Consider the following 54931-nt stretch of genomic DNA (forward strand, 5'->3'; position numbering starts at 1 on the left):
GGGCGGGAATGGCCGGGCGCTGCTTGCGGATCGCCTGCTTCTCGACGATCCGGCCGTCCGCGATGCGGAACAGGTCCACGCCCTGAACTTCGGTCCGGCTGCCGTCCGGGTTGGTGGCGCGGAAGGTCCATTGGCTGACGCCGCGGGTGCCGTCCTCGGACAGGAAATGCGTGTGGTCGGCCCATTCGACGTCCGGCATCGTGGTCCAGACGGTCTCGAAGGCCCTGGCGATGGCGGCCTTGCCCTCGACCTTGTTGCCGTATTCATGCTCGCCGGCGACGGTGTAGAACACGCAATCCTCGGCGAAATGGGTCATCACGCCGTCGATGTCGTGGCGGTTGAAGGCGTCGAAGGTGGCCTTCAGGTCGCCGGCGGTCAGCTTGCGGGTCATCGGTGGATACTCCTCTCCCGGTCGGCGGCGCGCGGGCGCGCCTCCGGGACGTTTGCGGTGAATGGTTGCGGGTCAGCTCCGGCGGACGGGGGTCAGACCTTGCCCTTCCAGGGGATCAGCGCGCGCTCGATGCGGCGGATCAGCAGGTCGAAGGCAAAGGCCAGGATGCCGATCACGATGATCCCCATGATCACGGCGTCGCTGGCCAGGTATTCGGCCGAGTTCAGCACCATGAAGCCCAAGCCGCGGTGGGCGGCGACCATCTCGGCCGCGACCAGCGTCGTCCAGCCCACGCCGATGCCGATGCGCATGCCGGTGAAGATCTCGGGCAGCGCCGCCTTGAGGATGACGTGGAAGATCACCTGCAGCTTGCTGGCGCCCATGGCGTAGGCGGCATGGATCTGCTCGATCGAGACCGAGCGCACGCCGGCCCGCGCCGCGATGGCCATGGGGGCAAAGATCGCCAGGAAGATCAGGAAGACCTTGGGAAACTCGCCGATGCCCAGCCAGATGATGATCAGCGGCAGATAGGCCAAGGGCGGCAGCGGGCGGTAGAACTCGATGATCGGGTCCAGCAGGCCCCGGACCACCCGGTTCACCCCCATCAGGATGCCGACCGGCACCGCGACGGCCAGCGCCAGGAAGAAGGCGCCCAGCACCCGGCCGAGGCTGGCCAGCGTATGCTGCACCAGGGTCGAGTTCGACACCCCCTCGGTCGCGGCCAGCACGAACTTGCCCCAGACCGCGGCGGGCGAGGGCAGGAACAGCGGCCTGACCCAACCCATGCCGGTGACCAGGAACCACAGCGCGATCAGCGCCAGCGCCGTGGCCAGGCTGATGAGCGCGCTGGAGCCGTCGCCGGGGGCGCCGTAGGATACGCCGGGCCGGGCCGGGCGTGCTTTCATCAGCCGGTCAAGCATGGATCTTTTCCTGCTCGCCGGCGCGTTCGTCGCCATAGATGATGCCAAGGATCTGCTCCCTCATCTCGATGAAATCGGGGCTGGACTTGATGGCGCGGGCATTGCCCTCGGCCAGGAAGCGGCGGTTGAAGTCCAGCTCGTAGGTGTGGGTGATGCGGCCCGGCCGCGGCGACATGACGATCAGCCGCGAGCCGAGGAACAGCGCCTCCTCGACGCTGTGGGTGATGAAGAAATACATCTTGTCGGTCTGCTGCCAGATCTGCAGCAGCAGTTCCTGCACCGTCTCGCGGGTCAGCGCGTCCAGCGCCGCCATCGGCTCGTCCATCAGCAGCATGGCCGGGTCGCAGGTCAGGGCGCGGGCGATGCCGACGCGCTGCTGCATCCCGCCCGACAGGTGATAGATCATGTGCTTGTGGAAGTCCTGCAGGCCGACCAGCGCCAGGTTCTTCACCGCGCGCTCGCGCCTTGTCCTGGCGTCCACGCCCTGCAGTTTCAGGCCGAATTCCACGTTGTCGATGACGTTCAGCCAGGGCAGCAGCGCGTGTTTCTGGAACACCACGCCGCGCTCGGCACCGGGGCCGGCGACCGGCCGGTCGCCCAAGGTGATCTGCCCGGCCGAGGGCGCCATGAACCCGGCCATCAGGTTCAGGAGCGTGGTCTTGCCGCAACCCGAGGCACCCAGCGCCACGACGAAATCGCCGCTCTTGACCTCGAGGTTCACGCCTTTCAGCGCCGTGACGGGGGCGCCCTTGTGATGGCCCGGATAGATCAGGCTGACGTCGGAAACTTTCAGTGTCTGCATATCAGCGGTCTTTCAGAGGAAAGGGTTGAAGCGCGCGGGAAGGCGGCCCCGCAGGGGGCCCGCCGCCTATTGCGCCGCGGCCTGGGCGAAGCTCGGGTTCACGAAGGGGGCGTAATCGTCCAGCGCGCCGTCGATCTGCTTCTGCTCGACCAGGAAGCGGGCGCTTTCGCCCAGCGCGCGCACCGCGCCGCCGGTCAGCCAGGTCTCGGATGCCTGCTCGGCCGCATCCGGGAAGGACAGCATGTTCAGCGCCTCGACCGTGCCGGCGGCATCGCCGCCGATCATCTTGACGATGCCCGCGACCTGCGGGGAATCCTCGGTCCAGGCCGCCTTGTCGGCATTGTAATCGGCATAGGCCCCGGCCAGCGCCTTGGTAAAGGCGGCCATGAAGTCCGGGTTCTCGGCAGCGAATTTCTTGTCCGCCACCAGCCCGTCGAAGGTCGGCACGCTGGCCGCGCCGATCTGTTCGCTGTCGGCGATGACCGTGCCTTCCTTCATCAGCTCGGTCAGCACCGGCGGCCAGACATAGGCCGCGTCGATGTCGCCGCGCTGCCAGGCGGCCAGGATCTGCGGCGGCTTCATGTTCAGGATGTTGACGCCGCGCGGGTCGATCTTCCAGACCTGGTCCATGCCCACGAGCAGGTGGAAATGCGAGGTCGAGACGAAGGGCACGGCGACGTTCTTGCCGGCCAGATCCTCGGGCTTCTCGATGCCCGAGCCGTTGCGGGCGACCAGCGCCTCGGACTTGCCGATATTGTCGAGGATCCAGAACAGCTCGAACTCCACCCCGCGCGTCGCCGCGGCGGCGATCCCGGTCGAGCCGATCACCCCCACCGGCACGTTGCCCGAGGCAAGCGCCGTCGAGATGTCGCCGCCCGAGGAAAACTGCCGCCAGTCGATCTTGTAGCCCGCCTCCTTGGCCGCGGCGTCCAGCCGACCGTCGGCGATGGCGGCGATGAAGGGGCCGACGATCTGCTGGTAGCCGACGACTACGGTGGTCTCGGCATGGGCGGGGGCCAGGCCGAGGCCGACGCCAAGCGTCATCGCGGCCAGGAAGGCTCCGGCCCGGTTCATGTTGGTCATTCTTGTGACTCCCTGTCTTTCGATTGTTGGTCTTGCGACGCGGCCGAGCCTGTCGGCTCAGCCCCGGTGATTGGCATGGGCAACTCTGCACGGTTGCTTCTGCGGCAAAATGTTGCAGGTGACGGGGCGTAACGATATGTCCAGATGAAAGCAAAGATAAGGCCAGATGAGCGACCGGATTCCCGTCGAAATGTTCTTTTCCCGCGACAGCGATGCAGGCACGCTGCAGGCGCGGCTGGCGGCGGCCATCGTGCGGGCGATCCTGGAGACGCGGGCGCGGCCGGGCACGCGGCTGCCCTCGTCGCGGGGGCTGGCCGCTGCGCTGGGGATTTCGCGGATGACCGTGACGCTGGTCTACCAGGAGCTGGTCAGCCAGGGCTATCTGGAGACGCGGGCACGGTCCGGCATCATCGTCGCCGCCACCGTGCCGCACCGCCGGCTGAAGGTGCAGGAGCCCGTGCCGCACGAGACCGCGCTCGACTGGGACAGCTGGCTTGCGGGCCAGCTGCCGCGGCAGCGGGTGATCCGCAAGCCGGCGAACTGGCGCGACTTCCGCTATCCCTTCATCTACGGGCAAAGCGACGCGGCGCTCTTCGACCACAACGCCTGGCGCGACTGCGCCCGCCGGGCCTGGGGAACGCGGGATTTCGGCGAGCTGGCCTCGGATCTCTACGGCGCCGACGACCCGATGCTGATCGACTACATCTGCTCGCATTCCCTGCCCCGCCGCGGCATCCAGGCCGAGCCGGACGAGGTGCTGGTGACGCTGGGGGCGCAGAACGCGCTGTTCATCGCCGTCGAGCTGCTGGCGCGCGGCGACCGGCTGGCCGTGACCGAGGATCCGGGCTATCCCGATTTCGCCGAGACCCTGCGCCGCGCCCACAGCCCGACCACCTTCCTCGACGTGGACGAGGGCGGGCTGAACCCCGAGCTGCTGCCGCAGGGGACGCGGCTGGTGATCGTGACGCCCAGCCACAACATCCCGACCGGCGCGACCATGCCGCTGGCGCGGCGCCGCGACCTGCTGGCCCGCGCCGCCGCGCATGATTTCCTGATCGTCGAGGACGATTACGACTTCGAGATGTCCTATCTGGCCCCGCCGGCGCCGGCGCTGAAATCGCTCGACCGGTCGGGGCGGGTGATCTATGTCGGCAGCTTCTCGAAATCGCTGTTTCCGGGGCTGCGCATCGGCTACATGGTGGCGCCGGCGCCCTTCATCGCGCGGGCCCGCGCGCTGCGCGCCATCATGCTGCGCCACCCGCCGAACCACCTGCAAAGGATCACCGCCTATTTCCTGGCGCTCGGCCATTACGACGCGCATATCGTGCGGCTGCGCGGGGCGCTGAAACGCCGCCGCGCGCTGATGGAGCAGGCGCTGGCGGCCACCGGGCTGCGCATCGCCGGGGCGGCGCGCTCGGGCGGGTCGAGCCTGTGGATCGAAGGACCGGCCGGCATCGACAGCGCCGTCCTGGCGGCAAGGCTGCAAGAGGACAGCGTGCTGATCGAGCCGGGCGAGGTCTTCTTCGAAACCCCGCCGCAGCCCTGCGCCTTCTTCCGGCTGGGCTATTCCTCGATCCGCGAGGGGGACATCGCGCCGGGCATCGCCCTGATCGCCCGCCGCACCCGCGACCTGGCCGCGGAACAGGCCGGCTGACCGCCCGTTCCCCCGTCATGGGGGCTTTGCCCCCGCGCGTTCCGCGCTCCCCCAGGATATTTCGGCACGAAAGAAGCCGCGGCCCGGTATTCTCCTGCCCGGTTCTTTCGTGTTGAAATATCCTGCGGGGGTCTGGGGGCGCAAAGCCCCCGGATGCGGCGCCGGCCATGGTGCGCAAGGCCCGCCCGTCCTGCCGGGCGGGGAAAGCTGCGGCAAATCGTCCGCCGCACCTCCGTCTTTGGCAACCGCCGGCATATCCGACGCAAAAACCCGCAAAACCTGCGCCCTTGCGCCCTGCCGGGACGGAATGATAGACCCGAAAGCAAGTGCGGCGCGGGCCTTGCCCGGCAGCCGCCACAGCAGATAACGCAACGTCGGATCGAGGGGAACACACGCGCATGACGATGACACGGACCAGCTTTGACAAGGAAGATCTGCTGGCCTGCGCCCGTGGCGAGTTGTTCGGCCCCGGAAATGCCCAATTGCCCGAGCCGCCGATGCTGATGATGGACCGCATTACCGAGATTTCCGCCGATGCCGGCCCGCATGGCAAGGGCCATGTCGTCGCCGAATTCGACATCCATCCCGACCTGTGGTTCTTTGCCTGCCATTTTCCCGGCAATCCGATCATGCCGGGCTGCCTGGGCCTTGACGGGCTGTGGCAGCTGACCGGCTTCAACCTGGGCTGGCGCGGCTGGCAGGGGCGCGGCTATGCGCTTGGCGTGGGCGAGGTCAAGCTGACCGGCATGGTCCGCCCCGACCGCAAGCTCTTGCGCTATTTCGTCGATTTCACCAAGGCGGTCCAGACCCGTCGCCTGACCATGGGCGTCGCCGACGGCCGTGTCGAGGCCGACGGCGAAACCATCTATGAGGTCAAGGACATGAAGGTTGCCCTGTCGGCCGCCTGACACATGAACAAGGAGCACGCCATGCGCCGTGTCGTCATCACCGGGCTGGGCATCGTCTCTCCCATCGGCAACAATGCCACCGAGGTCACCGAAAGCCTGCGCGCCGGCCGCTCGGGCATCGTCTTCGCCCCCGAATATGCCGAGCACGGCTTTCGCAGCCAGGTCCACGGCATGCCGCAGATCGCCGTCGAGAACCATATCGACAAGCGCAACCTGCGCTTCATGGGCGCGGGCGCGGCCTATAACTTCATCGCCATGCAGCAGGCGATCGAGGATGCGGGCCTGGCGCCCGAGGATGTCTCGAACGAGCGCTCGGGCCTGGTCATGGGCTCGGGCGGGCCGTCGACCGCCAACCTGTTCGAGGCGCATCGCACCGTGATCGAGAAGGGCGCGCCCAAGCGCATGGGCCCTTTCATGGTCACGCGCTGCATGTCCTCGACCAATTCGGCCTGCCTGGCCACGCCCTTCAGGATCAAGGGCGTGAACTATTCGATCACTTCGGCCTGCTCGACCTCGGCGCATTGCATCGGCAACGGCACCGAGCTGATCCAGATGGGCAAGCAGGACATCGTCTTCGCCGGCGGCGGCGAGGAGCTGGACTGGACGCTGTCGTGCCTGTTCGACGCCATGGGCGCGATGTCGTCGAAATACAACGACACGCCCCAGACCGCCTCGCGCCCCTTCGACGCGACCCGCGACGGCTTCGTCATCGCCGGCGGCGCCGGGGTGGTGGTGCTGGAGGAGCTGGGCCACGCCCTGGCCCGCGGCGCCCGCATCTATGCCGAGGTCACCGGCTATGGCGCGACCAGCGACGGCTATGACATGGTCGCCCCTTCCGGCGAGGGCGGCGAGCGCTCGATGCGGCTGGCGCTGTCCACCCTGCCCGAGGGGCGGCGCGTCAGCTATGTCAATGCGCATGGCACCTCGACCCCGGTGGGCGACGTGGGCGAGATCAAGGCGCTGCGCCGGGTCTTTGGCGAGGGCGCGGTGCCGCCGGTGTCATCGACCAAGTCGCTGACCGGCCATTCGCTGGGCGCGACCGGCGTGCATGAGGCGATCTATTCGCTCTTGATGATGCAGCAGGGCTTCATCGCCGCCTCGGCCAACATCACCGAGCTGGACCCCGAGATCCGGCCCGAGGAGATTGCGCAGACGCGCATGGATGACGTCGATTTCGATAGTGTCCTTTCCAACAGTTTCGGTTTTGGCGGCACCAACGCCACGCTGCTCCTGTCGAAATACCGCGAATAAACCAAGAAAAGGTTAAGCCATGAGCGAATTGATGAAAGGCAAACGCGGCCTTGTGATGGGGGTCGCGAATGACCGCTCGATCGCTTGGGGGATTGCGAAGGCGCTGGCGGATCAGGGCGCGGAACTGGCCTTTTCCTATCAGGGCGAGGCTTTCGGCAAGCGGGTCGAGCCCCTGGCGCAATCGCTGGGCTCGGACTTCCTGATGGATGTCGACGTGCTGGACGACGAATCGCTCGACCGCGCCTTTGCGGCGATCGAATCGCGCTGGGGCGGGCTGGATTTCCTGGTCCATGCCGTCGCCTATTCCGACAAGAACGAGCTGACCGGGCGATTCATCGATACGACCCGCGACAATTTCAAGAATTCCTTGACGATTTCGTGCTATTCGCTGATCGACCTGGCCCGGCGGGCGCAGCCCCTGATGACGAATGGCGGCTCGATCATTACGCTGACCTATGCCGGCTCGAACCGGGTCACGCCGTTCTACAACGTCATGGGGGTGGCAAAGGCCGCATTGGAATCCTCGGTCCGCTACCTGGCCAACGACCTGGGCCCCGAGGGGATTCGCGTCAACGCAATCAGCCCCGGCCCGATGAAGACCCTGGCCGGCGCGGCCATCGGCGGCGCCCGCAAGACCTATCGCCATACCGAGGCCAATGCCCCGCTGCGCGCCAATGCCACGCTGGAGGCGATCGGCGGCACGGCGGTCTGGCTGTGTTCGGACTGGGGCGCCTGCACCACGGGCGAGATCGTGCTGGTCGATGGCGGCTATCACGTGCTGGGCATGCCGCAGTCGGAAAACCTGTGATGCCCGTCCGCTTCTTCCAGGCCGAGGACGGCGCCCGGCTGGCCTATCGCGACGAGGGCGAGGGGCTGGCGGTCCTGGCCCTGCCGGGGCTGACCCGGACGGGGCGGGATTTCGACTATCTGGCGCCGCATCTCGCCGGCGTGCGGCTGATCCGGCCGGATTACCGCGGCCGCGGCGATTCGGACTGGACCGGCGCGGACAGCTATACCGTCCCGCAAGAGGCGCGGGACGCGCTGGCGCTGCTGGATCACCTGGGCATCGCGCAGGCGGCGGTGCTGGGCACCTCGCGCGGGGGGATCATCGGCATGCTGCTGGCCGCGACGGCGCGCGACCGGCTGTTGGGCCTGTGCCTGAACGATGTCGGCCCGGCATTGCAGCGCAGCGGGCTGGAGCGGATCTTCGACTATGTCGGCCGCAACCCGGCCGCGAAAAGCCTGGAGGACATGGCAGAGCGCCTGCCCGCGCTCATGCCCGGCTTTGCCGGCGTGCCGGCAAGCCGATGGCTGGACGAGGCCCGGCGCCATTACGCCGAGACGCCCGCGGGCCTGCGCATCAACTACGACCCCGCCCTGCGCGAGGCGTTCCTGGCCGCCTTCAATGGGCCCGAGGTCGATCTGTGGCCGCTGTTCGACGCCGCGCAGGGGCTGCCCCTGGCGCTGGTGCGCGGGGCAAACTCGGACCTGCTGGCGCATGAGACCGCGACCGAGATGCGCTGCCGGCATCCCCAGATGATCCTGGCCGAGGTGCCCGATCGCGCCCATGTCCCGTTCCTCGACGAGCCCGAATCGCTGGCCGCGATTCAGGACTGGCTTGCCGCCATGCGCTAGGCTGATCCGCCCGCCGCAAGGTCGGGGCATGATCGAACGGCCCGCCCCGGTTCTGGATCGGCACCGCGGCACCTCGCGGGCCTGTCCGCGGGGCCGTGGCAGCGCGGCCCGGCGGCCTGCCAGTCCGGCGGCTGGCGTGGCGAGGATCCGCCGCTCCAGTTCCGCCGATGCCGCGCCCGGTGGCCCGCCCTGAGCCGAGAGCCGACGGCTAGGCTTCTGCACCTGATGCACAGGATCGGAACGGGGGCCTGCCTTGCAAGCCCCGCGCAATGCCGGCGTCGCGCATGATCGGCCCCTGCCCTTGGGCCGGCCGCACCGCCTGGGACGGATGGACGATTCTGCTCAGCCGCTTTCCGGCAGCCAGCGCACGGGACAGGCCGCGATGCATGCCGACCGCCGGTCGTGCAGCCGCTTGGCCCCCGCCGAACCGCGATCAGCCCAGCGCCGCCAGCCCCTCGCGCTGAAAGCGCTCGATCAGCGCCAGTTCTGCGGCGGTCAGCGCGATGCCCTCGGCCTCGGAGCGGGCGCGGGCGGCAAGGCGGCGCTGGCCGGGCAGGCGCGCGCCCTGGCCCAGGATGGCGTCGAACAGCGCCTCGGCCGCAGCCAGCGGATCACCGGGCCGGCCTGCGGCGAAACGCGCCGGCGAAAAGGCCAGGATCAGCTCGCCATGCCTGGGCGCCAGGGCCAGCGTGCCCAGTTCGTCCAGCGCGCCCTGGCTGGTCAGGTCGCCGATCATCACCCCCGCCAGCAGCTCGACCATGGTCGAGATGGCCGAGCCCTTGTGCCCGCCAAAGGGCAGCATGGCCCCGGCCAGCGCCGCCTGGGGATCGGTGGTGGGCTGGCCGGCCGCGTCCAGCGCCCAGCCTTCGGGCAGGGGCTCGCCCGCCCGGGCCAGCAGCTCGATCTCGCCCCGCGCCGCGGCCGAGGTGGCGAAGTCGAAGACGTAGGGGGCGGCCCCCGCACGCGGCCAGGCAAAGGCGATGGGGTTGGTGCCCAGGATCGGCCGGTTGCCGCCCGCCGGGGCGACGGTGGCATAGCTGGGGCACATGGCAAGCCCGGCAAGGCCGCGCGCCGCCAGCGCCTCGACCTCGGGCCACAGCGCCGAGTAATGCACGCAATCGTTGATGACCAGCGCCGCCAGCCCCAGCTTTTCCGCGCGGCCGGCCAGCGCCGGCAGGCCCAGTTCGAAGGCGGCGGGGGAAAAGCCGCCGCCGGCCCCGACCCGGATCACGGCGCTGCCCTCGTCGATCAGCTCCGGCCGCGCATCGGGGGAAACCTTGCCGGCCGCCAGGGTGCGCAGGCAGCCTTCGATGCGATAGATGCCGTGCGATTTCGCGCCGTCGCGCTCGGCGGCGGTGATGATGCGGGCGATGGCATCGGCCTGCTGGGCGTTGAAGCCGGCGCGCATGAAAAGCGACTCGACCATCCGGCCAAGCTCGGCCACCGTCACCATCGTGCTGTCGTCCATGCGCCCTTCCCCGTCTGATGCCCGCCAGAAAACCGGATTTTCCCGCCAGGGGCAAGCATTCAGGCCCGATTGCCGCCCGCAAGGCGGCCAGGCATGGCGCGCCCGCGCCGGCTCGGCTAAAGCGGCAGGAAAGGGGGGCGCATGGATCTGAAATGGCTTGAGGACTTCCTGAGCCTGGCCGAGACGCACAGCTTCTCGCGCTCGGCCGAGCTGCGCGGCGTCACGCAAAGCGCCTTCAGCCGCCGCATCCGCGCGCTGGAGGAATGGCTGGGCACCGACCTGCTGTCGCGCGACAGCTACCCGGTGTCGCTGACGCCCGAGGGCGTGCTGTTCCGCGAGACGGCCGAAGAGGTCGTGCGCATGATCCTCGCCCGCCGCGCCGAGTTCCGCGACCATGCCCGAAGCCGGGGCGGCGAGATTTCCTTCGTGGCGCTGCACAGCCTGACCGTGACCTTCCTGCCGGGCTGGCTGATGCGGCTGAAGGCGGCGGCGGGGCAGATGACCAGCCGCGTCAAGCCCGAGAATTTCGACCGCTGCATCGAGGCCCTGACCGAGGGCGGCTATGACTTCTTCCTGACCTATGCCCATCCGCAGGTGAACATCCCGCTGGACCCCGCGGGCTATCCGCATCTGGTGGTGGGCCAGGACAGCCTGGTCGCCGTCGCCTGCCCCGGCTTTCCGCAGGAATGGCGGACCGAGGGCATGCCGATGCTGAAATATTCCCGCGGCTCGTTCCTGAACGCCATGGCGCGCATCGCACTGGCGCAGCCCGGCGCGCCCAGGGTCTATGTCGCCCATACCGACGAAGCCAGCATGGCCGAGGCGATGAAAAGCATGGCCGTGGCCGGGCATGGCCTGGTCTGGCTGCCCCGCCGGCTGGTCGAGGCCGAGATCGCGACCGGCCGGCTGGAGGTCGTGGCCCCGGAACTGCCGATGGAGATCCGGCTTTACCGCAATGCGGCGCGCGGTCGCGGCATCACCGGGCGGGTCTGGCAGGCCGCGCGCGAGTTGGGCGAAGGTTATGCAGGATCGGAATAACCCAGCGCGACTTCGCATTGGAAAATACGCGCGATCCTGCCTAAATCTTTGACACAGGGGGCGCGCGAACGCCCTGCCTATCGCAACAGATCCGACAGAAATGCGCATCGCGCCCGCACCGCCACCGGCGGGCGGCGCGCCTGCGCCCGAGGTGAACATGACCAAGACCCGCATCGAACACGACCTGCTTGGCGACCGCGAGGTGCCCGCCGACGCCTATTGGGGCGTCCACTCCCTGCGCGCCGTCGAGAATTTCCCGATCTCCGGCAGGCCCATCGGCGAAATTCCCGAGCTGATCCGCGCGCTGGCCGCGATCAAGCAGGCGGCGGCGCTGGCCAATGCCGATCTGGGGCTGCTTTCGGCCGAGCGCCGCGACGCCATCGTCGCCGCCTGCGAGGAAATCCGCGCCGGCCAGCTGCACGACCAGTTCGTCGTGGACCAGATCCAGGGCGGCGCCGGCACCTCGACCAACATGAACGCCAACGAGGTCATCGCCAACCGCGCGCTGGAGATCATGGGCCATGCCAAGGGCGAATACAAATACCTGCATCCCAACGAGCATGTGAACATGAGCCAATCGACCAACGACGTCTATCCGACGGCGTTGCGGCTGGCCTCGTGGCGGGGCTTGCAGAACGTGATCGCGGCGCTGGCCTCGCTGCGCGGCGCCTTTGCCGAGAAGGGCGCGGAATTCGCCGAAATCCTCAAGATGGGCCGCACCCAGCTGCAAGAGGCGGTGCCGATGACCCTGGGCCAGGAGTTCAACGCCTTCGCCATCACCATCGGCGAGGACGAGATGCGCCTGGCCGAGGCCGCCAGCCTGATCTGCGAGATCAACCTGGGCGCCACAGCCATCGGCACCGGCATCACCACCCATCCCGACTATGCCGAGCGGGTGCGGGCGCGGCTGGCCGAAATCACCGTGATCCCGGTCGTCACCGCCCCCGACCTGGTCGAGGCGACGCAGGATTGCGGCGCCTTCGTGCAGGTCTCGGGCGTGCTGAAGCGGGTGGCGGTCAAGCTGTCGAAGATCTGCAACGACCTGCGGCTGCTGTCCTCGGGTCCGCGCGCCGGCTTCAACGAGATCAACCTGCCGGCGAAACAGGCCGGTTCCTCGATCATGCCGGGCAAGGTGAACCCGGTCATCCCCGAGGTGGTCAACCAGGTCGCCTTCGAGGTGATCGGCAACGACATGACCATCACCATGGCCGCCGAGGGCGGGCAGTTGCAGCTGAATGCCTTCGAGCCGGTCATCGCCTACAGCATGTTCCGCTCGGTCAGCCACCTGATCGCGGCCTGCAACACGCTGGAGCACAATTGCGTGCGCGGCATCACCGCCAATCGCGACGTGCTGAAGGAAACCGTGCGCCGCTCGATCGGCATCGTCACGGCGCTGAACCCCTATATCGGCTATGCCGCCGCCACCGAACTCGCGACCGAGGCGCATCTGACCGGCCGCGGCGTCTATGAGCTGGTGCTGGAAAAAGGGCTTTTGCCGAAAGAGCGGCTGGACGCCATCCTGCGCCCGGAAAGCCTGACCAGGCCGCAGCTTTTCGTCAACTAAGGCAGGCGGGGCGGGGTTTCGGCCCCGCCGCTTCGCTTTAGCGCAGCCCCTCGCAGAACCCCTTGATCCGCGCGCAGGCATCCGCCAGCACCGCGTCCGATGTGGCGTAGGAGATGCGGAAATGCGGCGAAAGCCCGAAGGCCGCGCCAAAGACCACCGCGACCCCGGTCTCGTTCAACAGCGCGGTGGCGAATGCCTCGTCATCCGCGATCAACGTGCCGCCGGCCGAGGTCTTGCCGATCAGCGCCGCGATCGAGGGATAGACGTAGAACGCCCCCTGCGGCACCGGGCAGTCGATGCCGGGACAGGCGTTCAGCCCCGCCACCACCAGGTCGCGGCGGCGCTGGAACACGGCGCGGCTTTCGGCGATGTAGTCCTGCGGCCCCTGCAACGCGGCCAGCGCCGCATATTGGCTGATCGAGCAGGGGTTCGAGGTCGATTGCGACTGCAGCTTGGCCATGGCGCGAATCAGTTCCTCGGGGCCCGCGCCATAGCCGATGCGCCAGCCGGTCATGGCATAGGCCTTCGACACGCCGTTCATGGTCAGCGTGCGCGATTTCAGCCCCGGCTCGACCTGCGCCGGGGTGACGAAGCGGAAATCGTCAAAGACCAGATGCTCGTAGATGTCGTCCGCCAGCACCCAGACCTGCGGATGGCGCATCAGCACCTGGGTCAGGGCGCGCATGTGTTCGACGGCATAGCCCGCGCCGGTGGGGTTCGAGGGCGAATTGAGGATCAGCCATTTCGTCCGCGGCGTGATCGCCGCCTCCAGCTGTTCGGGGATGATGCGATAGCCGTTCTGCATCGCGCCCTCGACCACCACGGGCGTGCCGCCGGCCAGCAGCACCATGTCCGGGTAGCTGACCCAATAGGGCGCGGGAATGATGACCTCGTCGCCCGGATTCAGCGTCGCCATCAGTGCGTTGTAGAGGATCTGCTTGCCGCCGGTGCCGACCGTCACCTGCGCGGGCGCATAGTCCAGCCCGTTTTCCCGCGCGAACTTGTCGCAGATGGCGCGTTTCAGTTCCGGGATACCGTCCACCGCGGTATAGCGGGTATGGCCGGCGTCGATGGCGGCCTTGGCCGCCTCGCGGATATGCGCGGGCGTGTCGAAATCGGGCTCGCCGGCGGACAGGCCGATGATGTCCCGCCCCTCGGCCGCAAGCTCGCGGGCGCGGGTGGTGATGGCGATGGTGGGCGAGGGTTTGACGCGGGCGAGCGTCTGCGACAAAAAGCTCATCGAATTCATCCTGCGGCTGGCTGCCCCGTCATAGGGGCGGCGCCGCGGACAGGCAAGCCGGGGGCAAGCGTGGACGAGAACGAAGCAAGGCTGAAGCGGCTGCGGATGCGCAGCTGGCGGCGGGGCACCAAGGAGATGGACCTGATCCTGGGCCCGTTCTCGGACAGCGAGCTTGACGGGCTGAGCCCCGAGGAGCTGGACCTTTACGAGGCGCTGCTGAGCGAAAACGACCAGGATCTGTATCCCTGGATCACCGCCCGGCTGGGCGACGCCCGCCCAGGACCGCAGGCGCTGCTGCCCATCCTGGACCGCGTGGCGGGTTTTGCCCATCAGCGGCTGGCACGGAAATAGGCGCAATTTTAGCAAACTGCGCGGCGATTAACCGAAGATTGGCAAATCTGCGCCATGGTGGCGGAAACGAGGCCAAGAACGGAACCCGCTTATGCAACAGCGCAGCTCTGCCCACACGGTGCCGGCCCTGCGGCCCTTGCCGCCGCGGACCAACCGGGCCGACGCCTATCTGGAAAGCCTGCAAATGCTGGAGCGGCTGCATCGGCTTTTGCTGGACCTGGTCAAGGACGAGTTCGAGCGGCTGGGCCGCTCGGACCTGACGCCGGTGCAGGCGCTGCTGATCTACAATCTCGGCACGTCGGAGGTGACGGCGGGCGAATTGCGCTCGCGCGGGATGTATCAGGGCTCGAACGTCTCCTACAATCTCAAGAAGCTGGTCGAGCTGGGCTATGTCCACCATGAACGCTGCGAGATGGACCGCCGCGCGGTCCGGGTGCGGCTGACCCAGACGGGACAAGAGGTGCGCGATTGCGTGGCGCGGCTGTTTGCCCGCCATGCCGAAGGGCTGGAACTGTCCGGCGTGCTGGACGATCCGCCCATCGAGGCGGTGAACTTGCAATGGCGCCGGGTTGAAAGATTCTGGGCCGAGCAGATCCGCTACATCTATTGAATCGCGCCGCCGCGGCATGGCCCGGCGGCGCCGTCATGCCCGGCCCGTCGCCGGCATCGACCGCGGGGCCCCCTCTTCCCACCGGCTGGTCCCGGCGACGGGTCAGGCATCCAGCGTCTCAATGCGCGCGGTCAGGTCTGCGATAGGCCGACCCGACCCGGCGCGGGCCGGGCATGTTCAGACCCTGCGCCGCCTTTCGCCGCGGCCCCGCCCTCTATCAGTGGCCCGTGTTCTGCATGCTGGCCCAGGGCTCTTGCGGCGGCCCGGCCGGGCAGGTCCAGACCTTGCGCCGCCTTTCGCCGGTGTCCCGCCCCCTACCAGTGGCCGGTGTTCTGCATGCTGGCCCAGGGCTCTTGCGGCGGCAGCGCCTCGCCCTCTTGCAGCAATTCGATCGAGATGTTGTCGGGGCTGCGGACAAAGGCCATATGGCCGTCGCGCGGCGGGCGGTTGATGGTCACGCCCGCATCCATCAGCCTCTGGCACATCTCGTAGATATCTTCGACCCGATAGGCGAGATGGCCGAAATGCCGGCTGTCCGAGGGCAGGCCGTCGTCGCCGTCCCAGTTCCAGGTCAGCTCGACCGGGCATTCCGGCTGGCCGGGCGCGGCCATGAAGACCAAGGTGAAGCGCCCCTTCTCATTGTCGATTCGCCGCGTCTCCTCCAGCCCGAGCAGGTGGAAGAATGCCATCGTCTTTTCCAGATCGAGCACGCGGACCATGGTGTGCAGATAGCGGACCTTCATCTGTCGCTCCTTTCCGTTCGCTGCGGCCAGACTGGCATGGCGGCGGCCGGACCGCAACGTGGGGCGATCGGCTGCACCCGCCGCGTCCATACTGCCGGTTGATTGCATCCCCCGTCGGTGCCACAAGATATGCCCAACAGCACGAAGGATTCCGCCATGCCCCTGACCCCCGAACAACAGGCCGAGATCGACGAGCTGCGCGCCAGTCCGCGCCCCACCCTGCGCGCCGTCTCCGAGGGGATGGAGGGCCATCTCTACCGGGCGCATCCGGTGCTGGATCACGGGCTGGTGCGGGTCATCGACTACATGGGCGACGACGGCGCGATCACCCAGGCCGCGCGGGTCAGCTATGGCCGCGGCACGAAATCGGTCAGCAACGACGAGGGGCTGATCCGCTACCTGATGCGGCACTGGCACTCGACCCCGTTCGAGATGTGCGAGGTCAAGTTCCACGTCAAGCTGCCGGTCTTCGTCGCCCGGCAATGGATCCGCCACCGCACCGCCAACGTGAACGAATATTCGGCGCGCTATTCGATCCTGGACCGCGAATTCTACATCCCCGCCCCCGAACACCTGGCCGCGCAATCGACGGTGAACAACCAGGGCCGCGGCCAGGTGCTGGAGGGGGACGAGGCCGCTCGCGTCCTCGACATCCTGCGCGAGGACGCGATGCGCAGCTATGACCATTACGAGGCGATGCTGAGCCAGGAGGGCCAGCAGGGCCTGGCGCGCGAACTGGCGCGGATGAACCTGCCGGCGAATGTCTATACGCAATGGTACTGGAAGGTCGACCTGCACAACCTGTTCCATTTCCTGCGCCTGCGCGCCGATGCCCATGCGCAATACGAGATCCGCACCTATGCCGAAACCATGTGCGGCATCGTCAAGGACTGGGTGCCCTTCGCCTATGCCGCCTTCGAGGATTACCGGCTGGGCGGCATGCAGCTTTCCGCCAGGGGCGTCGAGGCGCTGAAGCGCCGCCTGGCCGGCGAGACGGTCACGCAGGAAAACAGCGGCATGAGCAAGGGCGAATGGCGCGAGTTCGAGGCGGCCTGGGGCTGACCGCCCGCCCGCGATCCCCTTGGGCAAAGGGGCGGGAAACCCCGTCGGGGCGGCGCCCTAAAGCGCCGTCCACCCCCCATCGACCGAGATCGTCGTGCCGGTGATCTGCTCGGCCGCCGGCGAGCACAGAAAGACCGCCGTGCCGCCCATCTGCTCGACCGTGGCGAACTGCCCCGAGGGCTGGCGGTGCAGCATGACCTTGGCGATCACGTCCTCGCGGCTCAGGTTGTGGGTCTTCATCTGGTCGGGGATCTGCTTTTCCACGATGGGCGTCAGCACATAGCCGGGGCAGATGGCGTTGCAGGTGATCGGCTCCTTCGCCGTCTCCAGCGCCGTCACCTTGGTCAGGCCGACGATGCCGTGCTTGGCGGCGACATAGGCCGACTTGTATTCGCTGGCCGTCAGCCCGTGCGCCGAGGCGATGTTGATCACCCGCCCCCAGCCCGCCTCGCGCATCAGCGGCAGCGCCACCGCCGTGGTGTGAAAGGCGGAGGACAGGTTGATGGCGATGATCGCGTCCCATTTCTCGGCCGGGAAATCCGGGATCGGCGCGACATGCTGGATGCCGGCATTGTTCACCAGGATGTCGCAGGCGCCGGCCTTTTCGATCAGGGCGCGGCACTCGGCGCCCTTCGACATGTCGGCCTGGATGTAGCGGACCTTGACGCCATGCTCGGCGGCCAGGCTTTCGGCCAGGGCGTGATCCTCGGGCGCGTCGGTAAAGCTGTTCAGCACCAGATCCGCCCCGGCCCGCGCCAGCTCATGCGCGATGCCAAGCCCGATCCCCGAGTTCGAACCCGTCACCACCGCCGTCTTGCCGCCAAGGAATTTCTGGAACATCGCTGCCTCCACGCCTGCGTTGCTGTTGCCGCCGCAGCATGGGGAAAAAGCCCGCACCGCACAAGGTCGGACACCGGCGGCGCGGCAAGGCGCGGGAGCCGCCGGCGATGGCAGGGGAAATACCGCTTCGTTCACTTTTTTGCGCGCTCGATTCCCCCGGCGGGCGCGGGCAGGCAAGGCTGCGGCGCAATCGCGAAACCCCCAAGAAAAAAGCGCCCGCACAAGGCGGGCGCAAGTCATGAGGCAGGTTTCATACAGGCAAGAAACCTATCGAGCAGTGCCTTATCTATACGCTTTTCGCCCCATGAGTCCAAGGCGTAAGTTTGCTTCAAGGTGAACGGGCGGTTAATCTGGGCACGGGCAGAACCAACGACCCGGAAAACAGGGCCATCGAGCATGCGATTCTTCAAGTTTGCTAACGAATCCGCGATCTGGCGGCGAATCGCCCTGTGCCTGTGTGTTGCATCCATGCCGCTGGCAAGCCTTGCCGAACCCCGGCATGCCATTGCAATGTATGGAGAACCTGCGCTTCCGGCCGGCTACACCCACCTGCCCTATGCCAATCCCGAGGCGCCCAAGGGCGGCACGATTCGCCTGGCCGAGACCGGCACCTTCGATTCGCTCAACCCCTGGATCCTGATGGGCAACCCGGTCTGGCCGATCTTCACCCAGCCGGGGTTGGTGACCGAGTCGCTGATGATGCGCTCGATCGACGAGCCCTTCACCCTCTACGGCCTCCTGGCCGAAAGCGTCGAGACCGATGCCGACCGGACATGGGTCGAGTTCACCCTGCGCCCCGAGGCGCGCTTTTCCGACGGCACGCCGGTGACGATCGAGGACGTGATGTGGTCCTATGAGGTGCTGGGGACCAAGGGGCATCCGCGCTATACCGCCGTCTGGTCCAAGGTCGAGACGATGGAACAGACCGGGCCGCGCTCGGTCCGGTTCACCTTCAACACCGCCGACCGCGAGCTTTCCATGCTGATGGGCATGCGGCCGATCCTGAAGAAGGCGCAATGGCAGGGGCGCGATTTCGGCCAGTCCAGCCTGATGGTCCCCATCGGATCGGGGCCCTATGTCATCGACAAGGTCGATCCGGGCCGGGCGATCAGCTTTCGCCGCAACCCGGATTACTGGGGCCGCGACCTGGCGGTCAGCCGGGGGCTGCACAATTTCGACGTGATCCGCTATGACTATTTCGGCGATGCCTCGGCCATGTTCGAGGCGTTCAAGGCCGGCGAGATCGACGTCTGGCGCGAACTGGTCGCGGCGCGCTGGGAACGCAATTTCGACTTTCCCGCCATGCGCGACGGCCGGATGGAGAAATCCGAGATCGCGCATGGCCGCCCCTCGGGGATCATGGGGCTGGTGATGAACACCCGCAATCCGCTGTTTGCCGACTGGCGGGTGCGGCAGGCGATGATCGAGACCTTCAACTATCGCTTCATCAACATGACGCTGACCGGCGGCAAGGATCCGCGGATCACCAGCTATTTCGCCAATTCCGATCTGGCGATGCAACGCGGCCCCGCCACCGGGCGCGAGGCCGCGTTGCTGGCGCCCTTCGCCGACCAGCTGCCGCCCGGCACCATCGAAGGCTATGCCCTGCCCGAGGGCGGCGAGCGCGCCATTGACCGCCGGGGCATCCGCGCCGCGCTGGACCTGCTGGGCGAGGCCGGCTGGACCGTGCAGGAGGGCGAGCTGCGCGACGCGAAGGGCCGCCCCTTCGCCTTCGAGATCCTGCTGAACCAGTCGGGCAGCGCCATGCGCACCAGCGCCGAGACCCGGCAGATCATCGACATCTTCGTGCAATCGCTGCGCAACCTGGGCATCCGGCCGACGGTGACGATGCTCGATGCCGCGCAATATGTGGAACGGACGAACAATTACCAGTTCGACATGACCTGGTATGAACGCGGGCTATCGCTGTCGCCGGGCAACGAACAGCGGCTCTATTGGGGCCGCGAGGGCGTGGCCAAGCCGGGCAGCCGCAACTGGATGGGCATGGACAGCCCCGCCGCCGAGGCGATGATCGCCGAGATGGGCCACGCCCGCACGCATGAGGATTTCGTCGCAGCGGTCAGGGCCCTTGACCGAATCTTAACCGCCGGACGCTATGTCATCCCGGTCAGCTATTCACGGATTTCCCGCTTGGCCCATCGTGCCGACCTGGATTATCCTGAAAACACGCCGCTTTACGGTGACTGGCCCGGCTTCATGCCAGAAACCTGGTGGCAGGAGGAAAGAGAATGAAATTCAGTCGGATCGCAGCCATCCTGACCCTTCTTGCGCTTGCCGCGTGCAATACCGTGGCCGGCGTGGGCGAGGACATCACCGGCGCCTCGCGCCTGGTGCAGGGCGGCCTGGGCGGAGGAGGCTACTGATGAAATGGGTTCACGTCCGCGACAACTGGCCCGCCTTCTTCGAGGCCATCGTCGAGAAATGGCCTGCGGCCGATGAAAGCGACCTGGAGGAGATCGACGGCGACCAGCGCGCCTTCATCACCTATATCGCCGAAGTCACCGGGCAGGAGATCGACGAGACCAAGGACGAGATCCGCGAATGGCTGGCGGGCGAAATCCCCTCGGACATCGTCATGGACCCGATCCACGACAATCACTCGATCAACCTGTCGGCGAAATATGTCGGCGAGGGCGAGGACGAATATGACGACGACGCCCGCTTCGGCGATGACGACGAAGTGCCCGACGACGGCGACTGACGCACGCGCCGCGGCCGGCCCCGGCCCATCCCGGCCGGGGGTCGTGCCGGGGCTGCAGGGCTAGACCAGCAGGTCGACCAGTTCGAACCGGGTCACGTCGACGATGCCCAGGTCCGAGATGCGCAGCTCGGGGATCACCACCAGCGCCAGGAGCGAATGCTGCATATAGGCGTTGTTGAGCCGGCAGCCGCAATCCTGCATCGCCTTGACGATCCCCTGCGCCGCCTCGGCCACTTCCTCGGCGGGCAGGTCGGACATCAGCCCGGCGATGGGCAGCGCCACCGTCGCCAGTTCCTCGCCGTCGCGGAACACGGTGACGCCGCCGCCGATCCGGCCCAGGTGGTTGGCCGCCGCCGCCATGCTGTCGCGGCAGGTGCCGACGACGATCATGTGATGGCTGTCATGCGCCACGGTCGAGGCCACCGCCATCCGGCCCCGGTAGCCGAAGCCCGAGACGAAGCCGTTCACCACGCCGCCCGTCGCCCGGTGGCGTTCGACCAGCGCGATATGGCAGGTCTCGCCCTGCGCCTCGATCACGCCGTCGTGGATCGGCAGCTCGGCGGTCAGCGCGCGGGTCGGGGCCTGGTTCTCGACCACGCCGATCACCCGCACCCGCGCGCTGTCGCCCATGGCGCGCACGGCGAAATCCGCGCCGGCAAGGCGGCGCCCCAGATGCACCGAGTTGCGCGCCTCGTCGGGCCAGGCGATGCGCGGGCAATCCACCAGCAGCTTGCCGCCTTCGGCGACCAGACGCCCCTGCGCGATCACCGCCTCGATGGGCAGGCTGCGCAGGTCCGGGGTCAGGATCACGTCCGCCCGCCGGCCCGGCGTGATGCTGCCCAGCTCGCGCTCCAGCCCGAAATGCTGGGCCGCGTTGATCGTCGCCATCTGGATCGCCACCAGGGGATCGCAGCCGCAGTCGATGGCATGGCGCACCACCCGGTTCATGTGTCCATCATGGACCAGCGTGCCGGAATGGCTGTCGTCGGTGCAAAGGATGAAGAAGCGCGGGTCGAGCCCCTTTTCGGTGATCGCGGTGATCTGGCTTTCCACGTCATACCAGGCCGAGCCCAGCCGCATCATGCAGCCCATGCCCTGGCGCACGCGGGCGATGCCCTGCGCCTCGGTCGTGGTCTCGTGGTCGTCCGCGGCGCCGCCGGCGACATAGGCGTGGAAGGGCCGGCCCAGGTCGGGGCTGGCGTAATGGCCGCCCACCGTCTTGCCGGCGGCGCGGGTGGCGGCGATCTCGGCCAGCATCTGCCGGTCGCCCGCGGCGACGCCGGGAAAGTTCATCATCTCGCCCAGGCCGACGATGCCGTCCCAGCCCATGGCCTGCGCCACCTCGCCCTCGGTGATCGGCTGGCCGGTGGTCTCCAGGCCGGGGGCGGATGGCGCGCAGCTGGGCATCTGGGTGAACATGCTGATCGGCTGGAGCAGCGATTCGTCCCGCATCAGCCGCACGCCGTTGAGCCCCAGCACATTGGCGATCTCATGCGGGTCGTGGAAGATCGTCGTCGTGCCATGCGGGATTACGGCGGCGGCAAAGCCGGCGGGCGTCAGCATCCCCGATTCCACATGCATATGCGCGTCGATCAGGCCGGGGACCATGTAGCGGCCCGCCGCCTCGATGACCTGCGTATCGGGGCCGATCGAGGGCCCGGCATCGGCGCCGACATAGGCCACCCGGCCGTCGGCCACGGCGATGTCGATGCCGGGGATCACCTCGCGGGTGTGGACATTGACCCATTGCCCGCCCCGGATCACCAGATCCGCCGGCGCGCGCCCCGCCGCCACTTCGACCAGCCGGGCCTGGGCCTCGATCCACGGTTTCAACATGCCTGCCTCCTTGTCCGTCGCCCCCAGATTGCGGCAGGGTGGCGCGAAAGGAAAGGCGGCGCGATGGAATGGAGCGGCGAGGCCAGCGTGATGGCGCTGCAAAGGCACGGCGAAAGCGCCGTGATCCTGACCGTGCTGACGCGCGAGGCAGGGCTGATCCGCGGCCTGGTGCCCGGCGGCACCAGCGCCAGGCGCGCCGCCATGCTGCAGCCGGGCAACCGGGTCAGCCTGCGCTGGCGGGCGCGGCTTGAGGAACAGCTGGGCACCTTCAGCATCGAGCCAGCGCGGGCGCGGCCGGGGCTGCTGGCCGGTGCCGATGCGCTGGCCGGGGTGAATGCCGTCACCGCGCTGCTGACCTTTGCCCTGCCCGAGCGCGACCCCCATCCCCGCCTTGCCGCCGCGACCGAGGCGCTGCTGGACCTGATGGACGCGGGCGAGGATTGGGCGGAAGCCTATCTGCGCTGGGAAATGCGGCTTCTGGACGAGCTGGGCTTCGGGCTGGACCTGACCAGCTGCGCGGTGACGGGATCGCGCGAGGGGCTGGCCTATGTCAGCCCGCGCTCGGGCCGGGCGGTTTCGGCGCAGGCGGCGGGGGACTGGGCACCGCGGCTCTTGCCCCTGCCCGCCATGCTGGGCGGGCGCGGCAATGGCGGGATCGAGGACGCGCTGGCCCTGACCGGGCATTTCCTGCAATCGCGGCTGGCCGAGAGCCATGCGGGCAAGCCCCTGCCGCCCGCACGCGCCCGACTGGTCGCCCGGCTTACGGCGTCGCGATCCGCCAGCGGATGGTGACATCCGGGCCGGTCATCACCAGCTCCTCGCCCTCGCGCCTGGCCTCGCGCACCGCGCCGAGCGCCTGGAAGAACGCGTGCTCGCCGCCCTCTTGCAGGCAGGCGCGGCGCGTCACCGCCAGCGCGCCCAGGTCCAGCGCCGGCAGCGCGGCGTTGTTGCGGCCGGTGAACAGGTTGCAGGGCCCCTGCCCCGAGACCGCGCCGTCCTCGGCGATGCGCAGGCTCGGCGTGCCCGAAACCGTGACGCCCTCGACCGCGACCAGCGCATAGTCGCCGGGGATCTGCGCCGCGCCGTCCGGTTCGGCCGCGCAGGCGGCCAGGCCCAGGGGCAAGGACAGGGCCAGGATCAGCTTGCGCATGGCGCGCCTCCTTCCGGGCAAGGGGTCATTCCTTGCGATAGCCCGGCTCATAGGTCAGGTAGGTCGGCCCCTTGATGGTCAGCACGCCGCCCTCGAAGGTGATGCCGTCGGCGGCCGACAGCGCTTGGAGATAGCGCGTCTCCAGCCGGCCGGCATTGCCCGAGCAGGCCATCTCGGTCGTGGTCAGCGGGCCCAGCGCAAAGCCCGGCGGCTCGGCGGTCTGGCTGGCCGAATACTGGTTGCAGGGCGCCTTGCCCGAAATCGAGCCGTCCGCCGCGATGGTCATGCCGACATTGCGCTGCGGCACGGTGTCGGAACCGATGCCGACCAGCACATAGGCGCCGGTCGGGATATTGCTGCCCGGAACGTCGGGCGTGGCGGGCTCGCAGGCGGCAAGGCCGAGCGTGGCGGCGAAGGCCACGGAAATCATCGGGATGCGGTTCATGGGCAGCTCCGTTACGTCATGTTGCTGCCATAATGCCCTAACGGCCCCCGCTGTCCAGCAGGGGCCGGAATTTCATCCTAGTCCAGTAGCCTGCGTGCAATAACCTGGGCCTGGATCTCGGCCGCGCCCTCGAAGATGTTCAGGATGCGCGCGTCGCACAGCACGCGGCTGATGGCGTATTCCAGCGCAAAGCCGTTGCCGCCATGGATCTGCAAGGCATTGTCGGCCGCCGCCCAGGCGACGCGCGCGCCCAAGAGCTTGGCCATGCCGGCCTCCAGGTCGCAGCGCCGGCCGTGGTCCTTTTCCCAGGCGCTGAAATAGGTCAGCTGGCGGGCGATCATGATTTCCACCGCCATCATCGCCAGCTTGTCGGCGACGCGCGGGAACTCGATCAGCGGTTTGCCGAACTGCTTGCGGTCGATGGCGTATTGCATGCCGATCTCGGCCGCCGATTGCGCCACGCCCACGGCGCGGGCGGCGGTCTGGATGCGCGCCGATTCGAAGGTCTCCATCAGCTGCTTGAAGCCGCGCCCCGGCTCGCCGCCCAGCAGGTTCTCGCCCTTGACCCGGAAGCCGTCGAAGCCGAGTTCGTATTCCTTCATGCCGCGATAGCCCAGCACCTCGATCTCGCCGCCGGTCATGCCGGGGGTCGGGAAGGGGTCGTCGTCGGTGCCCGGCGTCTTTTCCGCCAGGAACATCGACAATCCGCGCCAATCCGTGGTCTCGGGATCGGTGCGCGCCAGCAGCGTCATGACATGGGTGCGCTGCGCATGGGTGATCCAGGTCTTGTTGCCGGTGACGACCCAATCCTCGCCGTCGCGCACGGCCCGCGTGCGCAGGCTGCCCAGGTCCGAGCCGGTATTCGGCTCGGTAAAGACCGCCGTCGACAGGATCTCGCCCGAGGCCAGCGCCGGCAGCCATTTCGCCTTCTGCGCCTCGGTGCCGCCGCAGAGGATCAGTTCGGCCGCGATCTCGCTGCGGGTGCCCAGCGAGCCCACGCCGATATAGCCGCGCGACAGCTCCTCGGTCACGACCACCATCGAGGCTTTCGAGAGGCCCAGCCCGCCGTATTCCTCGGGAATGGTCAGGCCGAAGACGCCCAGCTCGGCCAGTTCCTCGATGATCTCCATCGGGATCAGCTGGTCCTTCAGGTGCCATTCATGGGCGTTGGGGATCACCCGCTCGTCGGCATAGCGGCGGAACTGGTCGCGGATCATCTCCAGATCCTCGTCCAGCCCGGTGGCGCCAAAGGTGGCGCGGCCATGGTTGTCCTGCATCAGCCGCGCCAGCTCGGCCCGCGCCTGGGCGGTATTGCCGCGCATCAGCGCGGCCGCCGCCTCGCCCGGCTGCCAGTCGAGGCCCAGGTCCGAAAGCCGGGCGAACTCGGTCTGGCTCATCGGGATGCCGCCGGCGATCTGGGTCAGGTATTCGCCCAGGCCGATCTGCAGGATCAGCGCCTCGGTGCGGCCCAGGCTGCCCGCCTCGGCCAGCCGCCCGGCCCAGCCGGCCAGCTGGCGCACCGATTCGACATAGGTCGCCAGCCAGGACAGCGCATGGGCGGCATGCTGGTGTTCCTCCAGAAGCGCCGGCTGCGGCTTGCCCGCGGGGGCGACCAGCGCGCGCAGCGCCTCGGTCGCGCGGGATTGCAGGGATTCGAGTTCCGGCAGGGCCTCGCCTGCAAGCGCAAGCAGGGCGGAAGGCGTATCGGCTGGCATCGCGGGCATGTCCTTCATGGCAGATTCCTTCATGCGGCGTTGCAGCATGACTAGCCGTTTCGCAATTGCAGCGCAACTATCATGCGCGATATAGCCGCATTATGAACTAAAATGTCCCGTCAGTCGCGCCCATTGCCGGGCTGGGTGCCTGCAGAATATCGGCCGGGACGATGGCACAGCGCCAGGCTGCTGCCGTCGAGCAGGACGGTCTGGCAACGGTCGATCCCCCTTTGCGACCGGCCCTAGGACAAGGGGGAACACCGTGTCGAACCCTTCCGCCCGGCCCCGCCCAGCAGCTTGCCTATTGCGTCCGCGCCCCGAGTGACGGCGGGGCCGTGCCTTGGCCCGAAGCGGCTGGCGAGGGCCTTGGCATGGCGGGGCGTGAACCGCTGGACATCCAGCCGGATGCGCAGCGATCCAGGGCCTGCCAGAGGCCAGGCGGACATCGCTGCGCCACATGGCCGGATGGGTCTGGTCCGCCACCGTCACCGGCACGCAATCGGCCGTCGGCGCTGCCGTTCCTCGGCAGCGCGCCCTTGATCCGGGCGCTGCTCAGGCTGGGGGCGAGGGGCGTGCCAGCCGCCCCGTGCTTCCGGCCCAGGCCGAGGCATTGCCGGTGATCCGGTCCCGCGCGCGCGGGGGATGGCGGAACAATATTTCCGGCGGAATCCCAAACCATCATCCGGTCCCGCGCGGGCGGGGGATGCCGGCGAGGCGGCTTTTCGCCCGTTTGCTGCGTCAATCCGGTCCCGCGCTGGGGGATGGGGGCGGCCCATTCGTGCCGGCGCAGCTCGTCATCCTCCGGTCCCGCGCGCGGGGGATGGCAATTTTAGACATGAATGGATTTGGCAAAAAAAACTCCGGTCCCGCGCACGGGGGGGATGGCGCCGCTTTCCGCCTGAGAGCCTGCCTCTTGTGCTTTGCGGAAAGATCCGAGGCGCGCTAAGCACCTTGCCAGAACCCGCAGAGTCTTACATCGCCCAAGGAACATGTTCGGCCTCGATCCCTTCCATTTCTGGATCGCCATCGCGATCACGCTGTTTTCCGGCTTCGTGAAGGGCGCCATCGGCTTTGCCATGCCGATGATCATGCTGGCGGCGCTGGGTTCCTTCCTGCCCGCCCAGCAGGCGGTCGCCGCGGTGATCCTGCCGGTGCTGGTCACGAACATCCGCCAGGCGCTGCGCGGCGGCTGGCGCCCGGCATGGCAGGCGACCTGGGACTGGCGCTGGCATGTCGGCATGGTGGTGCTGTTCATCCCGGTCAGCGCCTTTTTCGCGACCCGCGTGCCGCAAGGGCTGATGTATGCGCTGATCGGCCTGCCGATCATGCTGTTCGCGCTGTGGCAGATCCTGGGGCGCAGCATGGTCCTGCCCGTCCATCACCGCCGCCGCGTGGAGATCGCGACCGGCGTGACCGGCGGGCTGATCGGCGGCATCTCGGGCATCTGGGGGCCGCCGCTGCTGGTGCTGCTGCTGTCGCTGCACGTGCCCAAGGCCGAGCAGATGCGCGTGCAGGGCGTGGTGTTCTTCATCGGCGCGGCGGTGCTGACCGCCTCGCATCTGCAATCGGGGCTGCTGAACGCCCGGACCCTGCCGTTCTCGGCGATCCTGGTCATCCCGGCGCTGGTCGGCATGGGGCTGGGCTATCTGGCGCATGACCGGCTGGACGCGGCGCGGTTCCGGCGCTGGACGCTGCTGCTGCTGGTGCTGACCGGCGCCAACCTGCTGCGCCGCGCGCTGGAGCTTGCGGGCCCGGCGGTGTAACCAGGGGGCCAAAAGCGAAAGGCCGCCCATGACCACGATCCCCGATCCCGCCCAACTGACCACAAGGCTGATCCGCTGCGCCTCGGTCACGCCCGACGAGGGCGGCGCGCTGCTGCTGCTGGCGGATGTGCTGGGCGCGGCGGGCTTCGAATGCCATCGCGTCGACCGCGAGGGGGTGCCGAACCTGTTCGCGCGCTGGGGGGCCAAGGGCGCGCGCAGCTTCGGCTTCAACGGCCATACCGACGTGGTGCCGCCCGGCGATCCGGCCAGCTGGACGCATCCGCCCTTTTCCGGGCACGAGGCCGAGGGCTGGATCTGGGGCCGGGGCGCCACCGACATGAAATCCGGCGTCGCCGCCTTCGTCGCCGCCGCCATCGGCTTCGTGACCGAGACCCCGCCGCCGGACGGCGCGGTGGTCCTGGCCATCACCGGCGACGAGGAAGGGCCGGGCAAGCACGGCACCCGCGCGCTGCTCGACTGGATGGCCGCGCATGGCGAGCGGATGGATGTCTGCATCGTCGGCGAGCCCTCGAACCCCGACCGCATGGGCGAGATGATCAAGATCGGCCGCCGCGGCTCGATGACCCTGCAGGTCGAGGCGCATGGCATCCAGGGCCATGCCGCCTATCCGCATCGCGCCCGCAACCCGATCCACGCGCTGCTGCGGCTGCTGCACGAGTTGACCGAGGCGCCGCTGGACGAGGGGACCGAGCATTTCGACCCCTCGGGCCTGCAGGTGACGACGGTGGATTGCGGCAACCCGGCCTCGAACGTGATCCCGGAACGGGTGCGGGCGACGATCAACATCCGCTTCAACGACGCGCATACGTCGGGCAGCCTCGACCGCATGATCCGGGCGCGGGCGGCGGCGATCTCGGCCGATACCAAGGTGGATTTCGCCATCTCGACCGACGTTTCGGGCGAAAGCTTCCTGACCCGGCCCGGCCCCTTCGTCGACCTGGTCGCCGGCGTGGTGCGCGAGGAGACGGGGCTGGCCCCCGCGCTTTCCACCTCGGGCGGCACCTCGGACGCGCGTTTCGTCAAGGATCACTGCCCGGTGCTTGAATTCGGGCTGGTGGGGCATTTCATGCATCAGGTGGATGAGCGCGTGCCGGCCGAGCAGGTGCGCCAGCTTGCCCGCATCTATCGCCGCATCCTGGAGCGTTACTTCGCATGATCGAAAAGACCACCGACCTTGCGACCTGCCGCGCGATCCGGCGCGAGGTCTTCATCATCGAGCAATCCGTCCCCGAGGCCGAGGAATGGGACGGCCGCGACGGCGAGGCGATCCACCTCTTGGCCCGCGACGCCTCGGGCGCGGCGGTGGGCACTGCCCGCATCCTGGTCCAGGGCGCGACCGGCAAGATCGGCCGCGTCGCCGTGCTGCAATCCGTCCGCGGCACCGGCGCCGGCGCGGCGCTGATCCGCGCGGCGCTGGAGGAATTGCGCGCCATGCCCGGCGTCACCCGCGCCAAGCTGGGCGCCCAGACCCATGCCATCGGCTTTTACGAAAAGCTGGGCTTTGCCGCCTATGGCCCGGAATACGACGATGCCGGCATCCCGCATCGGGACATGGCGCTGGACCTGGGATGATCCGCCCGGAGCTGGCCGAAAAGCTGCGCCCCTGGGCCGAGACCGGCGCCGCGCTGGCCGCGACCGCCTTCGGGCTGTGGGTGTTCTCGCTGGGCGGCTGGATCCTGTGGCCGATCGGCGCGGCGATCGCCGGGGCCTCGGCGCTCTGGGCGCTGGACGCGCGGCGGCGGATGCGGTTCCGCCACGACACGCTGGGCCCCGGCATGGTCGAGCTGGACGAGGGCGCGATCCGCTACCTGTCGCCCAACCGGCTGCTGGGCGGCGAGATCGCGCTGCGCGAGTTGAACGAAATCCGGCTGATGCGGCTGAACGGCCGCCGGCACTGGCGGCTGAAAAGCGCCGACGGGCAGGCGCTGCTGATCCCCGTCGATGCCTCGGGGGCCGAACATCTGGCCGGCGCCTTCGCCACCTTGCCGGGGATCGAGATGGGCCGGGTCGCCGCCGCGCTGGCCGAGGGGGCGCCCACGATCCAAACCCTTTGGACGAGGCCGGTTCGCGCCCGCTTGACTTGAGCCGCCCGCCTTGCCACCTGTGGCGGGCAAAGGCAAACGAAAGGCCACCGATGTCCATTCCCCAACAGGGCGGCGGCCCGATCGAACGTCCCGAACAGCTGACCGAATACCTCGCCTCGGGCGAAAAGCCGCGGGAAAGCTGGCGGATCGGCACGGAACACGAGAAATTCGGCTATCGCCACACCGACCTGATGCCCCTGCCCTATGAGGCCGCGCCCGGCCAGCCCTCGGTCAAGGCCATGCTGGAGGGGTTGCAGGCCCGCTTCGGCTGGACCCCGGTGCTGGAGGCCGGCCATATCATCGGGCTGGAACGCGACGGCGCCAATGTCAGCCTGGAGCCGGGCGGCCAGCTTGAACTCTCGGGCGCGCCGCTGGAGACCATCCACCAGACCTGCGACGAAGTGAACCAGCACCTGGCCGAGGTCAGAAGCGTCGCCGACGAGCTGGGCGCGGGCTTCATCGGCCTGGGCGCGGCGCCGGTCTGGACCCAGGACCAGATGCCGATGATGCCCAAGGGGCGCTACCGGCTGATGACCGACTACATGGGCCGGGTCGGCACGCTGGGCACGCAGATGATGTATCGCACCTGCACGGTGCAGGTGAACCTGGACTTCGCCTCGGAAGCCGACATGGTGCAGAAGCTGCGCGTGGCGCTGGCCCTGCAGCCGGTGGCGAATGCGCTGTTTGCCAATTCGCCCTTCCTCGACGGCAAGCCGAACGGCTGGAAAAGCTGGCGCGCGCATATCTGGCAGAACCTCGACGCCGCGCGCACCGGCATGCTGCCCTTTGCCTTCGAGGACGGATTCGGCTACGAGGCCTGGGTCGATTACGTCCTCGATGTGCCGATGTATTTCGTCTATCGCGACGGCAAGTATATCGACGCGCTGGGGCAGAGCTTCCGCGATTTCCTGAACGGCCGCCTGCCCGCCCTGCCGGGCGAGATCCCGACGCTCTCGGACTGGGCCGACCACCTGACCACCGTTTTCCCCGAGGCGCGGGTCAAGAAATTCATCGAGATGCGCGGCGCCGACGGCGGCCCCTGGCGGCGGCTCTGCGCCCTGCCGGCGCTGTGGGTCGGGCTGCTTTACGACGCCTCGGCGCTGGATGCGGCCTGGGATCTGGTCAAGGGCTGGGACGCCGAGACGCGCGAATCCTGGCGGCAGGGCGCCGGCCTTCTGGCGCTGGATGCCGAGGTGAACGGCACCAGGATGCGCGACCTGGCGCGCGAGGTGCTGGCGATTTCCGAGGCGGGGCTCAAGGCGCGGGCCCGCACCGGCTCGGGCGGGCTGGTCCCGGACGAGACGCATTTCCTGAACACGCTGAAGGAAAGCGTCGAGACCGGCAGGGTGCCGGCCGACGAGCTGCTGGAGAAATACCAGGGCGAATGGGCGGGCGACCTCAGCCGCATCTATGCCGAATATTCCTATTGAAGCAGGGCCGGGTGATCCCCGGCCCTTTTCGCATCACGCCTGCGGCTCGATCCTGGGAGCCGGCGGCTCATCCGGTTCCTTGCGGCTTTGGATGAACTGGTCGAACTCGGCCTTGTCCTTGGCTTCGCGCAGCTTTTGCAGGAAGTCCAGGAACTCGCGATGCTCGTCCTCCAGCCGCTTCAGCGTTTCCTCGCGATAGGCGTCGAAGGCGGTGTTGCCGGTCGGCGCCGCGTATCCGAGGCCATGGCTGCGGCCGTGGCGGTGGTGATGATGGCGGTGGCGGCAGGAAAACATGCGTTTGCTCCAGATCATGTAACCCAGGATGGCAAGGCCCAAGGGCCAGCAGGCGATGAAGGCCAGGATCATGGCGGCGATCCAGGCGCCCTTCCCGCGTTCGTCCAGCCAGTCCCGGATGCCGGCCAGCACGGCGCCGACCCGGTCAAGGACGGAGGGGCGCGGGGCGATGTCAGTGTTCATTGCGGTCCCTTTCCGATGTGAATGTTAATCACATTTACATAGATGGAGCGCAGCCGGCCGGGTTCAAGGGAAACGGCGGAAATTTTCATGGGAAAGTTTCAGTCGGGGATCACGCCCAGCCCGCGCAGATAGATCAGCACCCCGCTTTCCAGCATGTCGCCCGCCGAGATGGGCGAGCGCGAGCCGGGCTTGCCGCGGCCGAACAGCTCGACCACGCCATGGCTCAGCGCCCAGACATGGTCGGCGACCATGCCCGGCGGCGGGCGGCGCCCATTGGGCAATTGGGCGAACAACGTCTCGGCCCCGCGCACCAGGATGCCGCGCGCCCGTTCCGAGGCCTGCGACAGCCCGGCATTGCCGGCGATCGAGATGCCCGATTCGAACATGGCCATGTAGAAGCCGCGCCGCTCGGCGGCAAAGGTCAGGTATTCCTGGCCCATGCGCAGGAATGCGGTCAGCGGCCGCGGCCGGCCCTGGTCGAAGGCGGCCTCGAGCCGGTCGGCGAATTCCTCGAAGCCCTGCCGGGCGACCTCCTCCAGCAGATCCTCGCGCCCGGCGAAATGGCGATAGGGCGCGGCGGCGCTGACCCCGGCCAGGCGGGCGGCCTCGGCCAGGGTAAAGGCCTGCGGGCCCTTTTCCTCGATCAGCTGCACCGTGGCCTCGACAAGGGCCTGGCGCAGGTTGCCATGGTGATAGGAGGTGCGGGCCATGTCCGGCCCTTACATGCCTTCGCCGAAGTAATCCTCGACCAGGGCGGTCAGCGCATCGGCCAGCTCCTGCGCCTCGGCCCCGCGGGTGGTGACGCGAATCGCGGTGCCGCGCGGCGCGGCCAGCATCAGCAGGCCCATGATCGAATCGCCCGAGACGCTGATGCCGTCCTTTTCCACGGTGGCCTGGGCGTCGAAGCGTTCCACCGTCTCGACGAATTTCGCGCTGGCCCGCGCGTGCAGGCCCTTTTCGTTGATGATCGCCAGTTCGCGGGTGACGGCCCCGTTGGTCATGTCATTCATGAAGCGGCACGTTTGGGAATGGGAAGCACATCGGCAGGCAGGACGTCATAGCTGTTGATGTACTTGCGTCCCGCATCCTTGGCCAGCGTCACCGCATCGGCCACCGACAATTTGCGCGATTTCGCCAGTTTCACCAGCATCGGCAGGTTCGCCCCATAGAGAATCGAGCGGTTCCGCGTCGCACAGGCCATCAGCGACAGGTTCGAGGGCGAACCCCCGAACAGATCCGTGACCACCACCACGCCGTCGCCCGCATCCACCGCATCCGCGGCGGCGCAGATTTCGGCCTGCTTCTCGCCCCGGTCATGGTTTTCCTCGATGGCCACGGCCTTGATCCCGGTTTGCGGCCCCACCACATGCTCGACGGCCGAGAGATACTCCCTGGCCAGCCCACCATGCGCCACGATGACAATCCCGATCAATTCGCCCCACCACGCACCAGCCGTTCACCCTTGCGCCAAAGCTGTGCGAGAGGCCCGCATATGGCCATCATCCCCAGGTGCCGGCGCCTTTTCACGGCGTTCAAGTTCCCGATGTCTAATTGACACTTGCCAGCCTGCTTTCGCAAGCGCATCTGCCATTTTTTCCGCCATTGTGACAGAACGGTGTCGCCCCCCGGTGCAGCCGAAGCCGATCGCCAGGTGCGCCTTTCCCTCATCCAGATGGGCAGGCAGGGTGAAAAGCACAAGATCCTGCACCCTGCGGAAGAATTCGTCGAATCGCGAATCGGCCATCACATAATGCTGAACCGGCGAATCGCGGCCATCCAGCGGCCGCAGTTCCGGCTGCCAATGCGGATTGGCCAGGAAGCGGCAGTCGAACATCATGTCCACCCCGCGCGGCACCCCGCGCTTGTAGGAAAAGGACTGGACCGAGACGGTCAGCCGCCGCCCCGGCTCGGTCTCGAACCAGCGGGCCAGTTCGGCCTTCAGGTCATGCGGCGACAGCTCGGACGTATCGACCAGCACGTCGGCGCGGGCGCGGATCGGCGACAGCATGTCGCGCTCGGCGATGATGGCGTCGAGCGGCGAGCCCTCGGCGCGCAGCGGATGGCGGCGCCGGGTTTCGTTGAACCGCCGCAAGAGCTGCTCGGTCGTGCAGTCCAGGAACAGCACCTCGGGCGCATATTCCGGCAGCCGGGTCAGCCGGTCGATCAGCTCGATCAGGTTGGCGACCGAGAAGTCGCGGTTGCGCACGTCCAGCCCCAGGGCCAGCGGCATCGGCCGCGCTGGCCCGTCCAGCAGCCGCGGGATCAGCGACAGGGGCAGGTTGTCGATCGCCTCGTAGCCCAGATCCTCCAGCACGTTGATCGCCGTCGAGCGCCCGGCCCCCGACGGGCCGGTGATCAGCACCAGCCGCTGGGCCTGTTCCTCCTGGCTGTCCATGGCGCTTGCCGCCTCCGGCATGGCTTGACCCTACCTTTCGTGCAAATCCGTATCCGCCCGGCCAGCGACAAGGTATTGCAACAGTATTGACGCAAGATGAACGCGGCCGGCCCCAAGGACAAGGGGCACGGACCTGCCCATTAGGTCAAGCCGCCGGTCGGGCGGCAGCCGGTCGGGCTCGGGGCGCGCCAGATCGACCGCCAGGGCCAGCTCGACCGGGCCATGCGGCGCGGCATGCAGGATGCCCACCCCCCGCGCCTCGATCCTGCCGCGGATCGAATCGGGCGCATCGGCGAGGATCCGACCGCCCTCGCGGCGCAGGACGGTGCGGTCGTCCGCCACCAGCGCCGCGCCAAGCGCCATCATCTGCAGCGCCAGCACGGACTTCCCCGCGCCCGAGGGCCCCAGGATCAGCAGCCCCCGTTCCCGGTGGGCGATGCAGCTTGCATGCAGGATCATGGCTTCCTTCCCCTTGCCTCTTGCCGCGGCGCGAATCGCCCCGGACCCCTACGCCGGACCAAGGGCCTTTGTGACGTTTTCCCGAAGCCAAGACCACGATCCGACAAATGATTGCGCTAACCGTGTCTGATTGCGCTAACCCTGCCCATATGTGCGCTTTCGCCGGGGAAATGCCGTGTTATAGGACGCGCAACGGCCGCTGCCGGCCCGGACTATCAGCAGGAGCAAAGGTGCCATGACCGAACCGCGCGTCAATCCGAATTGCCGTCTCGAAGACCAGGGGATCACGGGGCTCGGCAATGTCCACTACAACCTGCTGGAACCGGCGCTGGTCGAGGCGGCGATCCAGCGCGGCGAAGGCAAGCTGGGCCTGGGCGGCACCTTCCTGGTCTCGACCGGCGCCCATACCGGCCGCTCGCCCAAGGACAAGCATGTGGTGCGCACGGCGTCGGTGGAAGACAGCATCTGGTGGGAAAACAACCGCCCGATGGAGCCCGAGGCCTTCGACCGGCTCCATGCCGACATGCTGGAGCACATGAAGGGCAAGGACTATTTCGTGCAAGACCTCTACGGCGGCGCGGATCCTGCCCTGCGCCTCGACGTCCGGGTCGTGACCGAACTGGCCTGGCACGGGCTTTTCATCCGCCACCTGCTGCGCCGCCCGGAAGCGGCCGAACTGGCCGGCTTCGTGCCCGATTTCACCATCATCAACTGCCCCTCGTTCAAGGCCGACCCGGCGAAACATGGCTGCCGCTCGGAAACGGTGATCGCGCTCAACTTCGAGAAGAAGCTGATCCTGATCGGCAATACCGCCTATGCCGGCGAGAACAAGAAATCGGTCTTCACGCTGCTGAACTACATCCTGCCGGAAAAGGGCGTGATGCCGATGCATTGCTCGGCCAACCACGCCATCGGCAATCCCGACGATTCGGCGATCTTCTTCGGCCTGTCGGGCACCGGCAAGACCACGCTTTCGGCCGATCCCTCGCGCACGCTGATCGGCGATGACGAGCATGGCTGGTCGGACCACGGCATCTTCAACTTCGAGGGCGGCTGCTACGCCAAGACCATCAACCTCTCGGCCGAGGCCGAGCCGGAAATCTACGCCACCTGCTTCAAGTTCGGCACCGTGGTCGAGAACATGGTCTACGACCCCGACACGCTGGAGCTGGACTTCGAGGACAACTCGCTGACCGACAACATGCGCTGCGCCTATCCGCTGGAGCAGATCTCGAACGCGTCGGAAACCTCGCTGGGCGGCCAGCCCAGGAACGTGATCATGCTGACCTGCGACGCCTATGGCGTGCTGCCGCCGATCGCGCGGCTGACCCCGGCGCAGGCGATGTATCACTTCCTGTCGGGCTTCACCTCCAAGACGCCGGGGACCGAGGTCGGCGTGACCGAGCCGACGCCCACCTTCTCGACCTGCTTCGGCGCCCCCTTCATGCCGCGGCGGCCGGAAGTCTATGGCAAGCTCCTGCAGGAAAAGATCGCCAAGACCGGCGCGGCCTGCTGGCTGGTCAACACCGGCTGGACCGGCGGCGCCTTCGGCACCGGCAAGCGCATGCCGATCAAGGCGACCCGCGCCCTGCTGACCGCGGCGCTGGACGGCTCGCTGAACCAGGTCGAGTTCCGCAAGGATCCGAATTTCGGCTTCGAGGTTCCGGTTTCGGTTCCCGGCGTCGAGGACAAGCTGCTCGACCCGCGGCAGACCTGGGCGGACGGCGCCGCCTATGACGCCCAGGCCCGCAAGCTGGTCGGCATGTTCAGCGACAATTTCGCGCAATATGCCGACAAGATCGACGACGACGTCCGCGCCGCCGCCATCGGCTGAGAGCCAGGATCCAGGCGATGCAGGAGAGGCGGTCCAAGGGGCCGCCTTTTCGCTTGCACCGGCGCCGCAAGGGGGCTTTGCGCCCCCGTCGGCCTGCGGCCGACTCCCCCGCAGGATATTTGGACACGAAAGAAGCCGGCGGAGTCGCCACGTCGCTTCTTTCGTGTCCAAATATCCTGGGGGAGCGCGGAACGCGCGGGGGCAAAGCCCCCTTCTTCAGCCCTGCCGCCGAACCCGCCGCCGCTTTTGCGCGCGCTTGATCTCGGCCAGCCGGGCTTGGGTGGCGCGCTTGCGCATCGGTCCCTTGCCGCGCCCGCCGCCCGAGCCTTGCGGCAGCGGCCGGCCCTCGAGTTCCAGCAGTTCCAGCATCAGCCCGCCGGTCAGCGGCACCGCCTCGGTCAGGCGGACGGTCACGCGCTGGCCGATGCCGATCTCGAGCCCGGTCTCGGAGCCCATCAGCACCTGCGCCTCGGGGTCGTAGTGGAAATATTCCCGGCCGATCTCGCGGATCGGCAAGAGCCCGTCCGCCCCGGTCTCGTCCAGCCGCACGAAGGCGCCGAAACGCTGCACGCCGCTGATGCGGCCGGTGAACTCGGCCCCCACCCGGTCGGCCAGATAGGCGGCGAGATAGCGGTCGGTGGTGTCGCGTTCCGCCGCCATCGAGCGCCGCTCGGTTTCCGAGATATGCTGGGCGGTTTCCGAAAGCGTCTCGATGTCCTGCGCCGACAGCCCGTCATCGCCCCATCCATGCCCCATGATCAGCGCACGATGCACGATCAGGTCGGAATAGCGCCGGATCGGCGAGGTGAAATGCGCGTAAGAGCGCAGCGCCAGCCCGAAATGGCCAAAATTCTCGGGGTTGTAATAGGCCTGCTGCATCGAGCGCAGCGCCGTCATGTTGATCAGCTCGTCGAATTCCGAGCCCTCGGCCTGTTCCAGCAGACGGTTCAGGTGCCGGGTCTGCAGCACCTGCCCCTTGGCCAGGGTGAAACCCGAGGCCTCGGCCACTTCGCGCAGCGCGTCCAGCTTTTCGACCGTCGGCTCCTCGTGGACGCGGTAGAGCAGCGGACGGCGCAGGCGTTCCAGTTCCTCGGCCGCAGCGACATTGGCCAGGACCATGAATTCCTCGATCAGCCGGTGCGCGTCGTAGCGTTCGCGGAAGTTCACCGATTTCACCCGCCCATCGGGGGTCAGCTCGATACGGCGCTCGGGCAGGTCCAGTTCCAGCGGCTGGCGGCGCTGCCGCGCGGCCTTGAGCAGCCCGTAGGCGTGCCAGAGCGGGTGGATCACGGCGTCGAGCAGCGGCGCGGTCTGGTCGTCCGGGCTGCCGTCGGCCGCCGCCTGCGCCTGTTCATAGGCCAGGCTCGCGGCCGAGCGGATCATGCCGCGGTGGAAGCTGTGGCCGGTCTTGTTGCCCTGCGCGTCCAGCCGCATCCTGACTGCGATGACCGGCCGGTCCACGCCCTGGTGCAGCGAGCAGAGGTCGCTCGACAGGATGTCGGGCAGCATCGGCACCACCCGGTCGGGAAAATAGGTGGAATTGCCGCGGTTCCTCGCCTCGCGGTCCAGCGCCGAGCCGGGGCGGACGTAATGCGCCACGTCGGCGATGGCGACCCAGACCGTGGCGCCGCCGTCCTCATGCGTCTCGGCCGCCACGGCATCGTCGCGGTCGCGCGCGTCCGAGGGGTCGATGGTGATGAAGGGCAGGGGGCGCAGGTCCTCGCGCCCCTTCATCGTCGCCGGGCGGGCGGCATCGGCCTCGGCGATCGCCTCGTCGGGGAAATCGTCGGGGATGCCGTGCTGGTGGATGGCGATCAGGCTGACCGCCCTGGGCGCCGACGGGTCGCCCAGCCGCTCGACGATCCGCGCCACGGGCAGGCCGATGCGGCCGCGGGGGCCGACCTGCTCGGCCTCGACCAGCTCGCCGCTTTTCGCGCCATGCACGTCGCCGGGGCGGACCTGCCATTCCTTGTCCTGGCCCTTGTCGATGGGCAGGATGCGGCCGCCCGCCTCGGACCCGCCGGCCGCGGCGCGGAAGATGCCGACGATGCGGTGCTGCACCGTGCCGATGCGGCGGATCAGCCGGGCCTGGTAGTCGTGATCCTCGCCCCGCGTCTCGATCAGCCGGGCCAGGATGCGCTCGCCCGGCGCCACCGCCGGGTCGGATTTCAGCGCCGCATAGAGGATGCGCGGCATCGGCCCCTCGCCCTGCCATTCCAGCGGCTTGGCGAAGATGTCGCCGTCGCGGTCGGGCGGCAGCAGCTGCAGCACCGTGACCGGCGGCAGCCGCTCGGCATCGTGGTAATGGCGGCGGCGGCGTTCCAGCAGCCCCTCGGATTCAAGCTCCTTCAGCAGCCGCTTCAGCTCGATACGCTCGGCACCCTTGATGCCGAAGGCTTTCGCGATGTCGCGTTTCGCGGTGGCGTCCGGGTGGGCGGACACCCAGTCGAGAATCTCTTGCCGGGAAGGTAGCTGTGCCATGCCGCCACGCTAGCACGACGCCAGACGGGGTGGCAGGGGCAAAATCAGGCGGCCGGCAGGCGGACGAAGGCGGCCGCCTCGCGCACCACCGGGTCGGCCTCGGCCCCGGCGCGGATCTGGTCCACGAAATCCTGCCGCATCCGCGGCGTCCAGGATTCGTTGATATGCGCGGCCACCGCCTCGGGCGCCGGCCGGTCGGGCTGGGTGCCGAAGAATTGCGCCATCTGGCTGGCCATGCGGATCAGTTTCGAATGGTCGTGGGACATGTCGCCTCAGCTTCCGGCAATGCGCCGGGGATGGGTGTAAAGATCGAAGCTCGCGCCCCTGGCGCGGGCGATCAGGGTGATGCCGGCGCGCTCGGCCCATTCCAGCGCCAGGGCCGTCGGCGCGCTGGCGCCGATCAGGATCGGCGCGCCGATGCGGGCGGCCTTCTGCACCAGGTCGACCGACAGGCGCGAGGACATGACGATGGCGCCCTGCCCGGCCGCCAGTCCGGCAAGCGCCAGCGCGCCCGCCAGCTTGTCCAGCGCATTGTGCCGCCCGACATCCTCGCGCGTCAGCCCGCGGGCGCCGTCCCAGAAGGCGGCGCCGTGGATGGCGGGGGTCCGGTGCCGCAAGACCTGGCCCTGGGTCAGCGCGGCCATGGCGCGGGCCACGTCCGCGGGCGGCATGGACCAGTCCGAGGCGACCGGCACGATCCGGGGCAGCGCCGCCTCGATGCTGTCGACGCCGCACAGCCCGCAGCCCACCGGGCCGATCATGCTGCGCCGCCGCTCGGCCAGCCGGGCGGCCAGGCCGGGGCGCAGCCAGAGCCGCGCCTCGCGCGCGGGAAAGCCGCCGGCGGAAACCTCGGCCTCCTCGAAGCCCTCGACATCCTCTGGCGCGGCGACCAGCCCCTCGGTCAGGGCGAAGCCCAGGGCAAAGTCGCGCAGGTCATGCGGCGTCGCCATCAGCACCGCCTGGCTCATGCCGTCGATGACGATGGCCACCGGGCATTCCTGCGGCGCCGGGGGCGGCTCGATGGGCCGCCAGCCGCCGCCCTGGCCTTCGCCGTCCCAGCGCAGCACGCCGGCCTTCACGTCCCGCATGCCGTCACTCGGCGGCGGTGGGCAGGATGCGGCGGGCGAGGTCGGAATGATGGCGATACTCCTCTTGCCATTCCGAGGGGCCGTTCGAGGGGCTGACCTGCACGGCCGTCACCTTGAACTCGGGGCAGTTGGTGGCCCAGTCGGAATTGTCCGTCGTCACCACATTGGCCTGAGTCGTCGGGTGATGGAAGGTCGTATAGACCACGCCCGGCGCCACCCGCTCGGTGATATGCGCGCGCAGCGTCGTGTCGCCCGAACGCGAGGCCACGCGCACCCAGTCGCCTTCGCGGATGCCGCGGTTTTCGGCGTCCGAGGGATGGATCTCCAGGATGTCCTCGGGGTGCCAGACCACGTTCTCGGTCCGCCGGGTCTGGGCGCCGACGTTGTATTGCGACAGGATCCGCCCGGTGGTCAACAACAGCGGGAAGCGCGCCCCGGTGCGTTCCTCGGTCGCCACATATTCGGTATGGACGAACTTGCCCCGGCCGCGCACGAAGCCGTCGATATGCATGACCGGCGTGCCCAGCGGCGCCTTGTCGTTGCAGGGCCATTGCACCGAGCCCTCGCGCTCCAGGAGGTCGTAGCTGACGCCGGCGAAGCTGGGGGTGGTCAGCGCGATCTCGGCCATGATCTCGCGCGGGTGCGTATAGGACCAGGCGGCGCCCATGCGGTTGGCCAGCATCTGGGTGACTTCCCAGTCCTCGTAGCCGTTCTTGGGCGTCATGGCGCGGCGGACCATGTTGATGCGGCGTTCCGCATTGGTGAAGGTGCCGTTCTTTTCCAGGAAGCTCGAGCCCGGCAGGAAGACATGCGCGTAGTTCGAGGTCTCGTTCAGGAACAGATCCTGCACGACGACGATGTCCATCGCCGCCAGCGCCGCGGTGACGTGCCGGGTGTCGGGGTCGGATTGCACGATGTCCTCGCCCTGGCAGTAGAGCCCGCGGAACCGGCCGGCCAGCGCCTCGTCGAACATGTTGGGGATGCGCAGGCCCGGTTCGGGCGACAGCTCGACGCCCCAGGCGCGTTCATAGATCGCCCGCGTCTCGGGGTCCGAGACATGGCGATAGCCCGGATATTCATGCGGGAAGCTGCCCATGTCGCAGGAACCCTGCACGTTGTTCTGGCCGCGCAGCGGGTTCACGCCGGTGCCGGGCTTGCCGATATTGCCGGTCAGCATCGCCAGGTTGGCGATGGCCATGACGGTGGTCGAGCCTTGCGAATGCTCGGTCACGCCCAGGCCGTAATAGATGCTGGCGCGGGGCGCGGCGGCATAGGCGCGGGCGGCCTTGCGGATCAGCTCGGCCGGGACGCGGGCCAGCGTCTCGACCGCCTCGGGCGCATGGCGCGGATCCAGCAGGAATTCGGCATAGGCCAGGAACTCGTCCCAGTCGCAGCGCTCGCGGATGAAGGCCTCGTCATAAAGCTTTTCGGCCACGATCACATGCGCCATGGCGGTCAGCATGGCGACATTGGTGCCGGGGCGCAGCGGCAGGTGCAGCCCCTCGCCCATATGCGGGGTCTTGAGCAGGTCGATCTGGCGCGGGTCCAGCACGATCAGCCCCGCCCCCTCGCGCAGCCGCTTGCGCAGCCGGCTGGCAAAGACCGGGTGCCCATCGGTCGGGTTGGCGCCGATGACCAGCGCCAGGTCGGTCTCATCGACCGAATCGAAGTCATGCGTGCCGGCCGAGGTGCCGAAGGTGGTCTTCAGCCCGTAGCCAGTGGGCGAATGGCAGACGCGGGCGCAGGTGTCGGTGTTGTTGTTGTGAAACACCGCACGCGCCAGCTTCTGCACCAGATAGGTTTCCTCGTTGGTGCAGCGCGACGAGGTGATGACGCCGATGGAATCGCGCCCGAAATCCGCCTGCGCCTGCCGCAGCCGGGTGGCGGCGAAATCCAGCGCCTCGTCCCAGCTGACCACGCGCCAGGGATCGGTGATCCGTTCGCGCACCATGGGCTGGGTCTGGCGTTCGCGATGCGTGGCATAGCCCCAGGCAAAGCGGCCCTTGACGCAGCTGTGGCCATGGTTGGCCTTGCCGTCCTTGCTGGGCACCATGCGCACCACTTCCTCGCCGCGCATATGCGCGTCAAAGGAACAGCCGACGCCGCAATAGGCGCAGGTCGTCTTGACGATATGCTCGGGGGTGCCGATCTGGATCACACTGTTCTCGATCAGCGTCGCGGTCGGGCAGACCTGCACGCAGGCGCCGCAGCTGACGCAATCCGACGACAGGAAACTGTCCGAGGCCATGCCGGCGGAAACTCGGCTGTCGAAGCCCCGCCCCTCGATGGTCAGCGCGAAGGTGCCCTGCACCTCCTCGCAGGCGCGCACGCAGCGCGAGCAGACGATGCATTTCGCCGGATCGAAGGTGAAATAGGGGTTCGACTGGTCCTTGGGCCGGTATTCCGGGTTCGGCCCCTCGGCGTCGCGGCGGGTAAAATGGTTCTTGCCCGGCTCATAGCGCACCTCGCGCAGGCCGACGGCGCCGGCCATGTCCTGAAGCTCGCAATCGCCATTGGCGGCGCAGGTCAGGCAGTCCAGCGGATGGTCGCTGATGTAAAGCTCCATCACCCCCTTGCGGACCTGGGCGACCTCGTCGGTCTGGGTATGGACCACCATGCCCTCGGCCACCGGAGTCGTGCAGGATGCCGGCAGGCCCCGCATCCCCTCGATCTGCACCACGCAAAGCCGGCAGGAGCCGAAGGCGGCAAGATGGTCGGTGGCGCAAAGCTTGGGCACCGAGATCCCCGCCACGGCGGCCGCGCGCATGACGCTGGTTCCGGCGGGAACGCTGACCGGGATACCATCCACCAGCAGGTTCACGGTAACGTCGGAGTTAACCGCGGGGGTGCCCATGTCGCGGTCGGGAATGATGAAATCCTTCATTCGGCGGCCTCCCGGCTCCTGATTGTGGGGCGGGGCTCGCGGCGCCCGCTGAAATCCTCGGGGAAATGGGTCAGCGCCGACATGACCGGGAAGGGCGCAAAGCCCCCCAGCGCGCAAAGCGAGCCCCATTTCATCGTGTTGCAAAGATCGGTGAGGATCGGGATCCCCGTCTCGTCGCCCTGGGCGATGCGGTCGATGGTCTCGACGCCCCGGATCGAGCCGATGCGGCAGGGCGTGCATTTGCCGCAGCTTTCCACGGCGCAGAACTCCATGGCAAAGCGCGCCAGCTTCAGCATGTCGGCCGTGTCGTCGAAGACGGTGATGCCGGCATGGCCCAGCAGGCCCTCTTTCGTCGCCAGTTCCTCGTAGCCGAAGGGCACGTCGAAATCCCAATGCGGGATATAGGAGCCCAAGGGCCCGCCCACCTGCGCCGCCTTGACCGGCCGGCCCGAGGCGGTGCCGCCGCCGATCTCCTCGATGATCTGGCGCAGGCTCATGCCAAAGGCGGCCTCGAACAGCCCGCCGTATTTCACGTTCCCGGCGATCTGGATCGGGATGGTGCCCTTGGACCGCCCGATGCCCAGCTTCGCGTATTCCGCCCCGCCATGGGTCAGGATCCAGGGCACCGAGGCCAGCGAGATCACGTTGTTGACCACCGTCGGCCGGCCCAGGAAGCCCTCCAGCGCCGGGATCGGCGGCTTGGCCCGCACCACGCCGCGCTTGCCCTCCAGGCTGTTGAGCAGGCTGGTTTCCTCGCCGCAGACATAGGCGCCGGCGCCGACCCGCACCTCCATGTCATAGGCATGGCCCGAGCCCAGCACCGACTGGCCCAGGATGCCGGCCTGCCGCGCCTTGCCGATAGCGGCCTCCATCAGCCGGATCGCGTCGGGATATTCGCTGCGGATATAGACATAGCCCTGCACCGCGCCCACGGCGATGCCGGCGATCGCCATGCCCTCGATCAGGACCAGCGGATCGCCCTCCATCAGCATGCGGTCGGCGAAGCTGCCCGAATCGCCCTCGTCGGCATTGCAGACGATGTATTTCCGCGCCGCCTTGGCGCCGGCCACGGTCTTCCACTTGATCCCGGTCGGGAAACCGGCGCCGCCCCGGCCGCGCAACCCGGATTCGGTGACTTCCGCGACGATCCGCTCCGGCCCGATGCCGATGGCCCGGCGCAGGCCGGCCAAGCCGCCATGCGCCTCGTATTCCTCGACCGACAGCGGGTCGATCACGCCGACGCGGGCAAAGGTCAGCCGGGTCTGCGCCTTCATCCAGGGCAGATCCTCGACCGGGCCCAGCGCCAGCGGATGATCGCCGCCGGTGCGGATTGCCTCGGCGACCGAGGCCGCGTCCTCGGGCCCGACGGGCCCATAGCCATGGCGCACGCCCTCGCGCTCGACCTCGACCAGGGGCTCCAGCCAGATCATCCCGCGCGTGCCGTTGCGGGTGACGGTGAACTCGCGCCCCAGCGCCTCGGCCACCTCGTCGGCGCCCAGCGCCCGCGCGGCGGCATCCAGGGGAACCCAGACCCTCATGCGCCCGCCCCCATGCCCGCTTCAGCCACCAGTTTCCGCACCTTGGCCAGGTTCGCCCGGCCAACCAGCCTGTCGCCCATCTGGGCCGAGGGCGCACAGGCGCAAAGCCCCAGGCAGAACACCGGCTCCAGCGTCAGCCGCCCGTCCGGCGTGGTCTGGTGCCAGTCGATCCCCAGCGCCTGGCGCACCTCATCGGCCAACGCCTCGGCGCCCATCGACTGGCAGGCCTCGGCCCGGCACAGCCGCAACACATGCCGGCCATGCGGATGGTCGCGGAAATCGTGATAGAAGCTGACAACGCCATGAACCTCGGCGCGGGTCATGCCCAGGGCCTCGGCCAGCACCGGCTGCGCCTCCTCGGGAACATGGCCCCATTCGGCCTGGATGTCGTGCAGGATGGGCAAAAGCGGCCCCTCGCGGCCCTTGTGGGCGGCGATGATTTCGTCAAGGCGCAAAAGGAAATCAGCGTCGATCGCTGGTGAAGTCATGGCTGGGTCGGTCCGGGCTCAATTGTTTTACCCAGACTAGAGCCCCACGATAGACAGAACAATCGTGATATATCGTCTATTGATTGAAGGTATCAATCGACGAGACGATGCGGATCAGCGCCTCGACCAGCGGCGGATGCGGCTCGCGCCGGGCGACGACCAGCCCGACCATATGCCCGTTCCCGGTCAGGTCGCGCGCCCGCACCCCCTCGGGCAGCGGCAGCCCGCGCGCCAGGGCCCGCGGCAGGATGGCGGCCCAGTCGCCGGTCGCCACATGCGACAGGATCGCCAACATCGAGGTCGATTCGACCCGCGGCAGCGCATCCGCCCCGGCCTCGACCAGGTGCCGGGTGACGATGCGGCGGTTCTGCATGTCCGGGGTCAGCAGGCATAGCGGCCGGGTGGCGGTCTCGGCCCAGTCCGCCGGCCCCGCCAGCTCGCCGCGGTCGATCAGGCAATAGGTCTCGCGATACAGCGGCAGGCTCTGCACCCGGCCCAGCGGCTCGCTGTCCAGGTAGGTGACGCCGGCATCCAGCTCCAGCGCCTCGATCTGGTCGCGGATCTCGTCCGAGCTGCGCGACAGGATCGAGACCCCGGCATTGGGATGGCGGCGCAGGAAAGGCCCGGTCAGCTCGGCGATTCGCGGCATTGCGGTCGGGATGACGCCGATGCGCAGCCGCCCGGAAACGCCCTTGCGGCTCGCCTGCATCTCGGCCTGCATGGCGCGGGCATCGGCGACGATGCGCCGCGCCCAGCCCAGCACGCGCTCGCCCTCGGGCGTCAGCCCCTGGAAACGCGAACCGCGCCGGACCAGCTGCACGCCCAGCTGCTCTTCCAGCGCCCGGATGGCCGATGACAGGGTGGGCTGGGTGATGCCCAGCGATTCGGCGGCGCGGCCGAAATGCTTCTCGCGCGCCAGGGCCATGAACATGGACAGCTTGTCGATCACGAAGCCGCCCCCCCCCAAGCCCCTTCTTTCGTGTCCAAATATCCCGGGGTCCGGGGCAGAGCCCCGGCCCGAACGGATCAGACGATCTCGACCGCGTATTTCTCGATCACGGTATTGGCCAGCAGGCCCTCGCACATGCGCGCGACCTCGGCCTTCGCCGCCTCGGCATCGGATGCCGCCAGGTCCAGCTCGATCACCTTGCCCTGGCGCACGCCCGAGACGCCGGCAAAGCCCAGACCCCCCAGCGCGTGCCGGATCGCCTCGCCCTGGGGATCCAGAACGCCATCCTTCAGCATGATGGTGACACGGGCTTTCATCGGCAGGGCCTCTCAGTTGATCAGGGTGGGTTTGGTCAGCGAGGTGGTGTTGGCGGGCATCAGGCCCAGCCGGCGCGCCACCTCGGTATAGGCATCGGTCAGGCTGCCCAGGTCGCGGCGGAACACGTCCTTGTCCAGCTTCTGCCCGGTCTTCACGTCCCAGAGCCGGCATGAATCCGGGCTGATCTCGTCGGCGACCACCAGGCGCATGAAATCGCCGTCCCAGATGCGGCCGACCTCGATCTTGAAGTCGATCAGCTTGATGCCGACGCCGAAGAACACGCCCGACAGGAAATCGTTCACCCGCAGCGCCAGGCTCACGATGTCGTCCAGGTCCTGCTGCGAAGCCCAGCCGAAGGCGATGATGTATTCCTCGGACACGAAGGGATCGCCCAGCTCGTCGTTCTTGAAGCTGTATTCGACGATGGGGCGCGGCAGCGGCGTGCCCTCCTCCATGCCCAGGCGCTTCGAGATCGAGCCTGCGGCGAAATTACGCACGATCACTTCCAGCGGGATGATCTCGACCTGGCGCACCAGCTGCTCGCGCATGTTGATGCGGCGGATGAAGTGGTTCGGCACGCCGATATTGGTCAGCCCGGTCATGAAGAACTCGGACAGGCGGTTGTTCAGCACGCCCTTGCCCTCGACCGTGGCCTTCTTCTGGGCGTTGAAGGCGGTGGCGTCATCCTTGAAATACTGGATGAGCGTGCCGGGCTCGGTGCCCTCGTAGAGGATCTTGGCCTTGCCTTCGTAGATTTTCTTGCGCCTTGGTGCCATGCTGCGCGTCTCCCGTCCGCAAGGTGACAATCTTTATGCGGCTATAGGCCAGAAACGGGGTCATGGGCAATACGGGCTTGCGATGGCCCGCCCGCATGGGCATATCCTGCGCAATATCCACGGGATAATCCCAAGCCGGAGGCCGCCATGACCACTTTTGACGACCGCGAGCGCGCGCATGAGGCGAAATTCGCCCATGATGCGGAACTGAACTTCAAGGCCGAGGCGCGGCGCAACCGCCTGCTGGGCGAATGGGCGGCCGGCCTTCTGGGCAAGACGGGCGACGATGCCCGCGCCTATGCGCTGACCGTCGTCACCTCGGATTTCGACGAGCCGGGCGACGAGGACGTGTTCCGCAAGCTGGCGGCCGACCTGGCCGGCCAGGCCGACGAGGACACCATCCGCGCCAAGATGGCCGAGCTGCGCGTCACCGCGCGCGAACAGATCATCAACGAGCTTTGAGCTTTCGCAAGACGCCGACGCCCCGGACATTCCGGGGCGTTCCGCATCTCAGCCCGCCGCCGCCACGACCCTGGGATAAAGCCGCCACATGGTCAGGCCGCGCAGCGCGTTCAGCGCCATCAGCGCCGCCCAAAGCCCGTGGTTGCCCCAGATCGGCGGCAGCACCGCCACCAGCACCGCATAGATCCCGACCGCGACCAGCATGGCGTCGCGCATCTCGCGCGTGCGGGTGGCGCCGATGAAGATGCCGTCCAGCATCCACGAGGCGATGCCGACCAGCGGCGCCGCGACCAGCCAGGGCAGGAACGCACGCGCCTGGGCCCGCACCTCGGGCGCGGTGGTCAGCAGGTCGATGATCGCCGGCCCGCCCAGCAGGAACACCGCCGACAAAAGCCCCGCGCCCAGAACGCCCCAGGCCGAGGTCAGCCGCGCCGCCTGCCGCAGCCGGTCGGGCCGGCGCGCGCCCACCGCCTGCCCGACCAGCGATTCGGCGGCAAAGGCGAAACCGTCCAGCCCATAGGCGACGATGGACAGGAATTGCAGCAGCACCTGGTTGGCGGCCAGCGTCACGTCGCCCTGCCCCGCGGCCAGGAACATGAAGGTGGTGAACGAGCCTTGCAGCAGCACCGACCGGATCAGGATGTCGCCGTTCACCCGCGCCAGTTCCTCGATCCGTTCGCGCGCCAGCAGCCCGGCGCGCCGGATCGCAGCGCGCAGGGCATGGCGCGCAAACCACAGCCCCAGCGCCAGGCCGGACCATTCCGCGATCAGCGTCGCGCCCGCGACGCCGCGCACGCCCCAGCCCAGATCCAGCACGAACCACAGGTCCAGGACGATGTTCAGCCCATTCATCAGCAATTGCAGCGCCAGGATCCGGCGCGTCCGCTCGGTGGCGATCAGCCAGCCGGTGACGGCGTAAAGCGAGATGGTCGCCGGCGCCCCCCAGATGCGCAGCGCCAGGTATTGCCGGGCCAGCGCCTCGACCTCGGCCGAGGCCGGCGCCAGCCGGAAGGCGCCGGCAAACAGCAACCCCTGCGCCAGGATGAAGACCAGCCCCGCCGCCAGCCCGATCCCCAGCGCCCGCAGCAGATGTGCGCCGGATTCGCCATCGTCGCCCGCGCCATGCGCCTGCGCCACCAGCCCCGAGGTGCCCATGCGCAGGAAGCCGAAGATCCAGTAGACCGAGGTCAGGATCACCGCGCCCAGCCCCACCGCACCGATGGGCGCGGCCTCGCCCAGCTGGCCGATGACGCCGGTATCCACCGCGCCCAGGATCGGGATGGTCGCGTTCGACAGCACCACCGGCAGGGCGATGGCCAGCACCCGGCGGTGCGAGAGATCGGCCTCGGCCCCCCGGTTCCCCGACCGGCCGGCCAGCGTCTCAGCCATGCTCCTCAGCCATCCTGCGGCATCAGGAAATGCCCGGTCGCCTGGGCCAGCAGCTTCTGGCGCTGGTCCTGCCAGGCCTCGACATGCACGCTGGCATAGCGCCGCCCGGACCGCACCACCCGCGCCCGCGCATAGGCGTCGCGCGGCAGGCCGGAACGCAGGTAGTCCACGGTGAAGTCGATGGTCTTGGGCAGGCGCGGCAGGCTTTCGGGCACGGCGGCGTCGGGGGCGATGCGGCCCTGCTCCATGTCCTCCCAGATCGCGGTCCAGGTCAGCTCGACGATGGCCGTGACCTCCAGGAAGGCGGCCGTCACCCCGCCATGGATCGCCGGCAGCATCGGGTTGCCGATCAGCTTCTCGTCAAAGGGCAGCACGGCGGTCAGTTCGTCGCCGCGGCGGTCGAAGCCGATGCCCAGCCAGCGGATATAGGGCACGCTGGAAACCAGCGCGTTCAGCGTGTTGTTGCGCCGCGACTTGATGGCGTCGAGGGATTCGTTGCGCGGGGCCATGTCACCTCTCGACGGTAAAGGCGCCGGTGGCCGAGGCCACGGGCCGGGATTCGTCGTCATCCATCGCCCAGGCGCGCACGAAGGCGACCGACCGGGTGATGTGATAGCAGCTTGCCTTGGCGCGGATGGTCTGGCCGGGCGTCGCCGCGCGCATGTAGTCGATGCGCAGGTCGATGGTCGCGGTCGAGCGCGCCCCGGTCGGATGCGCCATCACCGCCGCGCCGCTGCACGTGTCCATCAGGGCCGAGATCACCCCGCCATGGATCACCCCGCTGCGCGGATCGCCGACCAGATCCTCGCGCCAGGGCAACGAGATCTCGGCCCCCTCGGCGGAAAGCTGGTCCAGCCGCATGCCAAGCGCCCGCGCATGGGGGATCACCTCGATGAACTGGCGCGCGATGCGCCGGCGTTGTTCAAGCTCGTCCTCTGGCGACGGTTCGCTCATGCCCCTGGCCTCTTGCTTGGCTTGCAGGCGGCAATGGTAGCAGCCCGCGACCCGCAGGCAAGCCCGCCCGACCAATGGTTGAGTTTGATCCGCCCCCGCGCTAGGCTGCGCCGCAACCGCAGCATAGAGTTCATCCGATGTCCGATAGCGAATACATTGGCTTCAAGGAAATGTGCGCACGGTTCGACGTGACGCCCCGGACGCTGCGCTATTATGAATACATCGAGCTGCTCAGCCCCCGCAAGGAAGGCCGCTCGCGCTTCTACGGCCCGCGCGAGATCGCCCGGATGAAGCTGATCCTGCGCGGCCGCCGCTTCGGCTTCTCGCTCGAGGACATCCGGCAATGGCTGCTGATCTATGGCGAAAAGGGCACGCAGGAGCAGTATCGCGTCTGGATCGAGCTGGCCGACCGCCAGCTCGAGGTGCTGCGCCAGCAGCGCGACGAGCTCGAAGCCTCGATGACCGAATTGCTGGCCCTGCGCAACGACACCGTCGCGATCCTGGACGGCATGGGCCAGGATGGCGCGGGCCAGGACGGGGCGGGCCAGAACGGTGCCGGGACGGCGAAAAGGGGCTGAGCCGGGCGCTGACGCCACGTCCCCCCTTACGCGCACGTCAACTCGACCTATATTCCCCGGCAAGTGAATGTGCCAAGGGGAGAGGATCGGCCATGGGCGACGAGCTGTTGACCATCCGCCAGATGTGCGACGCCTTCGACGTCACGCCGCGCACGCTGCGATTCTACGAATCCCGCGAATTGCTGTTTCCGCAGCGCCGCGGCCAGCATCGGCTTTACGGCCGCTCGGACCGCGCCCGGCTGACCCTGATCCTGCGCGGCAAGCGCTTCGGCTTCTCGCTGGAGCAGATCCGGCAATTGCTGGAGCTTTACGACCCGGCCGAACGCAACATCACCCAGACCGAAGCCACGCTCGCCACCGCCCGCGACCGGCTTGCCGACATGGAGCGGCAGCACCGCGAACTGGGCGAGGCCATCGCCGAGCTGCGCCAGCAGATCGCCGAGGGCGAGGCCGCGCTGCAAAGACTGAAATCCGACGCCTGAGGGCGAACTTTCGGGAGGACCGATGACCACCTATTCCGCGCCCATCCGCGACATGCAATTCGTGCTGCATGACGTGCTGGACATCTCGAACCAGGATCTGCCGGGTTACGGCGATCTTGACCGCGACTTCACCCAGGCCGTGCTGGAGGCGGCCGGCAAGCTCGCCTCCGAGGTGCTGGCGCCGCTGAACGCCGTCGGCGACCGCGAGGGCTGCACGCTGGAAAACGGCGTGGTCCATACCCCCAGGGGCTTCCTGGAAGCCTTCGAACAGATGCGCGAGGGCGGCTGGACCGCGCTCGACTGCGACCCGGAATACGGCGGCCAGGGCATGCCCTATGTGATCGGCCTGGCGGCAGGCGAGATGTTCTCGGCCTCGAACATGGCCTTCACCATGTATCAGGGCCTGACGCATGGCGCCTATTCCGCCATCCACGCCCATGGCACCGAACAGCAGAAGGCCACCTACCTGCCGAAGATGGTCAGCTGCGAATGGACCGGCACCATGAACCTGACCGAGCCCCATGCCGGCACCGACCTGGGCCTGCTGCGCACCAGGGCCGAGCCGCAGCAGGACGGCAGCTACCTGATCACCGGGCAGAAGATCTTCATCTCGGCCGGCGACCACGACATGTCGCAAAACGTGATCCACCTGGTCCTGGCCAAGGCGCCGGGCGGGGGCGAGGGCACCAAGGGCATCTCGCTTTTCATCGTGCCGAAATTCCTGGTCGACGAGGACGGCTCCCTGGGCGACAGGAACGCCGTCTCGGTCGGCAACCTGGAAGAAAAGATGGGCATCCACGGCAATGCCACCTGCGTGATGAACTATGACGGCGCGAAAGGCTGGCTCCTGGGCGAGCTGCACAAGGGCATGCGCGCCATGTTCACCATGATGAACGAGGCCCGGATCGGCGTCGGCCTGCAAGGCTATTCCGTGGCCGAGGCCGCCTATCAGAACGCCGTCGCCTATGCCCGCGACCGGCTGCAGGGCCGCGCGGTGACGGGCGATGCCAACCCTGCGGGTCCGGCCGATCCGCTGATCGTGCATCCCGACATCCGCCGCAACCTGATGGACCAGAAAAGCTTCCTCGAGGGCGCCCGCGCGCTGGCCTTCTGGGGCGCGCATCTGATCGACCGCGCCGTTCTGGCCGAGGACAAGGAGGCCCATGACCTCGTCTCGCTGCTGACGCCGGTGATCAAGGGCTTCCTGACCGACAAGGGCTTCGAGACGGCGGTGCAGGCCCAGCAGGTCTTCGGCGGCCACGGCTATATCGAGGAACAGGGCATGTCGCAATTCGTCCGCGACGCCCGCATCGCCATGATCTACGAGGGCGCGAACGGGGTACAGGCGCTGGACCTCGTCGGCCGCAAGCTCGCGGCCGAGGGCGGCAAGCCGGTCATGGCCTTCTTCGAGCTGGTCAAGGCCGAGATCAAGGCGCATGAGGGCGACGCGGCGCTGAAGGCCGGCTTCTGCGAGCCGCTGAAGGCGGCCTCGAAGGATCTGCAATCGGCGGCGATGTTCTTCATGGAACAGGGCATGAAGAACCCGAACGCGGCGCTGGCGGGCTCCTACGACTTCATGCACCTCTTCGGCCATGTGGCGCTGGGGCTGATGTGGACGCGGATGGCGGCTGCGGCCAAGGCGGCGCTGGATGGCGGCACCGAGGATCCGGCCTTCCACGAGACCAAGCTGGCGACCGGCCGCTATTACATGGCGCGACAGCTGCCGATGACCGCGGCGCATCTGGCCCGCATCCGCTCGGGCGCCGAGCCGGTGATGGCGCTGGATGCAGGGCGGTTCTGAAACGGGCAAGGGGGGCGCCTGGCAGCAAGGTCGCATGGGTATTTGGGCAACGAAGAAATCGGCAGGTTGCGCCCCGGCCACCCCCGCGGTTCAGGCGGGACAGGTTTTGGCCAAATGACCGGGGCGACTTCTCCGTTGGCGGTCATCGGCTCCCCAGCCTGTACCGCACCGCCGAGTTTCGCAGGGAGCGGTTAAGACAAGGTTAAGGCGCGTCTTCTTCGTTGTAAAAATACCCATGCACCGGGAAGCCGGGCGCCAAGTCGAAGGAAAGGAAACAGCATGACCGCCCAGCTTCACTGCTTCGGAGAATCCGGCCATTCCTACAAGGTGGCGCTGATGATGCAGCTGACCGGTCATCCCTGGCAGCCGGTCTTCGTGGATTTCTTCAGCGGCGCCATGCGCGGCGCCGACTATCGCGCCTTGAACGAGATGGGCGAGGCGCCGGTCTACGTCGAGGACGGCCTGACCCTGGCCCAGTCGGGCGTGATCCTGCTGCACCTGGCCGAAAGGACCGGGCGCTTCATGGACGGCGACCGGAGCGAGATCCTGCGCTGGCTGTTCTGGGACAACCACAAGGGCTCGTCGCAATTCGGCACGCTGCGCTTCCTGATGAACTTCCTGCCGCCCGAGAAACGCCCCGCCGAGGTCATCGCCTGGCTGCAGGGGCGCTGCAAGGCGGCGCTGAAGACGCTCGACGGGCATCTGGCCGGGCGCGACTGGCTGGCGGGCGACCGGCCCACCATCGCCGACCTGTCCTGTTGCAGCTATCTCTATTACCCCGAGCCTTTCGGCTTCGACCGCGGCGAATGGCCCCGGATCGACGCCTGGCTGGACCGCATCCAGGCCCTGCCCGGCTGGAAACATCCCTATGACCTGATGCCCGGCAATCCCGCGGACCGGGCCGCGAAGGAGGACGCATGACCGAAGCCTATATCTACGACGCCGCCCGCACCCCGCGCGGCAAGGGCCGCCCGGACGGCAGCCTGCACGAAGTCACCTCGGTCGCGCTTTCCGCCCGGCTGCTGAATGCCGTCAAGGAGCGCAACGGGCTCGAGGGCCATGCCGTCGAGGACGTGATCTGGGGCAATGTCACCCAGGTCAAGGAACAGGGCGGCTGCCTCGCCCGCTCGGCGGTGCTGGAATCCGACCTGGACGAATCGATCCCCGGCCTCGCCATCAACCGCTTCTGCGCCTCGGGCATGGAGGCGGTGAACCTGGCCGCGAACCAGGTCAGGGGCGGCGCAGGCGACGCCTATATCGCCGGCGGCGTCGAGATGATGGGCCGCGTCGCCATGGGCAGCGACGGCGCCGCCATCGCCGTGGACCCCAGCCTGACCTTCAAGACCTATTTCGTCCCGCAGGGCATCAGCGCCGACATCATCGCCACCGAATACGGCTTTACCCGCGAAGAGGCCGATGCCCTTGCCGTCGAGAGCCAGCGCCGCGCCGCCCTGGCCTGGCAAGAGAACCGCTTCGCCAAGTCCATCGTGCCGGTCAGGGACCAGAACGGCCTGAGCATCCTCGACCGCGACGAATACATGCGCCCCGGCACCACGCTGGAGGATCTGGCCAAGCTGAAGGCCAGCTTCAAGGAGATGGGCGAGTCCATGCCCGGCTTCGACAAGGTGGCGATGCTGAAATACCCGCATCTGGACCGCATCGAGCATATCCACCACGCCGGCAACAGCTCGGGCATCGTGGACGGCGCCGCCGCGGTGCTGATCGGCAATGCAGAATTCGGCAAGGCGCATGGGCTCAAACCCCGCGCCCGCATCCGCGCCACCGCCAAGATCGGCACCGACCCGACCATCATGCTGACCGGCCCGGTGCCGGTGACGGAAAAGATCCTGCGCGACGCAGGCATGGCGATCAGCGACATCGACCTCTTTGAGGTGAACGAGGCCTTCGCCTCGGTCGTGCTGCGCTTCATGCAGGCCTTCCAGGTCGATCCCGCCGTGGTCAACGTCAATGGCGGCGCCATCGCCCTGGGCCACCCGCTGGGCGCCACCGGCGCCATCATCATCGGCACGCTGCTCGACGAGCTGGAACGGCAGGACAAGACCGTGGGCCTCGCCACGCTCTGCATCGCGTCCGGCATGGGCGCGGCCACCATCATCGAGCGCGTCTGAGCGGAGGGGAAGATGACCGATTTCACCATGGATAAAGGCGCCGACGACGTCGCCATCATCACCTGGGACGTGCCCGGCAAGTCGATGAACGTGCTGTCGCTGGACGGCGCGGCCGAATTGAACGCGCTGATCGACGAGGCCCTGGCCGACGCGGCCGTGAAGGGCATCGTCATCACCAGCGGCAAGAAGGACTTCGCCGCCGGCATGGACCTGAACGTCATCGCCGGCATGAAGCAGGGCGGCGCGCAGGCGGTCTTCGACGGGGTGATGACGCTGCACCACCTGCTGCGCAAGATCGAGCTGGCCGGCATGGACCCCAAGACGAAAAAGGGCGGCAAGCCCATCGCAGCCGCCCTGCCCGGCACGGCGCTGGGAATCGGGCTGGAGCTGCCGCTGGCCACGCATCGCATCTTTGCCGCCGAGAACCCGAAGGCCAGGATCGGCCTGCCCGAGATCATGGTCGGCATCTTCCCCGGCGCCGGCGGCACCACCCGGCTGGTGCGCAAGCTGGGCGCCATGGGCGCCGCGCCCTTCCTGCTGGAAGGCAAGCTCTCGGACCCCGCCAAGGCGAAATCCGCCGGCCTGATCGACGAGGTCGTTGCCGACCCCCTGCAAGCCGCCCGCGAATGGGTGCTGAAGGCGGGCGATGCCGACCTGGTCAAGCCCTGGGACGCCAAGGGCTACAAGATGCCGGGCGGCGAGCCCTATAGCCCTTCCGGCTTC

General features: G+C 68.1%; 57 protein-coding genes (1 of these 57 cut by a window edge). 27 read left to right on the forward strand and 30 right to left on the reverse strand.

From position 1 onward, the window contains the following. The 4 genes from IT40_RS13730 to tauA form a co-directional block, all read right to left on the reverse strand. On the reverse strand, positions 1-391 hold a 391-nt coding region (locus IT40_RS13730), incomplete at its 3' end, for a nuclear transport factor 2 family protein (protein ID WP_036756125.1). A gap of 92 nt (positions 392-483) precedes the next feature. Continuing rightward, the gene (locus IT40_RS13735) at positions 484-1311 is read right to left on the reverse strand and encodes an ABC transporter permease subunit (RefSeq protein ID WP_036756128.1); all 828 of its coding nucleotides are present in this window, start codon (positions 1309-1311) and stop codon (positions 484-486) included. Continuing rightward, a complete protein-coding gene (locus IT40_RS13740) occupies positions 1304-2113 on the reverse strand; it encodes a taurine ABC transporter ATP-binding protein (protein ID WP_036756131.1) in 810 nt (269 codons plus the stop codon). The genes IT40_RS13735 and IT40_RS13740 overlap by 8 nt, the downstream gene beginning before the upstream one ends. A gap of 66 nt (positions 2114-2179) precedes the next feature. Beyond that, positions 2180-3196 carry a taurine ABC transporter substrate-binding protein gene (gene tauA / locus IT40_RS13745; protein WP_036756134.1) on the reverse strand — a complete coding sequence of 339 codons (1017 nt, stop codon included), beginning with the start codon at positions 3194-3196 and terminating at the stop codon, positions 2180-2182. A 166-nt stretch (positions 3197-3362) separates the two neighbouring features. Between tauA and pdxR the strand changes: the two genes are divergently transcribed. From pdxR to IT40_RS13770, 5 genes are all read left to right on the forward strand, one after another. Beyond that, entirely contained in the window at positions 3363-4850 is a 1488-nt protein-coding gene (gene pdxR / locus IT40_RS13750) for a MocR-like pyridoxine biosynthesis transcription factor PdxR (protein WP_036756136.1), read from the forward strand. A 398-nt stretch (positions 4851-5248) separates the two neighbouring features. Further along, the gene (gene fabA / locus IT40_RS13755; RefSeq protein WP_036756139.1) at positions 5249-5758 is read left to right on the forward strand and encodes a bifunctional 3-hydroxydecanoyl-ACP dehydratase/trans-2-decenoyl-ACP isomerase; all 510 of its coding nucleotides are present in this window, start codon (positions 5249-5251) and stop codon (positions 5756-5758) included. 21 nt (positions 5759-5779) lie between these two features. Continuing rightward, entirely contained in the window at positions 5780-7009 is a 1230-nt protein-coding gene (gene fabB, locus IT40_RS13760) for a beta-ketoacyl-ACP synthase I (RefSeq protein ID WP_036756258.1), read from the forward strand. A gap of 19 nt (positions 7010-7028) precedes the next feature. Continuing rightward, the gene (locus tag IT40_RS13765; protein ID WP_036756142.1) at positions 7029-7817 is read left to right on the forward strand and encodes an enoyl-ACP reductase FabI; all 789 of its coding nucleotides are present in this window, start codon (positions 7029-7031) and stop codon (positions 7815-7817) included. Continuing rightward, complete coding sequence (locus tag IT40_RS13770; protein WP_036756145.1) at positions 7817-8644, forward strand: alpha/beta fold hydrolase; 828 nt, start codon at positions 7817-7819, stop codon at positions 8642-8644. The genes IT40_RS13765 and IT40_RS13770 overlap by 1 nt, the downstream gene beginning before the upstream one ends. Before the next feature lie 433 nt (positions 8645-9077). Here the strand turns inward: IT40_RS13770 and IT40_RS13775 are convergent, their stop codons facing one another. Further along, entirely contained in the window at positions 9078-10112 is a 1035-nt protein-coding gene (locus IT40_RS13775; protein ID WP_036756148.1) for an Ldh family oxidoreductase, read from the reverse strand. A gap of 141 nt (positions 10113-10253) precedes the next feature. Here IT40_RS13775 and IT40_RS13780 point away from each other — a divergent pair, with 141 nt between their 5' ends. Further along, complete coding sequence (locus IT40_RS13780) at positions 10254-11150, forward strand: LysR family transcriptional regulator (protein WP_036756150.1); 897 nt, start codon at positions 10254-10256, stop codon at positions 11148-11150. A 157-nt stretch (positions 11151-11307) separates the two neighbouring features. Continuing rightward, complete coding sequence (gene aspA, locus IT40_RS13785) at positions 11308-12714, forward strand: aspartate ammonia-lyase (RefSeq protein WP_036756260.1); 1407 nt, start codon at positions 11308-11310, stop codon at positions 12712-12714. A gap of 37 nt (positions 12715-12751) precedes the next feature. Here aspA and IT40_RS13790 read toward each other — a convergent pair whose 3' ends face one another. Further along, positions 12752-13954 carry a pyridoxal phosphate-dependent aminotransferase gene (locus IT40_RS13790; RefSeq protein WP_036756264.1) on the reverse strand — a complete coding sequence of 401 codons (1203 nt, stop codon included), beginning with the start codon at positions 13952-13954 and terminating at the stop codon, positions 12752-12754. Positions 13955-14059: 105 nt separating this feature from the next. On the opposite strand from IT40_RS13790, the gene IT40_RS13795 reads away from it, so the two are divergent. After that, positions 14060-14305 (forward strand): FAD assembly factor SdhE, encoded by a 246-nt coding sequence (locus IT40_RS13795; protein WP_051419801.1) that lies wholly within the window; start codon positions 14060-14062, stop codon positions 14303-14305. Positions 14306-14396: 91 nt separating this feature from the next. Next, positions 14397-14915: a MarR family winged helix-turn-helix transcriptional regulator gene (locus IT40_RS13800; protein WP_370362661.1), complete on the forward strand. Its 519-nt coding sequence runs from the start codon at positions 14397-14399 to the stop codon at positions 14913-14915. Between the two features lie 314 nt (positions 14916-15229). Here IT40_RS13800 and IT40_RS13805 read toward each other — a convergent pair whose 3' ends face one another. Continuing rightward, positions 15230-15658 carry a VOC family protein gene (locus IT40_RS13805; RefSeq protein WP_036756152.1) on the reverse strand — a complete coding sequence of 143 codons (429 nt, stop codon included), beginning with the start codon at positions 15656-15658 and terminating at the stop codon, positions 15230-15232. Positions 15659-15814: 156 nt separating this feature from the next. Here IT40_RS13805 and thyX point away from each other — a divergent pair, with 156 nt between their 5' ends. After that, on the forward strand, positions 15815-16720 hold the full coding sequence (gene thyX / locus IT40_RS13810) for an FAD-dependent thymidylate synthase (RefSeq protein WP_036756272.1): 906 nt from the start codon (positions 15815-15817) through the stop codon (positions 16718-16720). 57 nt (positions 16721-16777) lie between these two features. On the opposite strand, the gene IT40_RS13815 is transcribed toward thyX, so the two are convergent. Beyond that, entirely contained in the window at positions 16778-17560 is a 783-nt protein-coding gene (locus tag IT40_RS13815; protein WP_036756275.1) for a 3-hydroxybutyrate dehydrogenase, read from the reverse strand. Positions 17561-17956: 396 nt separating this feature from the next. Between IT40_RS13815 and IT40_RS13820 the strand changes: the two genes are divergently transcribed. From IT40_RS13820 to IT40_RS13825, 3 genes are read left to right on the forward strand one after another with little or no spacing between them, the layout of a single operon-like run. Continuing rightward, the gene (locus IT40_RS13820) at positions 17957-19813 is read left to right on the forward strand and encodes an extracellular solute-binding protein (RefSeq protein WP_036756154.1); all 1857 of its coding nucleotides are present in this window, start codon (positions 17957-17959) and stop codon (positions 19811-19813) included. Further along, entirely contained in the window at positions 19810-19944 is a 135-nt protein-coding gene (locus IT40_RS30490; protein WP_258552065.1) for a hypothetical protein, read from the forward strand. The genes IT40_RS13820 and IT40_RS30490 overlap by 4 nt, the downstream gene beginning before the upstream one ends. Beyond that, positions 19944-20282, forward strand: a complete 339-nt coding sequence (locus tag IT40_RS13825) for a hypothetical protein (protein ID WP_036756157.1) — start codon at positions 19944-19946, stop codon at positions 20280-20282. The genes IT40_RS30490 and IT40_RS13825 overlap by 1 nt, the downstream gene beginning before the upstream one ends. Positions 20283-20342: 60 nt before the next feature. On the opposite strand, the gene ade is transcribed toward IT40_RS13825, so the two are convergent. Further along, complete coding sequence (ade, locus tag IT40_RS13830) at positions 20343-22118, reverse strand: adenine deaminase (protein WP_036756160.1); 1776 nt, start codon at positions 22116-22118, stop codon at positions 20343-20345. A 63-nt stretch (positions 22119-22181) separates the two neighbouring features. Here ade and recO point away from each other — a divergent pair, with 63 nt between their 5' ends. Beyond that, positions 22182-22910: a DNA repair protein RecO gene (gene recO / locus IT40_RS13835; RefSeq protein ID WP_036756163.1), complete on the forward strand. Its 729-nt coding sequence runs from the start codon at positions 22182-22184 to the stop codon at positions 22908-22910. On the opposite strand, the gene IT40_RS13840 is transcribed toward recO, so the two are convergent. The 3 genes from IT40_RS13840 to IT40_RS13850 all read right to left on the reverse strand — a co-directional run bounded on the left by IT40_RS13840 (position 22879) and on the right by IT40_RS13850 (position 25446). Then, a complete protein-coding gene (locus IT40_RS13840) occupies positions 22879-23268 on the reverse strand; it encodes an META domain-containing protein (RefSeq protein ID WP_036756165.1) in 390 nt (129 codons plus the stop codon). The genes recO and IT40_RS13840 overlap by 32 nt on opposite strands. A 25-nt stretch (positions 23269-23293) precedes the next feature. Further along, on the reverse strand, positions 23294-23713 hold the full coding sequence (locus IT40_RS13845; RefSeq protein WP_036756167.1) for an META domain-containing protein: 420 nt from the start codon (positions 23711-23713) through the stop codon (positions 23294-23296). 77 nt (positions 23714-23790) lie between these two features. Continuing rightward, positions 23791-25446 (reverse strand): acyl-CoA dehydrogenase family protein, encoded by a 1656-nt coding sequence (locus IT40_RS13850; RefSeq protein ID WP_036756278.1) that lies wholly within the window; start codon positions 25444-25446, stop codon positions 23791-23793. 971 nt (positions 25447-26417) lie between these two features. Between IT40_RS13850 and IT40_RS13855 the strand changes: the two genes are divergently transcribed. Genes IT40_RS13855 through IT40_RS13875 form a run of 5 tightly spaced genes read left to right on the forward strand, consistent with a single transcriptional unit; the run spans position 26418 to position 30726 of the window. Then, the gene (locus IT40_RS13855) at positions 26418-27191 is read left to right on the forward strand and encodes a sulfite exporter TauE/SafE family protein (protein ID WP_036756169.1); all 774 of its coding nucleotides are present in this window, start codon (positions 26418-26420) and stop codon (positions 27189-27191) included. Positions 27192-27219: 28 nt separating this feature from the next. Then, complete coding sequence (dapE, locus tag IT40_RS13860) at positions 27220-28368, forward strand: succinyl-diaminopimelate desuccinylase (RefSeq protein ID WP_116171110.1); 1149 nt, start codon at positions 27220-27222, stop codon at positions 28366-28368. Next, a complete protein-coding gene (locus tag IT40_RS13865) occupies positions 28365-28784 on the forward strand; it encodes a GNAT family N-acetyltransferase (protein WP_036756172.1) in 420 nt (139 codons plus the stop codon). Before dapE ends, IT40_RS13865 begins: the two co-directional genes overlap by 4 nt. Then, positions 28781-29296, forward strand: coding sequence for a hypothetical protein (locus IT40_RS13870; protein ID WP_036756175.1), 516 nt, complete (start codon positions 28781-28783; stop codon positions 29294-29296). The genes IT40_RS13865 and IT40_RS13870 overlap by 4 nt, the downstream gene beginning before the upstream one ends. A gap of 50 nt (positions 29297-29346) precedes the next feature. Next, positions 29347-30726 carry a glutamate--cysteine ligase gene (locus IT40_RS13875; protein WP_036756177.1) on the forward strand — a complete coding sequence of 460 codons (1380 nt, stop codon included), beginning with the start codon at positions 29347-29349 and terminating at the stop codon, positions 30724-30726. A 33-nt stretch (positions 30727-30759) separates the two neighbouring features. On the opposite strand, the gene IT40_RS13880 is transcribed toward IT40_RS13875, so the two are convergent. From IT40_RS13880 to IT40_RS13905, 6 genes are all read right to left on the reverse strand, one after another. Then, entirely contained in the window at positions 30760-31203 is a 444-nt protein-coding gene (locus tag IT40_RS13880; protein ID WP_036756180.1) for a DUF2852 domain-containing protein, read from the reverse strand. A 98-nt stretch (positions 31204-31301) separates the two neighbouring features. Beyond that, positions 31302-31913: a TetR/AcrR family transcriptional regulator gene (locus IT40_RS13885; protein WP_036756183.1), complete on the reverse strand. Its 612-nt coding sequence runs from the start codon at positions 31911-31913 to the stop codon at positions 31302-31304. Positions 31914-31922: 9 nt separating this feature from the next. After that, on the reverse strand, positions 31923-32213 hold the full coding sequence (locus IT40_RS13890) for an HPr family phosphocarrier protein (protein WP_036756186.1): 291 nt from the start codon (positions 32211-32213) through the stop codon (positions 31923-31925). Further along, complete coding sequence (locus IT40_RS13895) at positions 32210-32635, reverse strand: PTS sugar transporter subunit IIA (RefSeq protein WP_036756189.1); 426 nt, start codon at positions 32633-32635, stop codon at positions 32210-32212. Before IT40_RS13895 ends, IT40_RS13890 begins: the two co-directional genes overlap by 4 nt. 24 nt (positions 32636-32659) lie before the next feature. After that, entirely contained in the window at positions 32660-33619 is a 960-nt protein-coding gene (rapZ, locus tag IT40_RS13900) for an RNase adapter RapZ (RefSeq protein WP_052095936.1), read from the reverse strand. Between the two features lie 9 nt (positions 33620-33628). Next, positions 33629-34057, reverse strand: a complete 429-nt coding sequence (locus tag IT40_RS13905; RefSeq protein WP_036756192.1) for an HPr kinase/phosphorylase — start codon at positions 34055-34057, stop codon at positions 33629-33631. A 235-nt stretch (positions 34058-34292) separates the two neighbouring features. Between IT40_RS13905 and IT40_RS13910 the strand changes: the two genes are divergently transcribed. Beyond that, positions 34293-35891 carry a phosphoenolpyruvate carboxykinase gene (locus IT40_RS13910; protein WP_036756195.1) on the forward strand — a complete coding sequence of 533 codons (1599 nt, stop codon included), beginning with the start codon at positions 34293-34295 and terminating at the stop codon, positions 35889-35891. A gap of 216 nt (positions 35892-36107) precedes the next feature. Here the strand turns inward: IT40_RS13910 and rnr are convergent, their stop codons facing one another. From rnr to purC, 9 genes are all read right to left on the reverse strand, one after another. Further along, positions 36108-38372, reverse strand: coding sequence for a ribonuclease R (gene rnr, locus IT40_RS13915; RefSeq protein ID WP_036756198.1), 2265 nt, complete (start codon positions 38370-38372; stop codon positions 36108-36110). A 44-nt stretch (positions 38373-38416) separates the two neighbouring features. Then, positions 38417-38638: a formate dehydrogenase subunit delta gene (locus IT40_RS13920; protein WP_036756200.1), complete on the reverse strand. Its 222-nt coding sequence runs from the start codon at positions 38636-38638 to the stop codon at positions 38417-38419. A 6-nt stretch (positions 38639-38644) separates the two neighbouring features. Continuing rightward, the gene (gene fdhD / locus IT40_RS13925) at positions 38645-39460 is read right to left on the reverse strand and encodes a formate dehydrogenase accessory sulfurtransferase FdhD (protein ID WP_036756203.1); all 816 of its coding nucleotides are present in this window, start codon (positions 39458-39460) and stop codon (positions 38645-38647) included. Between the two features lie 4 nt (positions 39461-39464). Beyond that, positions 39465-42344, reverse strand: a complete 2880-nt coding sequence (fdhF, locus tag IT40_RS13930) for a formate dehydrogenase subunit alpha (RefSeq protein ID WP_036756206.1) — start codon at positions 42342-42344, stop codon at positions 39465-39467. Next, positions 42341-43882 (reverse strand): formate dehydrogenase beta subunit, encoded by a 1542-nt coding sequence (locus tag IT40_RS13935; protein ID WP_036756208.1) that lies wholly within the window; start codon positions 43880-43882, stop codon positions 42341-42343. Before IT40_RS13935 ends, fdhF begins: the two co-directional genes overlap by 4 nt. Beyond that, positions 43879-44370, reverse strand: a complete 492-nt coding sequence (locus IT40_RS13940) for a formate dehydrogenase subunit gamma (protein WP_036756210.1) — start codon at positions 44368-44370, stop codon at positions 43879-43881. The genes IT40_RS13935 and IT40_RS13940 overlap by 4 nt, the downstream gene beginning before the upstream one ends. A 76-nt stretch (positions 44371-44446) precedes the next feature. After that, entirely contained in the window at positions 44447-45319 is an 873-nt protein-coding gene (locus IT40_RS13945) for a LysR family transcriptional regulator (protein WP_036756288.1), read from the reverse strand. A 77-nt stretch (positions 45320-45396) separates the two neighbouring features. Next, a complete protein-coding gene (gene purS, locus IT40_RS13950; RefSeq protein WP_024843653.1) occupies positions 45397-45636 on the reverse strand; it encodes a phosphoribosylformylglycinamidine synthase subunit PurS in 240 nt (79 codons plus the stop codon). A 12-nt stretch (positions 45637-45648) separates the two neighbouring features. Next, entirely contained in the window at positions 45649-46413 is a 765-nt protein-coding gene (gene purC / locus IT40_RS13955) for a phosphoribosylaminoimidazolesuccinocarboxamide synthase (protein ID WP_024843654.1), read from the reverse strand. Positions 46414-46560: 147 nt separating this feature from the next. On the opposite strand from purC, the gene IT40_RS13960 reads away from it, so the two are divergent. Continuing rightward, complete coding sequence (locus IT40_RS13960; protein WP_036756212.1) at positions 46561-46875, forward strand: DUF1476 domain-containing protein; 315 nt, start codon at positions 46561-46563, stop codon at positions 46873-46875. Between the two features lie 48 nt (positions 46876-46923). Here IT40_RS13960 and IT40_RS13965 read toward each other — a convergent pair whose 3' ends face one another. From IT40_RS13965 to IT40_RS13975, 3 genes are read right to left on the reverse strand one after another with little or no spacing between them, the layout of a single operon-like run. Beyond that, entirely contained in the window at positions 46924-48264 is a 1341-nt protein-coding gene (locus IT40_RS13965; RefSeq protein ID WP_036756214.1) for an MATE family efflux transporter, read from the reverse strand. A gap of 5 nt (positions 48265-48269) precedes the next feature. Beyond that, entirely contained in the window at positions 48270-48773 is a 504-nt protein-coding gene (locus tag IT40_RS13970; protein ID WP_036756216.1) for a PaaI family thioesterase, read from the reverse strand. Position 48774: 1 nt separating this feature from the next. After that, positions 48775-49218, reverse strand: a complete 444-nt coding sequence (locus IT40_RS13975; protein WP_036756218.1) for a PaaI family thioesterase — start codon at positions 49216-49218, stop codon at positions 48775-48777. Positions 49219-49355: 137 nt separating this feature from the next. On the opposite strand from IT40_RS13975, the gene IT40_RS13980 reads away from it, so the two are divergent. The 6 genes from IT40_RS13980 to IT40_RS14005 all read left to right on the forward strand — a co-directional run. Next, entirely contained in the window at positions 49356-49796 is a 441-nt protein-coding gene (locus IT40_RS13980) for a MerR family transcriptional regulator (protein ID WP_036756220.1), read from the forward strand. Between the two features lie 92 nt (positions 49797-49888). Continuing rightward, on the forward strand, positions 49889-50278 hold the full coding sequence (locus tag IT40_RS13985) for a MerR family transcriptional regulator (protein WP_036756222.1): 390 nt from the start codon (positions 49889-49891) through the stop codon (positions 50276-50278). Positions 50279-50300: 22 nt separating this feature from the next. Continuing rightward, positions 50301-52079 (forward strand): acyl-CoA dehydrogenase C-terminal domain-containing protein, encoded by a 1779-nt coding sequence (locus tag IT40_RS13990; RefSeq protein WP_036756226.1) that lies wholly within the window; start codon positions 50301-50303, stop codon positions 52077-52079. Between the two features lie 279 nt (positions 52080-52358). Beyond that, positions 52359-53000: a glutathione S-transferase family protein gene (locus tag IT40_RS13995; RefSeq protein WP_036756228.1), complete on the forward strand. Its 642-nt coding sequence runs from the start codon at positions 52359-52361 to the stop codon at positions 52998-53000. Further along, positions 52997-54208, forward strand: coding sequence for an acetyl-CoA C-acetyltransferase (locus tag IT40_RS14000; protein WP_036756230.1), 1212 nt, complete (start codon positions 52997-52999; stop codon positions 54206-54208). The genes IT40_RS13995 and IT40_RS14000 overlap by 4 nt, the downstream gene beginning before the upstream one ends. 12 nt (positions 54209-54220) lie before the next feature. Further along, a protein-coding gene (locus IT40_RS14005) for a 3-hydroxyacyl-CoA dehydrogenase NAD-binding domain-containing protein (protein ID WP_036756232.1) crosses the window boundary here: on the forward strand, positions 54221-54931 show its 5' end (the start). It continues 1473 nt past the right edge of the window; only the first 711 of its 2184 coding nucleotides appear in the window; the start codon lies at positions 54221-54223; the stop codon falls past the right edge of the window.

This window comes from Paracoccus versutus (genome assembly GCF_000763885.1).
Lineage (GTDB): Bacteria > Pseudomonadota > Alphaproteobacteria > Rhodobacterales > Rhodobacteraceae > Paracoccus > Paracoccus versutus.

Bases quoted from the DNA above. Each gene is read 5' to 3' on its own strand.
- fabA (WP_036756139.1), top strand. From the start codon at position 5,249: ATGACGATGACACGGACCAGCTTTGACAAGGAAGATCTGCTGGCCTGC.
- IT40_RS13960 (WP_036756212.1), top strand. From the start codon at position 46,561: ATGACCACTTTTGACGACCGCGAGCGCGCGCATGAGGCGAAATTCGCC.
- IT40_RS13780 (WP_036756150.1), top strand. From the start codon at position 10,254: ATGGATCTGAAATGGCTTGAGGACTTCCTGAGCCTGGCCGAGACGCAC.
- rnr (WP_036756198.1), bottom strand. From the start codon at position 38,372: ATGGCACAGCTACCTTCCCGGCAAGAGATTCTCGACTGGGTGTCCGCC.
- IT40_RS13935 (WP_036756208.1), bottom strand. From the start codon at position 43,882: ATGAGGGTCTGGGTTCCCCTGGATGCCGCCGCGCGGGCGCTGGGCGCC.
- IT40_RS13805 (WP_036756152.1), bottom strand. From the start codon at position 15,658: ATGAAGGTCCGCTATCTGCACACCATGGTCCGCGTGCTCGATCTGGAA.
- ade (WP_036756160.1), bottom strand. From the start codon at position 22,118: ATGTTGAAACCGTGGATCGAGGCCCAGGCCCGGCTGGTCGAAGTGGCG.
- IT40_RS13910 (WP_036756195.1), top strand. From the start codon at position 34,293: ATGACCGAACCGCGCGTCAATCCGAATTGCCGTCTCGAAGACCAGGGG.
- IT40_RS13845 (WP_036756167.1), bottom strand. From the start codon at position 23,713: ATGAACCGCATCCCGATGATTTCCGTGGCCTTCGCCGCCACGCTCGGC.
- IT40_RS13875 (WP_036756177.1), top strand. From the start codon at position 29,347: ATGTCCATTCCCCAACAGGGCGGCGGCCCGATCGAACGTCCCGAACAG.
- dapE (WP_116171110.1), top strand. From the start codon at position 27,220: ATGACCACGATCCCCGATCCCGCCCAACTGACCACAAGGCTGATCCGC.
- IT40_RS13825 (WP_036756157.1), top strand. From the start codon at position 19,944: ATGAAATGGGTTCACGTCCGCGACAACTGGCCCGCCTTCTTCGAGGCC.
- IT40_RS13975 (WP_036756218.1), bottom strand. From the start codon at position 49,218: ATGAGCGAACCGTCGCCAGAGGACGAGCTTGAACAACGCCGGCGCATC.
- purC (WP_024843654.1), bottom strand. From the start codon at position 46,413: ATGGCACCAAGGCGCAAGAAAATCTACGAAGGCAAGGCCAAGATCCTC.
- IT40_RS13890 (WP_036756186.1), bottom strand. From the start codon at position 32,213: ATGAATGACATGACCAACGGGGCCGTCACCCGCGAACTGGCGATCATC.
- thyX (WP_036756272.1), top strand. From the start codon at position 15,815: ATGCCCCTGACCCCCGAACAACAGGCCGAGATCGACGAGCTGCGCGCC.
- fdhD (WP_036756203.1), bottom strand. From the start codon at position 39,460: ATGCGGGACGTGAAGGCCGGCGTGCTGCGCTGGGACGGCGAAGGCCAG.
- aspA (WP_036756260.1), top strand. From the start codon at position 11,308: ATGACCAAGACCCGCATCGAACACGACCTGCTTGGCGACCGCGAGGTG.
- rapZ (WP_052095936.1), bottom strand. From the start codon at position 33,619: ATGCCGGAGGCGGCAAGCGCCATGGACAGCCAGGAGGAACAGGCCCAG.
- IT40_RS13840 (WP_036756165.1), bottom strand. From the start codon at position 23,268: ATGCGCAAGCTGATCCTGGCCCTGTCCTTGCCCCTGGGCCTGGCCGCC.
- IT40_RS13795 (WP_051419801.1), top strand. From the start codon at position 14,060: ATGCGCAGCTGGCGGCGGGGCACCAAGGAGATGGACCTGATCCTGGGC.
- IT40_RS13985 (WP_036756222.1), top strand. From the start codon at position 49,889: ATGGGCGACGAGCTGTTGACCATCCGCCAGATGTGCGACGCCTTCGAC.
- IT40_RS13965 (WP_036756214.1), bottom strand. From the start codon at position 48,264: ATGGCTGAGACGCTGGCCGGCCGGTCGGGGAACCGGGGGGCCGAGGCC.
- IT40_RS13885 (WP_036756183.1), bottom strand. From the start codon at position 31,913: ATGGCCCGCACCTCCTATCACCATGGCAACCTGCGCCAGGCCCTTGTC.
- IT40_RS13850 (WP_036756278.1), bottom strand. From the start codon at position 25,446: ATGAAGGACATGCCCGCGATGCCAGCCGATACGCCTTCCGCCCTGCTT.
- IT40_RS30490 (WP_258552065.1), top strand. From the start codon at position 19,810: ATGAAATTCAGTCGGATCGCAGCCATCCTGACCCTTCTTGCGCTTGCC.
- IT40_RS13880 (WP_036756180.1), bottom strand. From the start codon at position 31,203: ATGAACACTGACATCGCCCCGCGCCCCTCCGTCCTTGACCGGGTCGGC.
- IT40_RS13980 (WP_036756220.1), top strand. From the start codon at position 49,356: ATGTCCGATAGCGAATACATTGGCTTCAAGGAAATGTGCGCACGGTTC.
- purS (WP_024843653.1), bottom strand. From the start codon at position 45,636: ATGAAAGCCCGTGTCACCATCATGCTGAAGGATGGCGTTCTGGATCCC.
- IT40_RS13855 (WP_036756169.1), top strand. From the start codon at position 26,418: ATGTTCGGCCTCGATCCCTTCCATTTCTGGATCGCCATCGCGATCACG.
- IT40_RS13820 (WP_036756154.1), top strand. From the start codon at position 17,957: ATGCGATTCTTCAAGTTTGCTAACGAATCCGCGATCTGGCGGCGAATC.
- IT40_RS13800 (WP_370362661.1), top strand. From the start codon at position 14,397: ATGCAACAGCGCAGCTCTGCCCACACGGTGCCGGCCCTGCGGCCCTTG.
- IT40_RS13735 (WP_036756128.1), bottom strand. From the start codon at position 1,311: ATGCTTGACCGGCTGATGAAAGCACGCCCGGCCCGGCCCGGCGTATCC.
- IT40_RS13775 (WP_036756148.1), bottom strand. From the start codon at position 10,112: ATGGACGACAGCACGATGGTGACGGTGGCCGAGCTTGGCCGGATGGTC.
- recO (WP_036756163.1), top strand. From the start codon at position 22,182: ATGGAATGGAGCGGCGAGGCCAGCGTGATGGCGCTGCAAAGGCACGGC.
- IT40_RS13865 (WP_036756172.1), top strand. From the start codon at position 28,365: ATGATCGAAAAGACCACCGACCTTGCGACCTGCCGCGCGATCCGGCGC.
- IT40_RS13870 (WP_036756175.1), top strand. From the start codon at position 28,781: ATGATCCGCCCGGAGCTGGCCGAAAAGCTGCGCCCCTGGGCCGAGACC.
- IT40_RS13940 (WP_036756210.1), bottom strand. From the start codon at position 44,370: ATGACTTCACCAGCGATCGACGCTGATTTCCTTTTGCGCCTTGACGAA.
- IT40_RS13970 (WP_036756216.1), bottom strand. From the start codon at position 48,773: ATGGCCCCGCGCAACGAATCCCTCGACGCCATCAAGTCGCGGCGCAAC.
- IT40_RS13905 (WP_036756192.1), bottom strand. From the start codon at position 34,057: ATGATCCTGCATGCAAGCTGCATCGCCCACCGGGAACGGGGGCTGCTG.
- IT40_RS14000 (WP_036756230.1), top strand. From the start codon at position 52,997: ATGACCGAAGCCTATATCTACGACGCCGCCCGCACCCCGCGCGGCAAG.
- IT40_RS13740 (WP_036756131.1), bottom strand. From the start codon at position 2,113: ATGCAGACACTGAAAGTTTCCGACGTCAGCCTGATCTATCCGGGCCAT.
- fabB (WP_036756258.1), top strand. From the start codon at position 5,780: ATGCGCCGTGTCGTCATCACCGGGCTGGGCATCGTCTCTCCCATCGGC.
- IT40_RS13920 (WP_036756200.1), bottom strand. From the start codon at position 38,638: ATGTCCCACGACCATTCGAAACTGATCCGCATGGCCAGCCAGATGGCG.
- IT40_RS13995 (WP_036756228.1), top strand. From the start codon at position 52,359: ATGACCGCCCAGCTTCACTGCTTCGGAGAATCCGGCCATTCCTACAAG.
- tauA (WP_036756134.1), bottom strand. From the start codon at position 3,196: ATGACCAACATGAACCGGGCCGGAGCCTTCCTGGCCGCGATGACGCTT.
- IT40_RS13990 (WP_036756226.1), top strand. From the start codon at position 50,301: ATGACCACCTATTCCGCGCCCATCCGCGACATGCAATTCGTGCTGCAT.
- IT40_RS13770 (WP_036756145.1), top strand. From the start codon at position 7,817: ATGCCCGTCCGCTTCTTCCAGGCCGAGGACGGCGCCCGGCTGGCCTAT.
- pdxR (WP_036756136.1), top strand. From the start codon at position 3,363: ATGAGCGACCGGATTCCCGTCGAAATGTTCTTTTCCCGCGACAGCGAT.
- fdhF (WP_036756206.1), bottom strand. From the start codon at position 42,344: ATGAAGGATTTCATCATTCCCGACCGCGACATGGGCACCCCCGCGGTT.
- IT40_RS13765 (WP_036756142.1), top strand. From the start codon at position 7,029: ATGAGCGAATTGATGAAAGGCAAACGCGGCCTTGTGATGGGGGTCGCG.
- IT40_RS13815 (WP_036756275.1), bottom strand. From the start codon at position 17,560: ATGTTCCAGAAATTCCTTGGCGGCAAGACGGCGGTGGTGACGGGTTCG.
- IT40_RS13790 (WP_036756264.1), bottom strand. From the start codon at position 13,954: ATGAGCTTTTTGTCGCAGACGCTCGCCCGCGTCAAACCCTCGCCCACC.